Raw genomic sequence first — 55,022 nt, forward strand, 5'->3', positions numbered from 1 at the left:
GCTCCACCAGCAGCGGCATCGCCTCCGAGGCGGTCACCAGCTCCCGCAGCGGATACCGCGCCAGCACCGCCTCCACCCCCGGCGCCAACGCCGCCTTCAGACGCGTGTCGACCGACAGCGAGTCGTCGCCGAGGGCTCGCGCGGCGTCCTGTACCAGGGTGCGCTGCGGGCCCTTGGGGACGCCGGCGGCGGCCCGCTCGTAGAGGTCGGCGCCCTCCTCCAGGACCAGGCCGACGTCGACGCCCGCCGGAATCTTCGTCTTCGCCGTGTGCCGCCAGGTGGCCAGCGGGTGGCTCCAGGCCTCCACCCGGAACGTCCAGCGGCCCGTCACGTCCGCCGTGATCTCGGCGCCCCAGCGGTCGCTGCCCGGGGACAGCTCCCGCATCGGGGTCCAGGGTCCGCGACGGCCCTTGGGATCACGCAGGACCACGTTGGCGCCGACCGCGTCATGGCCCTCGCGGAAGACGGTCGCCGTCACCTGGAAGGTCTCCCCGGTCACCGCCTTCGCCGGGCGCCTGCCGCACTCAACGGCGGGCCGGACGTCACGTACCGGAACGCGTCCGATGGCCGGGGTCCTGCTCATGGTTCTCACCTCCGCCGTGCGCGAAGCCGGGCACCGGGCCCGGCTTCGCGATCCGAGAACGGGTCGGCAGCCGCCTTCCCGCGGGGAACGCCTTGTATGGTGCCCGCTCAGGGCCTCGGCGCCGCGGAACGCCGCGTCTTCGGCGGCGCCCTTCTGGCCGCCGGCTTCGGCTGGGGACGCCCGTCCTGCTCGCGCAGATAGGTCACCAGGTTGGTGCGCAGATAGCGCTCGGCCGCGTCCGCGGCCTCCCGGGCACACCGCTTCCCCATCAGCACACACAGGGTGTAGCCGGCGCTCTCGAAGGTGGCCCGGACCGCACGGTCGTGCGGCGAGGCCAGCATGGCGCGTTCCCACGCCCGGTACCGCCGCAACTGCCGGGCCACTTCGGCCTTAGCGGGTAGCAGCATGGCCCTCTTCACCCTCCGACGCTCTCGACTGGGCGCGTTCCCGACGGTCGGGTGGTTTCCGCGCGCGGAAGGGCACGGAACCGTTACGGCGATCGAGGCTTTCACTCATAGTGCACGGACGACGACCCAGCGTCTTGTTGGAGCTTCAACGACCTCAGGGGTGCTCTCGTGTTGCACGAATGGCGTAGTGGCCGCAGTGTGGATCCTGACTCAGAAGCGATCAGTGCTCACGCTCCGTGTCCGGGGCCGATCCCGGACGGGGTGAGGAGAGCGGGAGCTTCGCCGGTGAGGAGCAAGCGACGATGAAGACCGCAGTGCCCTGCTACTACCACCTCGACGTGGAAGTCAGCCCCGAACGGGTCGGACAGGTCAGCCGCATCCTGGCCGCCCACCTCCGCTACTGGGACCTCGACAACCTCGTGGCCCCCGTCTGCCACGGCACCGAACTGCTGCTGCGCGCGATCGACCGGCACGCCACGGACAAGCACACCTCGATCGAGATGTGGTGGAACCGACAGCACCTCATCACCGCCGTCGCGGAGGACGACCGAGATCTGCGCCCCGACCAGGACCTGCGCGCCTGCCTGGCCGACATCGCCGCCATGAGCGACGGCTGGGGCTGCTGCGCCTCCGAGACCGGCAGCAAGATCATCTGGTTCTCGCAGCGCGCCCGGGCCGGCCAGCGCGTCCCGCTGGTGCCCACCGCCCCCGAGCCGAGCCTGCGCCAGGTGCTCCAAGTACCGCGAGCCCTGCCGGTGGCCGCGCTGGCCGCCCCGGCCGCGCCCGGGGGCAAGGCACTGGAGGGCGCCCGGTGACGGCCCGCAAGTCCCGCAAAGGGGTGCCCGTGTGGAGCGGGCACCCTTACCCCTTGGGCGCGGTCTTCGACGGACAGGGCACCAACTTCGCGCTGTTCAGCGAGGTCGCGGACCGGGTGGAACTGGTGCTGGTCGACGACGCGGGCGCCGAGTGCGCGGTCCCGCTGCACGAGGTCGACGGGTTCGTGTGGCACGCCTATCTGCCCGGCGTCGGTCCCGGCCGGCGCTACGGCTACCGGGTGCACGGCCCGTGGGCCCCCGACCTCGGCCACCGGTGCAACCCGGCGAAGCTGCTGCTGGACCCGTACGCCCGGGCGTTGGACGGTCAGATCGACAACCACCCCTCCCTCTACGAGCGCGCCCCGGACGGGCCCGCCCCCGCCGACAGCGCCGGGCACTCGATGCTCGGCGTGGTCACGGACCCGTTCTTCGACTGGGGCGACGACCGGCCGCCCCGGCGGACGTACGCCGAGTCGGTGATCTACGAGGCGCACGTGCGGGGCATGACCCGCACCCACCCAGAGGTCCCGGACCGGCTGCGCGGCACCTACGCCGGTCTCGCGCACCCCGCGGTGATCGAGCACCTCACCTCGCTGGGCGTGACCGCGGTGGAGCTGATGCCGGTGCACCAGTTCGTGCAGGACGGCGTGCTCCAGGACCGCGGGCTGTCCAACTACTGGGGCTACAACACGATCGGGTTCTTCGCCCCGCACAACGCCTACGCCGCCTTCGGCACCCGCGGCCAGCAGGTCAACGAGTTCAAGGCGATGGTGAAGGCGCTGCACGCCGCCGGGCTGGAAGTGATCCTCGACGTGGTCTACAACCACACCGCCGAGGGCAACGAGATGGGCCCCACGCTGTCCTTCCGGGGCATCGACAACGCCTCGTACTACCGGCTGGTCGACGGTGACTGGGCGCACTACTACGACACCACCGGCACCGGCAACAGCCTCCTGATGCGGCATCCCTTCGTGCTGCAGCTGATCATGGACTCGCTGCGGTACTGGGTCACCGAGATGCACGTCGACGGCTTCCGCTTCGACCTCGCGGCCACGCTGGCCCGGCAGTTCCACGAGGTGGACCGGCTGTCGGCGTTCTTCGACCTGATCCAGCAGGACCCGGTCATCAGCCGGGTCAAGCTGATCGCCGAGCCCTGGGACGTGGGGGAGGGCGGCTACCAGGTGGGCAACTTCCCCCCGCTGTGGTCGGAGTGGAACGGCAAGTACCGGGACGCCGTACGGGACTTCTGGCGGACCGAACCCGGCTCCCTCGGCGAGTTCGCCTCCCGGCTGACGGGCTCCTCCGACATCTACCAGCACAGCCGGCGCCGGCCGCGCGCGAGCGTCAACTTCGTCACCGCGCACGACGGGTTCACGCTGCGGGACCTCGTCTCGTACAACGACAAGCACAACGAGGCCAACGGCGAGGGCAACCGGGACGGGGAGAGCGACAACCGGTCCTGGAACTGCGGCGCGGAGGGGGACACCGACGAGCCCGGCGTCCTGGAACTGCGCGCCCGTCAGCAGCGCAACCTCCTCGCGACCCTGCTGCTGTCGCAGGGCATCCCGATGCTCTGCCACGGCGACGAACTCGGCCGCACCCAGGGCGGCAACAACAACGCGTACTGCCAGGACAACGAAGTCTCCTGGATCGACTGGCGGCTGACCGACGAACAGCGCACGCTCGTGGACTTCGTGCGCCATGTCATCGCGCTGCGCGCCGCCCACCCGGTGCTGCGCCGGCGCCGCTTCTTCCTGGGGGAGACACCCACCCGCGCCGGGCAGCCGCTGCCCGACCTGGTGTGGCTGCGGCCCGACGCCCGCGAGATGACCGGGCGGGACTGGCAGCGCGCCGACGCCTACTCGGTCGGCGCCTTCCTCAACGGCGACGCCATCGCCGAACGAGACTCCTTCGGGCGGCGCGTGACGGACGACTCCTTCCTGCTGCTGCTCAACGGCTACTGGGAACCGGTGGACTTCCGCCTGCCGGACAGCTCCTACGGCGAACGCTGGACGACCCTGATCGACACGGCCGACCCCGAGGGCGTCCCCGACGAACGCGAACGCAAGGCCGGCACGCGCCTGCGCGTGGAGCCCCGCAGTCTGACCCTGCTGTCCCGCCCGTCCCGCGACCCGAAGTAGCGGCCCGCCCGCGCGTGCCTCACCCGGTCGGCCCCCACGTCGCGGCCGGGTTCCGCGGAGCGGGCCTCAGCGTTCGCGGCGGGACGTCACCGTGAACTGGGCGCCGTCGATGTCGCGCAGGATCGCCTCGGTGTCGTTCTCGCGCAGCACGCTGCCGCCGTGCTTCTCCGCCGCGCGGGCGCAGTCCGCCACGTCGGCGACGGCGAAGTGGACCTGCCAGTGCGGGCGGACGGAGGGGTCGGGGGCCGCCTCCACCGCGCCCGAGTCGATACGGGCCACGATGTCGCCCCGGCTGCGCAGCACCACCTCGCCGCCCTCGTACTCGACCTCGCAGCAGCCCGGCCGCTGCGAGGCCCATTCGAGGACCTCGCCGTAGAAGATCGCCGAGTCGAAGGCGTTGCGGGTGTGCAGCCGGATGAAGGTCGGGGCCGCCCGCCGCCACGCCTCCCAGTTGGCGACCAGATCACCCTGCCAGATGCCGAAGGTCGCCCCGTCGCGGTCGGCGAGCAGCGCGGCCCGCCCGGGCGGGAAGGACAGCGGCCCGACCGCCGCCGTACCGCCCCGCTCCCGCGCCCGGGACACCGCCTCGTCCGCGTCCGGCACGGCGAAGTACGGCGTCCACGCGACCGCCATCTGCCACATGGACGCGACCGCCGCGATCCCGGCCACCGGGACCCCGTCGGCCAGCGCGATCCGGAAGTGGTCGCCGAGCTTGACCCCGCGCCAGCGCCAGCCCAGTACGGCCCCGTAGAACTCCTGGGTCGCCTCCAGGTCGCGGCTGGTCAGGCTGACCCAGCAGGGGACGCCGAAGACGGAGCGGGTGGAGACGACGTGCTTCTTCCTGGTTCCGATGCCGGCGGGAGTGTCGTGGTTCATGGCAGTCGCGTCCTGATCTCGGGACCGGCGGCCACCGGTCTGTCACCAGTGTCCAACCGAAGAGGGTGGGGCTGCCTGTCGAGTACCCCGGTGGCAGGCGGCCAGGCGAGTGAGGACGATGGGGGCATGGGTGAGACTGAGTCGGACCGGATCTTCGAACTGCAGGAAGAGATCGACCAGCTGAAGGCGGCCGTCGCCTCGCACGCCGTGGTGGACCAGGCGATCGGGATGGTGGTGGCACTCGGCCGGGTGACGCCGGACGAGGGCTGGGAGGTGCTGAAGGAGGTCTCCCAGCACACCAACATCAAGCTGCGGAACGTCGCCGAACTCATCCTCATCTGGGGGCGCACCGGCGACATGCCCGCGGACATCCGCTCCGCGCTGGAGGAGGCCCTGGACCGCTACTGCCCCACCCAGATCCCGGGTACGACGTCGCCGTAGGGGCGCGGTCGCGGGGGCCCGCCGGGGCGGCCGGGCGTGGCTCAGCGCGCCCGCGCCTCGGCGAGCAGCTCCTCGCGCAGGCGGTCGAAGCAGCCGCTGAGCAGCCGGGAGACGTGCATCTGCGAGATGCCGAGCTGCTGGGCTATCCGGCTCTGGGTCATCCCGCCGAAGAACCGCAGGTAGAGGATGGTGCGCTCACGCTCGGGGAGCGCGGCCAGACACGGCTTGACCGCGGCCCGGTCCACGACGAGGTCATAGCCGGGGTCGGGCTCGCCGAGGGAGTCACCGAGGGCGTAGCCGTCGGTGCCCGCCACCTCGGCGTCCAGGGACAGCGCCGAGAAGCACTCCAGGGCCTCCATGCCGGTGCGCACCTCGTCCTCGGTCAGCCGGGCGTACTCGGCGATCTCGGCGACGGTGGGCGCGCGTCCCGAGGTGGACTGCGCCAGCTCCTTCACGGCGCCGCGCACCCGGTTGCGCAGGTCCTGCACCCGGCGCGGCACGTGCAGCGTCCACATGTGGTCACGGAAGTGGCGCTTGATCTCCCCGGTGATGGTGGGCACGGCGTACGCCTCGAAGGCGCGCCCGCGCTGCGGGTCGTAGTGGTCGACGGCCTTCACCAGGCCCAGCGCGGCCACCTGGTAGAGATCCTCCAGGGCCTCCCCGCGGCCCCGGAAGCGTACGGCGATGCGCTCGGCCATGGGCAGCCACAGCCGCACCAGGTCGTCCCGCAGCGCCTGGCGCTCGGGGCCCTCGGGGAGCCGGGCGAGGCGTTCGAAGGATGCGGCCGTGTCGGGGGCGTCGTCGTGGGGGTGGGGCTTTGTGCTGCCGCTGACGGGCATCGCGCGCACCTCTCTCCGCAGGTGCTGGATGGACGGACACCGTGGAAGAAGGAGCGCGCTCGGATCTGGTGGAGGAACCGGGGCGCCCGGCGGTCTGCCGGCTCCCACGGACGTGCCTCCTGTCCGAAGCACTGACATAGGCGTTCCCCTCATCGGGTCTATGCAAACAATTCACCTGATCGACGGATATTTCCGGCAGCGACGATGGGGCGGTGGGCGACGGAAGAAGGGTGCGGCTTGACCGCTTCTTGGGAGCGATTACCTCTGTAGCAGAGGTAATCTTCCCGTGTGGAAGCACCGCGCGCAGAACCGCAGACCTTCCCCCAGGAGCTGGCCGACGCCCTGGTCGGGATCCAGCGGCTGATCCGCCGCCGACTGCGCGGCGGGCTGCCCGGCCCACGGCTGCGCGGCGCCGAGGTGGAGCTGCTGCGCCTGGTCGAGGCCCGGCCCGGCATCGGCATCTCCGACGCCGCCAGGGAGCTGTACCTGGCGAGCAACTCCGTCTCGACCCTGGTCAACCACCTGGCCCGGGACGGCTATCTGCTCCGCGAGACCGACCCCGCCGACCGGCGCGCCGCACGCCTGCTGCTCACCGAGGCCGCCGAGAAACGGCTGGGCGACTGGCAGCGGCGGCGCTCCGCCCTGGTCGGCCGGCACGTGTCCCGGCTCGACGCGGCGGACCGCGAGGCCCTGCGCGCCGCCCTGCCGGCCCTGCGCAGGCTTGCCGTCACCCTGCACGAGGAGGCCGAGGAAGCATGACCGGCGACATACGCGCCACACCCGGCGAGGCCGTCACCTGCACCCGTCTGGCCTACGCCTTCGGGGACACCCGCGCGGTGGACGGACTCGACCTCGCCGTGACCGAGGGCGAGGTCTTCGGACTGCTCGGCCCCAACGGCGCCGGCAAGACCACCGCCATCCGCTGCGTCACCACGCTGCTGCCCGTCCCCACCGGCATGGTCCACGTCTTCGGCCACGACGCCGCCAGGGAACGCATGGCGGTGCGCCGCCTGCTCGGCTACGTCCCACAGCAGCTGTCCGCCGAAGGCGGGCTCACCGGCCGCGAGAACGTCGCCCTGTTCGCCCGTGTCTTCGACGTCCCGCGCCGCGAGCGCGGCGAACGCGTCGTCCAGGCCCTGGCCGCAGTCGGCCTGTCCGACGCGGCCGACCGGCTGGCCGGCACCTACTCCGGCGGCATGGTCCGCCGGCTCGAACTGGCCCAGGCCCTGGTCAGCGCCCCCCGGCTGCTGATCCTCGACGAACCCACCATCGGCCTGGACCCGATCGCCCGCACCGGCGTCTGGGAGCACATCAACGCCGTCCGCGCGGCCACCGGCATGACCGTCCTGGTCACCACCCACTACATGGACGAGGCGGACCAGTACTGCGACCGGGTCGGCCTGATGTACCGCGGCCGCATCCGCGCCCTCGGCACCCCCGCCGAACTGCGGCGCGGACTCGGCGAGCGGCGCCGCGCCGGGGGCGGGGCCGCCACCGACGGGCTGCCCACGCTGGAGGACGTCTTCCGGGACGTCGCCGGCAGCGGCCTCGACGAGACGTCAGGAGGTTTCCGCGATGTCCGAAGCACCCGCCGAACCGCCAACCGGGTCGGCTGACGGCACCCCCGCCACCCTCGACCCCGGCACCGCCCTCCTGCTGCGCCCGCCGCAGCCCCGCCCCGGCTGGCGGCTGCTGCCGGCCCGGGTCGTCGCGATGTGCGCCGTCGAGCTGCAGAAGCTGCGGCACGACCGCACCGAGCTGTACACCCGGGCGGTACAGCCCGCCCTGTGGCTGCTGATCTTCGGGCAGACCTTCACCCGGATCCGGGCGATACCCACCGGCGGCATCCCCTACGTCGACTACCTCGCGCCCGGCATCATCGCCCAGTCCGCGATGTTCATCGCCATCTTCTACGGCATCCAGATCATCTGGGAGCGGGACGCCGGAATCCTGAACAAGCTCCTCGTCACTCCCACCCCGCGCTCGGCGCTGATCACCGGCAAGGCGTTCGCGGCCGGTGTGAAGTCGCTGATCCAGGCGGTCGTCGTCATCGTCATCGCCGCCGTGCTCGGTGTCGCGCTCACCTGGAACCCGCTCAAACTGCTCGGGGTCGCCCTCGCGGTGGTGCTCGCCTCCGTCTTCTTCTCCTGCCTGTCGATGACCATCGCGGGCATCGTCCTCAGCCGCGACCGCCTGATGGGCTTCGGACAGGCCATCACCATGCCGCTGTTCTTCGGCTCCAACGCCCTCTACCCGGTCTCCGTCATGCCGGGCTGGCTCCAGGCCGTCAGCAGGTTCAACCCGCTGAGCTACCAAGTCGACGCCCTGCGCGGCCTTCTGCTCGGTACGCCGGCGCATCTCGCGGCCGACTTCGGCGTCCTGGCGGTGGCCGCCGCCCTGGGCATCACCGCGGCCTCCTCCCTGCTCGGCCGACTGGCCCGCTGATCTTGTCTCCGACGTGATGTGCGGCACGCCTGCGCGCCGGGGCTTCGGGGCCGGGGACGGGATTCTTCCTGGGCAGCGCTTGATCAGCGATCAAAGCGGGCGAACCCCCTGGCCACAGCGCATTCTGCTCATTTGACAGTGCACTGAGCACACAGATAGGAAGCAGCTCTCGGAGGTCGAGAGGGGCACTGTGTACGAGCCGAACGTGGTCGGGGACTGGCAGGAGTACGACGATCATGCCGGTCTGCGGGTCCGCGTCCACCGCCTGGAGGCGGCCGAGCCACCGCGTGGCCGGGACGACGCCGCCGCCGGGCTGACGTACTTCTGTCTGAGGGTGACCGTCGAGAACCGCGGCGCGCGGCACTACGGCATCCACCTGGAGGACGGCCAGCTCGACGTCCGGCTCGGCCCGGACGGCGAGGGCGCGTTCATCGACTGGCGCAACTCCCAGTTCATCGAGGGCTTCGACGTCTACCCGCTGCGCCGGGCCACCGCCGTCCTCTTCGCGGCCGGCCCGGAGGTAGCGCTGAGCCAGGTGGACGTGCAGGTCCAGCTGCGGGTGGACGAGGAGTGGACCGAGCGCTGCCTGTGGGCGGGCGGCATCGGGGTCCTCGAATCGACCGCCGCCGCGTCCTCGGCGCCCGCCGGACCGGGCAGCCTGGCCCATCAGGTGAGCGCGTTCCTGAAGGACCAGACGGAGCCGGGCGGCACCGCCGCCTGACGGCGGCGGCCGACGGCCTCAGTGCGGGATGCCGTCGATGATCTCCCGGGCGCCCTGCCGCAGCAGGGACACCGCGACCGACGTACCGAGCGTGGCCGGGTCGAGGCGGCCCGCCCACTCGTGCGCGTTCAGCCGGGTCTTGCCGTCGGGGGTGAACACGCAGGCCCGCAGGGACAGTTCACCGCCGCGGTCCACCCGGGCGTAACCGGCGATCGGGCTGTTGCAGTGCCCCTGCAGGACGTGCAGGAACATGCGCTCCGCGGTGGCCTCCCGGTGGGTGTCGCCGTGGCCGAGCCGGCCCACCGCGTCGATCAGCTCCGTGTCGTCCTCCCGGCACTGCAGGGCGAGGATGCCCGCCCCGATCGGCGGCATCATCGTCTCCGGGGAGAGCACCTCGCTGATCACCTCGGTGCGGCCGATCCGCTCCAGGCCGGCCACCGCCAGCAGCAGCGCGTCCGCCTCACCGGCGGCGAGCTTGTCCAGCCGGCGGTTGTCGTTGCCCCGGAACGGCACGCACTCCAGATGCGGGTGGGTGGCGGCGAGCTGGGCGATCCGGCGCACCGACGACGTGCCGATCCGGGTACCGGGCGGGAGTTCGTCGAGGGTGAGCCCGCCGGGGTGCACCAACGCGTCACGGATGTCGTCCCGCTTCAGGAAAGCGGCGAACACCGTGCCCGCGGGCAGCGGCCGGTCGGCGGGCACGTCCTTGACGCAGTGCACCGCGAGGTCCGCCCTGCCGGCCAGCAGCGCGGCGTCCACCTCCTTGGTGAACGCCCCCTTCCCCTCGACGTGGGCCAGGTCGCCCAGCCACTTGTCGCCGGTCGTCTTCACCGGCACGACCTCGGTGCGCACACCCGGGTGCAGGGCCGCCAACTCGGCCCGGACGCGCTCGACCTGAGCGAGGGCCATGGGGGAGTCGCGGGAGACGATACGGATCAGTTCGGGGGTGGGCATGGGGGACACGATAGACCTTTCCGGCCCGTCACCCCGCCCCCTCCCTTCGTTCTCCGCCCCGCCTCCAGCGGCCCTTGCCGAAGCCGGGCCAGAGCCTGCCGGTCAGCCGAGGTCCTCCGGCAGATCCGCCGCCGACTCCTCGGGTGTCAGGTCCGGCCGCAGCCGCAGCCACGACGGCTGGCGCAGCATCCCCGCCCTGGTGCGGGTGCTGTAGCCGACCTCGCCGACCAGCCGGGGCAGCACCCAGCGGGCCCCGGACACCGAAGGGACCGGGTCGAAGGGGCACACGTCCGTCGCGGCGGCCCGCAGCAGCGCCGCCAGCTCCACCCGCTCCGTCTCGTTCCAGCCGGTGCCCACCCCGCCCACGTACCGCAGCCGGCCGCCGGCCCGCTGTCCGACCAGCACCGCGCCGGGCAGCCCGGTCAGCCGCCCCTTGCCGGGCAGCCAGCCGCCGATGATCACGTCCTCGCCCCGCATGTTGCGGATCTTGATCCAGGCCCGGGAGCGCACCCCCGGCTCGTACCGCGAGTCCAGCCGCTTGCACACCAGACCCTCGAGGCCGTGTTCCCGGGTGGCCCGCAGCGCCTCGGCGCCGTGCCCGGTGACCGCGGCCGGGGTCGACCAGTGCGGTCCGGCCAGGCCCAGCTCCGCGAGCAGCTCCCGCCGTCGCGCGTACGGCAGCGCGAGCCGGGGCTGTCGCAGGTACGGCACGTCGAACAGCACCAGGTGGACCGGCACCCGCGCGGCCCGCCGTGCCGCCCGTGCCGGGGCGTGCGCCAGACCCATCCGGCTCTGCAGCAACTGGAAGTCGGCCCTGCCCTGTTCGTCCAGGGCGAGCACCTCGCCGTCCAGGATCGCCGGGGCGGTGCCCAGCGCGCCGCCCAGCGGCCGCAGTTCCGGATAGGCGGCGGTGATGTCCTCCCCGGAGCGGGCGCGCAGCAGCACACTGCCGTCGCCGGGCAGGTAGACCATCACCCGCTGTCCGTCCTGCTTGGTCTCGTACGCCCACCGGGCGTCCTGCGCGGCGGGCGGCAGTGTGCCGGGGGTGGCGAGCATCGGCGGGACGAGCGGCAGGGAAACGGCGGTCACGGCTGAAGGTGTCGACCGCGCCCGGCGCCCCCACGCGCCTTTCGGCACCGGTTCCCCTGAACGGCCTGCACACCCGCCTCGGGCGTGGTGCACAGGCCGGCACGGCCGACGGCCCCGCGGTGCCCGCTGTCGCCCGGCGGCGGCCCGCGTCGCTCAGGCCACCGGCTCGGCGGTGGGCTCGGCGGCGGCCGAGGGCGCGTCCGCCGGGCCCGCCGGACGGTGCCGGGGGAGGAAGGAGGCGAGGAGGAACGCCAGGACGGCGGCGCCCGCGCCCATCGCCATGACCGTCTTGAAGCCGTTCTCGGAGGGCAGCGGGTGACCGCCGAGGCTGGTGGTCATCCGTGCCAGGATCACCCCCGCCACCGCGCTGGCGACGGATGTGCCGATGGACCGCATCAGGGTGTTGAGGCTGTTGGCCGCGGCGGTCTCGGAGGCCGGGACGGCGCCCATGATCAGGGCGGGCATGGCCCCGTAGGCGAAGCCGACACCGGCGCCGATGACGCAGGAGACCAGGATGAGGTGCCAGACCTCGGACATCAGCAGGATGCTCAGGCCGTAGCCGACCGCGACGACGACCGCGCCGGTCATGAGCGTGATCTTGGGGCCCCTGGCCTTGGTGATGGCGGCGGACACGGGGGCCATGGCCATCATCACCAGGCCCTGCGGAGCCATCACCAGGCCCACGGTGAGCATGGACCTGCCCAGGCCGTAGCCGGTCTGCGTGGGCAGCTGCAGCAGCTGCGGCAGGACCAGGGACATCGCGAACATCGAGAAGCCGAAGGCGACCGAGGCGAGGTTGGTGACCAGCACCTGGCGGCGGGCGGTGGTGCGCAGGTCCACCAGCGGCTGCGCGGTGCGCAGTTCGTAGAAGCCCCAGGCGAGCAGCACCACGACGGCGAGGGCGAGCAGGCCGAGGGTGGTGCCGCTGCCCCAGCCCCAGTCGGCGCCCTTGGAGACGGCCAGCAGCAGCGAGACCAGCCCCGCCGCGATGCCGAGCGCCCCGAGGACGTCGAAACGGCCGCCGGCGCGCACCCGGGACTCGGGAACGAGGGTGCGGACCAGCCCGAGGGAGACGACGCCGAGCGCGGCCGAGGTCCAGAACAGCACGTGCCAGTCGAAGTGTTCCGCGATGAACGCGGCGGCGGGCAGGCCGAGCGCGCCGCCGACCCCGAGGGAGGCGCTCATCAGGGCGGTCGAGCCGGCCAGGCGCTCGGGCGGCAGCTCGTCACGCATGATGCTGATGCCGAGCGGGACCACGGCGGCGGCCAGGCCCTGCAGCGCACGGCCGATGATCATCGGGACCAGGGCGTCGCTCAGCGCGCAGACCACCGAGCCGGAGACCAGCAGCACCAGGCTCACCAGCAGCAGGCGCCGTTTGCCGAACATGTCACCGAGGCGGCCGGCCACCGGTGTGGCCACGGAGGCGGCCAGCAGGGTGGCGGTCACGGCCCAGGCGGCGTCGGACGGAGTCGCGTTCAGGTATCTGGGCAGCTCCGGCACGATCGGAATGACCAGGGTCTGCATGAGCGAGACGGTGATTCCGGCCAGGGCGAGGACCGCCACCACGGCATTCGGCCGCGGGGGTGCCGACCGGCCGGTCCCGGTGGGCGGGGCAGGGGTGTGGGACATGAGAACGGAGCCTCCGTGGGAAGGGTGCGGGAAAGGGTGGTAAGGGTCTGGGCAGCGGTCTGTGAAGCGGTCTGGGAAGGGCGGCCGGGATCTTGCCGGGCATGGGGGCCGATGAGGTGTCGGACTGCCGTGCGGGCCCCGTCCTCACCTGTGACGAAAGCCCCGTAGGCTTCCCTGACTGGACCTCGCCGCCCCGGTCGAGGACCTGGGACGGTGTACGGGACCGGCCGTCCCGGGATGATCGGCGGTCCCGGAGCGGTGGTGGGCATGACGGGCAGGACGGTGCGGGCCGGTGCGACGCGGGAGGCCATCCTGGACGCGGCGGAGCGGCTGTTCGCCGAGCACGGGGTGTACGCCGTCTCCAACCGCCAGGTCAGCGAGGCCGCCGGCCAGGGCAACAACGCCGCGGTCGGCTACCACTTCGGCACCAAGACGGACCTGGTACGCGCCGTCGCGCGCCGGCATGCCGGGCCGATCGAGGACATCCGGGTACGGGCCGTGGCAGCGGCCGGCGACTCGGGCGACGTACGCGACTGGGTCGACTGCCTGGTGCGCCCCGTGACCGAGCACCTCGCCGGGCTGGGCAGCCCCACCTGGTACGCGCGGTTCTGCGCCCAGGTGATGACCGACCCCGCGCTGCACGACATCCTGCTGGAGGAGTCGCTGACCGCGCCGGCGCTGCGGCAGGCCGTCGACGGGCTGAACCGCACCCTGCCCGAGCTGCCGCCCGAGGTGCGCGCCGAACGCGGGCTGATGACGCGGACGCTGATCCTGCACACGTGTGCCGAGCGGGAGCGGGCCCTCGCCGAGGGCACCGGGACCGCGCGCGCCACCTGGGGTGACGCCGCGACCGGGCTCGCCGACGCGATCGTCGGGATGTGGCTGGCCCCGGTCACCCGCCGCTGACCGGGTCCCCGGTCCGCCGGGTGACCGAGCCGGTGCTGTTCGCTGGTCATCGAAGGTCACGACGACCTTCTCCGCGGCCCCGGGGGTGAGCGCCAGCCCGAAGGCCCGGTCCGCCTCGGAGAACGGGACACGGTGGCCGATGAGCTTCTCGAACCGCCCGTGGTGCTCGACGAGTTCGGGGGTGACCTCGAAGATCTCGGTGGGGTAGCCCCTGCGAGGCGATCAGGGTCAGCGGCCGGCTCATGGCCGAGTGCGACGGGGACCAGCTTCCCGCCCAGATGGGCGCGGGCCGGCATGCCACCCATGTGCACGAAGGTGACGTCGGTGCCGCAGATGCCGCAGGCGCGGATATTCACCAGCACGTCCTTGGGGCCGGGCACGGGACGTCCACCGTCACGACCTGGCCGACGGCACGGGTCCGCACCGACTTCATCGTGGCCATGGGATGTCTCGCTTTCTGCGGAGGATGTCCCCGGGCGGGTGCCGGTCGGGGGGGGGAGTGAGCCGGTGAACCCGCCCGGGGACTCGCGCCGTCCCCGTCCCCACGGGTCGGGCGCGGCAGGGGCCGTGTCCGCTCTGACGGCCCCCGGTTCCTGGTCCACGGCCGGAGCCGACCGTGGCTTGCTTGAGTTAGGCAAACATATGAGACTTACTTGAGTCAAGCAAGCAATGTGATTTGCTTGAGTCAGGCAAGCAGGAGGGTAGGGTGACATCCATGTCCGCAGCGCCGCCGACCACCGGATGCGCCGGGCCGGACCATCGCCCCGGCGTGGAGGCATCCCCTGCCGCCCGCCATGTGCGACGGCCGGAGAAGTCGGGCCATGTCATCCGTCTCCCCGGCGCCGAGGGTCTCCGGTTCTCTCCGGGGGACCGGTCCCCGGGCCGGCTCCGCCCGGCGGCCCGGCCGTTCCGGAGGGTGGCCGACGGCTTCCACGGCGCCGGGGCGGAAGCACCCGGCTCCTCGTGCACGGATCCCGCCTGACGGCGTACACCGGGAGCGGGCCGGCCCGCATCCCCCGAGCGATTGGGCTCCCCATGTACGACAGCGCGACAGACCCGCGGGTGCTCGCCCGCGGCGGCAGAGAGCGGCTCCTGGTGGCCACCGGAGAACCGGAGACCGCCGAACTCCTCTGCGCCACCCTTGAGTTGGCCGGCTACCGGATCGCGAGGGCGGTCACCGGAGCAGAGATCGCGCGACGGCTCACCGAGCAGCGGTTCCCCCTGGTGGTGCTCGACGCGGAACTGCCGGGTGTGGAGGAACTCGGCAGCCGGCTCGCCGTCGCCTACCGTCCGGCCGTGCTCCTGCTCACCGCCTGCGACTCGCTGGCCCGGCTCCTGCCCCAACTCGGCACCGTCCAGCGCGACTACGTCACCAAGCCGGTCCGTATCGCCGAGGTCCTCGCCAGGATCCAGGTGCTGCTGCGCGCGAACGCGCGGAACCCGGCCAACCCGGACAACCCGAGGAGCGCTTCGGGCGGCGACGGCGGATCGTGGGGGAGTGCGCACGGCGCGCCCCGCTACGCCGACCTGGTGCTGGACGACACCACCTGCCGGGCGCGCCGGGGCCGCCGGGTGCTCGACCTCACGCCCGCCGAGTACCGACTGCTGCGCCACCTCCTGGTCAGCGCCCACAAGGTCCTCTCCAAGGAACAGATCAGCCGGTACGTGTGGGGCGAGTTCCGCGGCGACAACGCCATCGAACAGCTCGTCTCCCGGCTCCGGCGCAAGGTCGACCGGGACGGCCCCGCGCTGATCCACACCCGCCGGGGCTTCGGCTACTGGCTGGGCGGACCGGGCTGACGGCCGGTCACCCACCCCGTGGCAGGTGACCCGCGCCACGTCAGGCAACCGTCAGGAAACTGACCAGGAGTCGTCAGACCGCCCTGTTTGCATGTGCTCACGCAGGCCTCGTTGCACCCCCACCACCGAGGAGAGACATGCCCGAGACACCGACCGAAACGGTCCCGCCGGTCCCCGGGTTCCCGATGCCCCGGGCGGCGGGCTGCCCGTTCGACCCGCCGCCCGGCCTGAGGTCCGCCCAGCGGGAGGGCCCCCTCGGCAGGGTCCGGCTCTGGGACGGGAAGACGTACTGGCTCGTCACCCGCTACGCCGAGCAGCGCGCGCTGCTCCTCGACCCCAGGGTCAGCGCCGACATCACCCGGCCCGGTTACCCGCTCCAGGCCCCCAGCGGCGGCCAGAACAACATCAGCTTCGTCCTGATGGACGACCCCGAACACGCCCGGCTGCGGAGGATGGTGACGGCGCCGTTCGCGGTCAAGCGGGTGGAGGCGCTGCGGCCCGCCGTGCAGAAGATCGTCGACGACCTGATCGACGACATGCTGGCCGGCCCCGGGCCCGTCGACCTCGTGGAGGCGTTCGCGCTGCCGGTGCCCTCGCTGGTGATCTGCGCACTGCTCGGAGTGCCGTACGACGACCACGACTTCTTCCAGGAGAACAGCAGGCTCCTCGTCAGGCGTGATGCGGCCTTGGAGGACCGGCAGACCGCCCACCAGGCACTGATCGCCTACCTCGACGCACTCATGGGCGAGAAGATGGCCCGCCCCGGCGACGATCTGCTCTCCGGGCTCGTGGACCGCGTGAGGTCGGGCGAGCTGACCCGGCTCGGGGCCGCGCAGATGGGCGTGCTGCTGCTGCTCGCCGGCCACGAGACCACCGCCAACATGATCGCGCTCGGCACCCTCGCCCTGCTGGAGAACCCCGGACAACTGGCCGTGCTGCGCGACACGGACGACCCGAAACTGGTCGCCTCCGCGGTGGAGGAACTGCTGCGGTACCTGAGCATCGTGCACGGCGGCCGGCGCCGGGCGGTGCTGGAGGACATCGAGATCGGCGGTCAGGTGATCCGGGCCGGCGAGGGCGTGGTCATTCCCAACGACATCGCCAACCGCGACCCCGAGGCCTTCCCCGACCCCGACCGTCTCGACGTACGGCGCGACGCCCGCCGGCACGTCGCCTTCGGCTTCGGCGTCCACCAGTGCCTGGGCCAGCCGCTGGCCCGCATGGAGCTGCAGGTCGTCTACGGCACCCTCTACCGCCGTGTCCCGACCCTGCGGCTCGCCGCGGACATCGACGAACTGCCCTTCAAGCACGACGGGTCGGTCTACGGCCTCTACGAACTGCCGGTCATCTGGTGACCGACCCGCGCTCTAGGACGACGAGGTAGGAAATGACCATGCATGTGGAACTGGACGAGCCGAAGTGTGTCGCCTCGGGGCAGTGCGTGCTGGCCGCCCCCGAGGTGTTCGACCAGCGGGACGAGGACGGCATCGCCTTCCTCCTGAACGACAGCCCGGGCGAGGGCCTGCTCGACGACGTGCGCGAGGCCGAGGCGATCTGCCCGGCCGCGGCGATCCGCCTGGTCGAACGGCGGTGAACCGGATCGTCGTCGTCGGCGCCTCGGCCGCCGGGCTCGCCGCGGCCGAGACGCTCCGGCGCGAGGGGTACGACGGGACGCTCACCCTGGTCGGTGACGAGCCCCGTCCGCCCTACGACCGGCCCCCGCTGTCCAAGCAGGTGCTGTCCGCCGAGTGGAGCCCCGAGCGGGTCGAGCTGCGGACGCCCGCCGACCTCCGCGCGCTCGGCCTGGACCTGCGGCTCGGCGTCGCGGCGACCGGGCTGGACACCGCCGACCGCGCCGTGCGGCTGGCCGACGGCTCCCGACTGCCGTACGACGGACTGGTGCTGGCCACCGGAGTCAGACCGCGCCGGCTGCCCGGCGAGGGCGCGCACGTGCTGCGCACCCTGGACGACGCGCTGACCCTGCGGGACCGGCTGGGTCCGGGGCGGCGGCTGGTGGTGGTCGGAGCAGGCTTCCTCGGTGCGGAGGCCGCCTCCGTCGCCCGCGGGCTCGGCGCCCGGGTGACGCTGCTGGAGCCCGCGCCGGTACCCCTGGCGCACGCGGTCGGCGAGGAGGTCGGCCGCGTGCTGGCGCGGCTGCACCTGGAGCGGGGCGTCGACCTGCGGACCGGCGTCGCGGTGTCCGAGGTGACCGAGGGCGGGGTCCGGCTCGCGGACGGCACCGAGGTCGAGGCCGACGAGGTGCTGGTCGCGATCGGCTCGCTGCCGAACACCGAGTGGCTCGCGGACAGCGGCCTGACCATGAGCGACGGCGTGGTCTGCGACGAGTACTGCCAGGCCGCGCCCGGCGTGTACGCGGCCGGGGACGTCGCCCGCTGGCACCATCCGCTGTTCGGCGTGTCGATGCGGATCGAACACCGCACCAACGCGGCCGAGCAGGGCATGGCGGCCGCCCGCAACCTGCTCGCCCCCGAGGCCCGCAAGCCGTTCGCGCCGGTGCCGTACTTCTGGTCGGACCAGTACGACCGGAAGATCCAGGCGTTCGGCTGGCTGCGGGGCCACGACGAGGTCGCGGTGGTGGACGGAAGCACGGCCGAGGGCCGCTTCCTTGCCGCGTACCGCAGGGACGACCGGCTGACCGGGGCACTCGCCGTCGGCATGCCTCCCAAGGCGCTCCGGCAGTGGCGCCAGTCGGTGGCCGCGGGCCGTGAGTGGCGGGAGGCGGTGGCCTGAGCACCCCGGTCACCACGGGCGGTCAGCCCTCGTCCCGGTCCTGTACGTCCATACCCGTGCAGGCCAGTTGTTCGGCCACCTCCGCGCACGCCTCGACGCCCCGGGGGGAGCGCACGGAGAGCATCGGGCTCGTGTAGCCGGTCGTGTCCTCGGCCGGATAGGTCGCGGACAGGACGTCCTGGCCCGCGCGGACCGAGACCTCGCGGGCGTGCGGGGAGCGCACCCGCACCTCCGACCAGACGGTGCCGCAGGCCGGGGAGTAGCGCAGCCGGAGGGTGTAGGCGGGATCGGTGACGGTGCTGGTGGTCCGCGCGTCGCGGGCACAGGCCGTCGCGTCGGGCAACTCGCCCCGGCAGGAGGGCCCGTGGCAGTGCGGGACCGTCATCACGACGGGCGTACCGGTGGAATCGCTCCGGTCGTGCACGGCGACGGCGGCGCCCACCACGGCCGTCAACCCCGCCAGCGCGAGAGCGCACAGGGGCAGCCACCGCCGTCTGCCCGGGCGCCGGGGGCCGGTCCCGTCCGGGGGGCTCGCGAGGTGCGGCTCGTCGGCGGTGTGCCCGGTGGCCTCCCACAGGGCCAGTACCGGGCCGGGATCGACGCGGGCCAGCCGGGCGAGCGCCTCCACGGCCGGCCGCGGTGGCCGCTGGGCGCCGGTCAGATAGCGGTGCCAGGCGGACTTGCTGTACGGGGTGCGCGCGGCCAGCGCGGCCAGGCTCAGCCCCGTACCGTCCTTCAGCTCCCGCAGCCTGACCAGCAGCGGTTCGTCGGGCGCGGTCGGTTTTTCGGGGTGGGGCATGGTGCGTCCCTCGACTCCCTTTCCACTATGGGCGTTTCGCCCTTGATGTCGGAATGGCTTCCCGAGGGGAAGGCGATTGCAACACTCCGTGAGGTGTGAGAAGGGTGAGGTACATGAGCGCGTCGAAGGCCTGTTCGGGGATGCGTGGTCCTCGAACAGGCCTTCGGCGTCGGGTCGGGCGGTGGTTCAGGGCAGGCGGTGCCGGGGCGCCGTCAGCACCACGGGACGGTGGCGCGGACCCTGACGTAGCGGGCGGAGACGTAGCCCCGGTGGTGGGACAGCCGGTACCACGCGTGGTTGCCGAACACCCCGGTGCCGTAGCGCTTGCAGGTGAGGGCCACGAGCCGGTGGTGGCGCCGGTGGCCGACCACCCGGTAGCCGGTGCCCGGGCCGGAGCGGACGTTCAGTGGGAGGCGGTGCGTGACCACGCGGCCCACGGTGGGGATGCCGCGCCGGTACGACGCCGTCTGCACGATGACCCGGTGGAGCCGGTGGGTGCGGTGCGCCGGGTGGAGGCGGCGGCCGGCGCGGTGGGTGCGGTGCGCACGGTGGACGCTGCGGTGGTGGCGGGCGGTGCGGTGCTTGGCCGGCCGGTGCCGGGCCGGGGCGGGCAGCAGCGAGGGGAGGGTGTGCTGCACGCCGGCGGCGGGCGTGGGGGACGGGGTGGTGCCGCCCGTCGGGGCGGCCCCGGCCGCCGTGGGCAGGATGGCGAGCACCGCCACCGTGGCCAGCAGGCCGCTCTGCAGGGTCCGTCGGATCATGGAAACCTCCGGGCTGTCGTTCTCGTGACCACGCACCGTGATCACGACAGCCAGCGTTTCCGTGACGAGCTGTCAGAATGCCGTTCCCGCGTCCCGTGGGACACCGGGGACGTCCCCGGGAACAGGCGGGGCGCGGGACGGGGTACCTACGGCGCCCTACGCCCGCTCCCGGGCCGCCCGCCGGAGGTGGCTGGCGATGAGGCCGTAGGTCTCGCGGGCCCGCCTCTCGTCCCGGCCGTCGTAGCCGTGGTCCGCGCCGGCCACCTCGCGGTGTTCCACCAGGGCGCCCGCCGACCGGAGCCGCTCGGCGTAGCATCCGCCCTCGGCCCGGAGCAGGTCGTACTCGGCCGTGATGACCAGGGCCGGGCCGATGCCCTTGAGGTCCGCGGTGTCCATGGGGTGCGCGGGCGACACCAGCGGGTCGGACCGTCGCCCGGGATCGGGGACGTACGACGTGTCGAACAGGTCGGCCATCCACGGCCGCAGCAGCGGACGGGGGATCGCGGCCCTCTTGTCCCGGCCGGCGGTCGCCAGGTCGAGCGGGGGACGGTGCAGCACTTGGAGGGCGATCGACGGGCCGCCCGCCGTGAGCGCCTGCCGGGCCACCGCCGCCGCGAGCCCGCCTCCCGCGCTCTGCCCGCCCACGGTCAGCCGGGACGGGTCCCAGCCCTGCGCGGCGCCCTGCCCGGCGACCGAGCGGACCACCTCGTAGGCCTGCCGGGGCGGCGCAGGGAAGGGGTGCTGGGGCGCCACGGCGTAGTCCACGTTGATCACCACGACGCCCGCCTCGGCCGCCGGGAAGCGGCACAGCGGGTCGTCCAGCTCGGTCAGCGCCATGACGTAACGGCCGCCGTGGAAGTTGACGTGCACCGGCGGGGCGGGCTCGGCGGACGGCGGCAGGTACACCGTGGCGCGGGCCGGGGCGACCGAGGTGGGGATCGTCAACTCGCGTGTTCTGCGCGGGAACTCGGGGAAGCGGGCATGTGCGGAGGCGTCGGAGCCGGGGCCGCTGGACCGCCGGCTCGCCAGCAGTCCGGCCTGTTGCAGGGTCCTGGCGGCGAGGGCGGCCACCGCCGGGCGGCCCAGGAGGGCCATGCGCGCTCCGATCGAGGGGCGGAAGAGTAACTTACTTGAGTTACGCAACCATATGGTAACCTTGCCGGTATGTCCACAGAACCGCTGCCCGCCGCCGCGTCCCCGGAAGTCGTCGAGATCGAACGTGCCCTGACGCGCATCACCTATCTGAGCACCCGGGCCCGGCAGCACGAGCGGTTGATGGCGCTCGCCGGTGTGCCGCTGGACCGGGCCGCCGTCGCGCTGCTGCGGCAGGTCGCCGACTCCGAGCCGCTGCGGCCGGGGGAGCTGGCGCAGCGGCTGGGCGTGGAGGCCTCCCACGTGACCCGGACGGTCCAGCAGCTGCAGCGGTCCGGCTACGTCACCCGGGTCCCCGACCCCCACGACCGCCGCGCCCAGCGCATCCAGCTCACCGAACCCGGACGCGAGGCCGTCGGCCGGGTCCGCGAGGTCGGCGCGCGCGGGATGCAGCTGGCCCTGGCCGCCTGGGCGCCCGAGGAGCTGCGCCGGCTCGCCGCGCTCTTCCATCGCATGGTCGACGACTTCATGGCGTACGCCGTCGAGGACGAGCCCGGCCAGGAGGCGGACGCCTCGGCGGGCACGGGCTGAGGCGCGGGAAGGGCCATCCGGCCACCCCGCCTGCCTACCGTCGAGTAATATCCGACGGCAGGTCCGTCAGAGGAGGAACCGTGCCCCGGTCCGAACGTTCACCCCTGCTGCTGGCCGGTCTGCTGGCCGCCGCGGGAGTCGCCCACTTCGCCAGACCACGGCAGTTCGACGTGCTCGTGCCGCGCGTCCTTCCGGGCTCGCCCCGGGCCTGGACGTACGGCAGCGGTGTCGCCGAACTGGCGCTGGCGGCCGGAGTGGCCGCGCCCCGGACCCGCGCGGTGGCCGCCCGGGCCGCGGCGGCCTTCTTCGTCGGGGTGTTCCCGGCGAACGTGCAGATGGCGGTCGACTGGCGGCACCGCCCCGCCCCGCTGCGGACCGCGGCCCTGGCCAGGCTGCCCCTCCAGGTGCCGCTGGTGCTGTGGGCCCGCGGTGTCGCCCGGAACGGAGAGGGACGGAAATGACGGAACGCATCGAGGTCGGGGACAAGGCCGAGGACTTCGCGCTGCCGGACGAGACCGGCACGACGCGCACCCTGACCGAACTGCTGGCCGAGGGGCCGGTGGTGCTCTTCTTCTACCCGGCCGCCCTCACGCCCGGCTGCACCGCCGAGGCCTGCCACTTCCGCGATCTGGCCGCCGAGTTCGCGGCCGTGGGCGCCCGGCCGGTCGGGATCAGCGGCGATCCCGTCGAACGCCAGCAGGAGTTCGCCGGACGCCACACCCTTGGCATGCCCCTGCTGTCGGATGCGGACGGGGCGGTCCGTGAGCGGTTCGGCGTCAAGCGGGGCTTCTCGCTCGCGCCGACCAAACGGGTCACCTTCGTCATCGCCCAGGACCGCACCGTCCTGGAGATCGTCCGCAGCGAACTGCGGATGAACACCCACGCCGACCGGGCGCTGTCCGCACTGCGCACCCATCAGGGCTGAGCCGAGCTCGCGCCCGCGCTTGATGCGCCGGAACATTCGGATCATCCTGGGGCGTATGGAGCGTGTCGCCGCCGCGGCGATCATCGAGGCCCTGGGCAGGGTGACGGGGTGGAGCGAGGGCGCACGGCTGCTCACCGGCCGTGCGCCCCAGGATGTCGTGGGCCGCCCCGCGGCCGACCTGCTCGCCGAGGACGTACCCGCCGGCGCGCTCGAGGCGCGCGCCGGCACCGCCGTCCTGCGCCACGTGCACGGTCACCGTGTGGAGCTGGCCCTGACCGCCTGCCCCGTCCTCGGCCCGGACGGCGAGGAGACCGGATTCGTGGTCACCACCGACGCGTCCAGGCCGCCCGACCCGGGACTGGCCGCGCAGGCCTTCCAGCAGGCGTCCATGTCCATGTCCGTCTTCGACCTCCAGCAGCACTACCTGCGCCTCAACGACGTCGCCTGCCGGGTGATGGGCGTACCCGAGGAGACCCTGACCGGCCGCTTCTTCATGGACACCGTGGAGGACGCCGAACACAGCCACGGCTTCCTGCGCCATCTGCGCCAGGTCGCCGCCACCGGCCGCCCCGCCCGCTACGAGAGCTCCACCGGCGCCCCCGCCCCCAACCGGGAACAGGCCTGGAGCGTCGAGATGTGGCCCCTGCGCGACGGCACCGGCGAGCTGACCGCGGTCGCCCTCGCCGCCTTCGACAGCACCGAGCAGTACTGGGCCCGGCGGCGGCTGGCCCTGCTGAACGAGGCCGCGACCCGCATCGGCACCTCCCTGGACGTGGTGCGCACCGCCGAGGAGGTCGTCGAACTGCTGGTGCCGAAGTACGCGGATTTCGTCAGCGTGGACCTGCTCGACTGGGTCCTCGGCGCCGACGAGCCGCCAGGGGTGCCCGAGGACCAGATCGTGCTGCGGCGCGTCGCCCACGGATCCGGCACCGAGGGCACCCCCGAGGCGGCCGTCCGCCTCGGGCAGACCGACGTCTACCTGCCGTCCTCACCGCCGGCCCGGGCGCTGCGTGAAGGGCGGGCGGTGCTCAGCCAGGCCGGCGAACCCGAGTTCGTCCGCTGGGTCGCCGAACGCAACGCGCGCTCCCCCGAGGGCCGCCGCTACCGCCGGGGCGTCCACTCGATGATCGCCGTACCGATGCGGGCCCGGGGCACCCAACTGGGCGTCCTGGTGGGCGTCCGCATCTCCGACCCGGATGCCTACGGCCCCGACGACGCCGTCTTCGCCGAGGAACTCGCCAGCCGCGTCGCCGTCTGCGTCGACAACGCCCGCCGCTTCGCCCGCGAGCGCACCACCGCACTCGCCCTCCAGCACAGCCTGCTGCCCCGGGGCCTGCCCGGACAGGCGGCGGTCGAGATCGCCCACCGGTACCTGCCGTGCGGCTCACTGGCGGGCATCGGCGGCGACTGGTTCGACGTGATCCCGCTCTCCGGCAGCCGGGTCGCCCTGGTCGTCGGGGACGTGGTCGGGCACGGCATCCAGTCGTCCGCGACCATGGGCCGGCTGCGCACGGCCGTACGCACCCTCGCGGACGTCGACCTGCCCCCGGACGAACTGCTCACCCACCTCGACGACCTGGTCACCCATCTGGGCTCGGAGGACAGCGGCGGCGAGGTCGCCGAACTCGGCGCCACCTGCCTGTACGCGGTCTACGACCCCGTCTCGCGCCGGCTCGGCCTGGCCGCGGCCGGCCACCCGGCACCGGTGATCGTGCGGCCCGGCTCGGGCGCCGAGTTCGTCGCGATGTCGGCCGGGCCACCGCTCGGCGTCGGCGGGCTGCCGTTCGAGGCGACGGAACTCGAACTGCCCGAGGGCTCGGTGGTCGCCCTCTTCACCGACGGACTGATCGAGGACCGGGACCGGGACGTCGACCGCGCCACCGAGGAGCTGTGCCGCGCCCTGAACGCACCCGCCGACTCCCTGGAGGCGCTCGGCGACAACGTCCTCAAGGCCGTCCTGCCCGAACAGCCCGGCGACGACGTCGCCCTGCTCCTGGCCCGCACCCGCGCCCTCGGCGGCGACCGGGTGGCCACCTGGGACGTCGATCCCGACCCGGCCCGGGTGGCCGCCTACCGGCAGGCGGTCACCGAGCGGCTGACCGCCTGGGGGCTGGACGAGACGGCGTTCGTCACCGAACTCGTCGTCAGCGAACTGGTCACCAACGCCATCCGCTACGGCGTCCCGCCCATCCAGCTGCGTCTGATCCGCGACCGCGCGCTGATCTGCGAGGTGTCCGACGGCAGTTCCACCTCGCCGCACCTGCGCCGGGCGCACGCCTTCGACGAGGGCGGGCGCGGACTGCTGCTGGTCGCCCAGCTCACCCAGCGCTGGGGCAGCCGGCAGACCGGCAGCGGCAAGACGATCTGGGCGGAACAGCCACTGCCGGTCTGATCACCGCGTCGGACCGGTCACTGGAAGGGACAGCCCGGGTTCGGCGCGTCCTCCGAGAAGGGGGCGCCGTGCGGCAGGACGTAGAGGACGTCGAGCACGAGCGGTGTCGTGCCCAGGTTGCGGCCGATGTGCACATGGTCCGCTCCGGCCGGTTCCCGGATGGCCTCGCCCGTCCGGTACACGCCGTCCGGGGCGCAGCCGGAGTCGAAGTGGCTGAGCGTGCCCTGCTCGACGACGCCGTACAGCGGACCGTCGTGGTAGTGCCAGCCGGTGCTCTGGCCGGGCGGAACGGTGATCTCGCGCAGGGTGTAGTCGGTGCCGTTCACCGTGGTCCGGCTGATGATCCGGGCGGTGACGCCGGGGCCCGGCGGGGTGGCCCAGGCGGTGGAGCAGGTCAGCACGGTGGCGGTGGCCACGACGCCGGTGACGAGGGTGCGGAGTGCGGTGCGCATGCTGGAGCCTCCGGGACGCGAGCGGATTACCGCCGCGAACATAGAGGCCACAGGGGCCCGCCGTGGGCGGAACCCGGAGATCCGTTTCAGTCGGCGCGCGCTCCCGCACCGGTGACCGGCCGACGGCCGCGGGACCCGTGGTGACCGTCACCGGCTGGACCGCGCCGTCACGGCCCGGATTCGTCCGCCGCGACCTGGGCGAGCGTGCGTCCGGTGCGGACCGAGCGGGCCCGCCGGGGATCGGGCGTGCCGTGTCCCTCCGGGTGCCCGGAGCCCTTCTTGACCAGCAGCCAGGCGTCGTCGCCGTCGCTGCCCCGGAAGCGGGTGAGCGCGTACTCGCCGCGCAGCTTGCTGCCGTGCAGGCGGAAGGTGGCGTGCCCGCGCTCCAGGGACTCCTCGAAGTCGACCGGGTGCCCCCTGCGGTCGTGGCTGAGCGGCTCGTACGTCCCGTGATCCCAGACGATCACCGTGCCGCCGCCGTACTCGCCCTTCGGGATCACGCCCTCGAACTCCTCGTACTCCAGCGGGTGGTCCTCGGTGGGCACCGCCAGCTGCTTGTCGCCCGGGTCGGTGGACGGCCCCTTGGGGACCGACCAGGACTTCAGGACGTCGTCCACCTGCAGCCGGAAGTCGAAGTGCATCCGGCGCGCGTCGTGGATCTGCACCACGAACCGCGGCGCGTCCCCGGCCGCCGCGGCGCGTCCCGAGGGCTCCCGGGTCCGTTCGAAGTCACGCTTGCCGCGGTACTTCCGCAGCCGGTCCTCGGTCGCCACCCGCTGCTCCTTCCCTGCGTCCGTCCGCCCGACGGGCCCCGGGTACCCGCCGGCTCCACCGCAACTCCCCGGGCGCCGAGGTGCGGCCGGTGGCCGGGCACATCGGCGCGGAGATCACCGGAGTGGACCTCGCCGGGCCGCTCGTTCGCGCGCCGCTTCGGCCGGCCGGTCGTCCTCGGCCGGCGCGGAAGCGCCTCACCGGCCGGCCGTCGGAGCCGGTCACCGGCAGGGAGGCGGGCCGCTGGTGAGTCAGGCGGTCGGCGTCCAGCCCAGCGCCGGTCCCAGCCGGGTCGCCAGGTCGGTGAGGATCTGGACGTAGTCCTCGTGCTCGAAGGTGAACGGCAGCGCGAAGGCCACCTCGTCCACCTCGCGGAACGCGGCGTGCGCGTGCAGCCGTTCGGCGATCTCCTCCGAGGTGCCGACCAGGTCCGGCGCGAACAGCAGCCGGGCCGGACCCTGCGGTGACGTCGTGCGGGGGGTGCGCTCGGCGGCGTACGCCTCGTACTTCTCGCGCTGCCCGGCGGAGGCGGAGTCGGTGGGGATGACGACCAGGCCCTGGGAGACGCGGGCCGCGTCGCCGTCGGGGTGCCGGGCGCGGAAGGCGCGGATGTGGGAGAGCTGGATCTCGGCGAAGTCGAACTCCGGCCCGTCCGCCTCCTCCGCCTTGACGACACTGCTGGTCAGGAAGTTCATGCCGTGTTCGCCCGCCCAGCGCGCCGAACCGAGGCTGCCGCCGCCGTACCACATCCGCCGGCCCAGACCGGGGGACTGCGGCTGCACCCGGTCGGAGAACGTCTCGAAGCCCTCGACCCCGCTGAAGCCGGTCGCGCTCCTGCCGCGCACGAAGTCCAGCAGCCGCCGCACCCGTTCGTAGGAGAAGTCCTCGGCGTCGGCCGTGTCCGGGTACAGCGCCTCCTTGACCTGGTCGAAGTGCATGGGCGGACCGACGCTGATGCCCGGGTTGATCCGGCCCCCGGACAGGATGTCGACCGTCGCCAGGTCCTCGGCCAGCCGCAGCGGGTTCTCCCAGCCGAGCGGGATGACCGCCGTGCCCAGCTCGATACGGCGGGTGCGCTGCGACGCCGCCGCCATGACGGCGACGGGGGAGGAGATGCCGTACTGCAGATGGCGGTGGCGCAGCCAGGCGCTGTCGAAGCCCAGCCGCTCGCCCAGCTCGATGATCTCCAGCGTCGACTCGTGGCCGCGGCGCGGATCGGCCTCGTCGAACAGTCCGATGGTGAGGAAGCCCAGCTTGCGCAGCGGTCGTGAGGTGGGCGGCACGGACTTCCTCCGGTGGTCGTACGTCAGTTCTGTCTTCGCCGGCTCCGATTGTGGCAGGCGAAGATTGCGGGCGTGTGATCAGACGAGCGGGATGGTCACCTCGTCCTCGACCGGCGGCTCGATCTCCTGGGCGCGGTTGCCGGTGGCCGCGAAGCAGCGCAGCCGCACGGCCTCGGGGGTGACGTCCAGGCGGAGGAACTGCTTGAAGAACGGCGGGCTGTAGGTGGCCGACCCCGGCGAGAACAGCCGCGTGTACATCTTGCGGACCGGAAGGCGCAAGCGGGAGGTGCGGCCGCCGGCGCCCAGCAGACCGGCGACCAGCCGGGTGCGGCGGGTCACGCGGACCGGGCCGCCCGGGCTGCGCGTGACCGGGATGCCCAGCCGCTCGGCGACCACCGCCATGGCCTCGGCCTCGGTCAGGGTGAACAGACGGGGCAGCCGCAGCCGACGGCCGTACAGGCGGCTGTAGAAGGCCAGGGAGTCGCCGCGCAGCGGATAGCAGCGGAAGTCCCGCTCGGTGACGTTCGCGACCGACACCCGGGGGATGGTGTGTGTGGCGTGCATGAAGGCCCCGCCGCCGCCCGAGACCACGTACTGGATGGTGCGGCCGTCCACGTCGACCGGGTAGCGCTGGTAGTTGTGGATGTCGCCGCCGATCGCCGCCACGTAGTGGTGCTCCGGGTCGCGGACGATCTCGTCGACCGTGCCGCCGCCCTCGATGTCGCAGGGATGGTGTTCGCCGTCCACGTACAGGGGGGAGCCCGTCACGAGGATCTTCGGCCGCGGGCCCCGGGACACCTCGCGCAGCCAGGCGCCCTGTTCGGCGTCGATCGTGCCGAGCAGTCCGGTGTCGATGCCGACGAGCCGCAGCGGCCCGGCGTCGATCGCCCAGTACGGCCCGGGCTGGACGGCCTGCTGCCCCGGCGCCGCCCGCAGCGCCCGGGCCGCGGCGAGCCGTCGTTCGTCCGCCGGCCGGGGCCGGTGCCACAGCAGCGACCGCCACCGGGCGCGGCTCAGCGGGCCGGGCCTCGGCTCCGGGTCGAGCGGCGGGGTGTCGCCGCAGAAGACCCGCATGAACGCGCCGAGATCCTCGTACCAGTCGTGGTTGCCGGGGATCGCGAATATCGGCGCCGGATAGTCCTGGTAGGGGCGGAAGAACTTGGTGCCGTAGTCGTCAGTGCTGCCCACCGGATAGATCACATCACTCGTGATCACCGCGAACTCGGTGCCCTGACTCTCCTTCAGGAACCCGGGCACGACGGCGTACTGGGAGTCGTCGCCCTCCCCGGTGTCGCCGATGACCATGAAGGAGAACCGGTCCGGAACGTTTCGCCGGATCACCTTGTCGGCGGGAGCACCGGCTGCCGCCCGCCGCGCCACCCAGCGGCTCCGGGTGCGGCCGGTCGGGTCGCCGAACCAGGACGCCAGCACCCCGTTGCGGGCGGCCCACAGCGTCTTGGGGTTCAGCCACGACAGTTTCTCGACATGCTCCGGCAGCAACTTCCGGTAGGCGCCACGCTCGGCCTCGCCCCAGCCGGCGCCTGCTGCGGTATCGCGTGAGGACTCAGACACCCGCGAACGGTAACAACGATCTACGGCGGGGAGGCGGAAGGGGGGTGGACGAAGGGGGGAGGATGTCGGGTGCGGTTGCTTCGGACATCCGGCGGGTCTCGGCCCTGAGTCCTAGTTCCAGCGCCGGATGTGACGGACCGTCCGGCCTCGTACCCTCGCCCCATGGCATCAGTCGACTCACCCCCCGGCGGACCCCGCGGTCCGGAACAGCGCAAGCGCGAGGCACTGGAACGGCTCGCCCGGGACACCGACGTATGGGCCGCCACGGCCGACGACACCGGCGAACCGTGCCTCGTTCCGCTGGCTTACTGGTGGGACGGCGAGGCGGTGTGGCTGTCCACCCGCGACACCAACCCGACCGGGCGCAACCTGTGTGCCTCCGGCCGGGTCCGGCTCTCCTTCGGCCACACCCGGGACGTGGTCCTGGTCCACGGCACCGCGCGCGTGCTGACCCGCGAGGAGCTGCCGGCCGACGTGGGCGACGCCTTCGCCGCCAGATGCGGCTGGGACCCTCGTGAGGACCACCCTTCCTATGTCTTCTTCCGGGTCGTCCCGCAGGTGCTGCAGGCGTGGGGAACGGTCGCGGAGATGGCCGGGCGGACCCTGATGCGCGACGGGAAGTGGCTCCTCTAGGCCCTGTCGCCGTGCGCCCGGCCCCATCCGCCCTCAGTCCAACGGGTCCAGCGTCAGATACGCCTGCTGGGGGCTGCCGTCGTGGACGAGCGACTCCTGGTCGCCGACGTCGTCGAAGGCGAACGCGTACGCCTTGCCGTCGGCGGTCCGGGCGTGGATCGCGCGTGCGTACTGGTTGGTCACCGCGTCCTGGTAGAAGTCGGCCGTGGAGGTGTCCGGCTGGTGGGGGTCGGTCAGCAGCGTCGAGCGGTTGAAGCCCGCGCACAGGGTGCGGGAGATCGGCCCGCGCACCGCGTCGTTGGGCGCGTCCAGCAGCTTGTGGCAGCCGAAGACGCTGTCCGCGTCCGGCTTCTGGAAGCCGGTGACGACGGAACCGGAGGAGTCGGTGAAGTTCATGACGTTCCCGGAGACCCGGCCGTAGTACTTGGTGCCGGGACGGTCGGCGAACGGCGTGACGGTCAGCGTGGTCGTCGCGTACTTCTGCCAGACCCGGTTGACGTAGTCGTCCATCACGTTCGCCGGCAGCGCCCCGGTCTCCACCCCGTACAGCGGTGACAGCGCCCGCAGCACCGTCCCGTCGGACCTCGTCTGTATCAGACCGGCCCAGCCGCCCGGCTGACCGCGCAGCGCCTCGAAGAACCCGCTGTAGCCGCCGCTCCTGAGGTGTCCGGTGCTGCTCACGCTCCCGTCCGCCCGCCGCACGCCGACCGCGTAAGGCGCCGAGAACATGTCCACCTGGGTGCTGTTGAGCCACAGCCCCGAACCGTCGAGGGTGTACTCGGACCAGTTGAACAGGATGTCCCGGTTCGGGTCGCCCGGGTTCTGCACGGCCGGCTGCACCAGCCCGCCGGTGGTGAGTTCGAAGACGAGCTTCTGGCCGTAGGAGAAGTAGATCCGGCCGGAGAACCTGGGCACCCGGATCGTCGTCGACTGCCCGGCGGCCGGGCCGGCGATCGCCGCGTCGGGCGCGGGCGTCGGCGGGTTCCCGCCCGCGGGCCAGGCGTGGAAGGTGCCGTTCGCGTCCGCCCAGCCCTGCCGGCCGGTGGACAGCTGGGTGCCGAGGTCGTAGAGGTGGACGGGGCCGGTGCGGCCGGAGTTGTTGGTCACCGTCAGGGGAATCGTGTCCGGGACCGCGGCACCGGCCGGTTCCGGCGTCCCGAGCGCCAGCAGGGCGCCCGCCAGGGCGGTCGCGGTCGTCAGGGGCAGCGCCGGGCGTGTGAGCCGTGCGAGCACTCTCCACCTCCGTGTGGGGTCGGGGTGGCGCGGACATTGGTCCGTACCTGTTCTGAGAGCGCTCTCAGCGTGCGGCGGAGGTGCGTTCATGTCAATAAGGTGAACGGATCCGGAACGTGTCCACGGATTCGGAAGGTGTCCGTGGAGCCGGCGACCCCGGCGGCGCCCGCCCGAGGGGAGCGCCACCCGGCCCGGCGTCAGAAGGTGCGCTTGAGCAGGTCGAGCAGCGCCGTCCAGTGCCGCTCGTCGGCCGCCCGGTCGTAGGCGGGGGTGTCGGCCTGGGTGTAGCCGTGGCCCGCGCCCGGATAGACCTCGCAGGTGTGCCGCACGCCGGCGGCGGTCAGCGCGTCCTCCAGCCGCCGCACCTGCTCCTCGGGCAGCGAGGCGTCGTCGCCGGCGTGCCCGAAGTACACCTCGGCGGTGATGAGATCGGCCAGCAGGTGCGGGCTGTCCGGGGCGTCGGTGGCGAGCTTTCCGCCGTGGAAGCCGGCCACGGCCGCGATCCGGTCCGGGTGGGCGGCCGCGGCCCGCAGGCCCAGCCGGGCGCCCATGCAGTAGCCGCTGACCGCCACCGGACCGTCGGCGACCAGGGGGCTGTCGGCCAGCAGGCCCAGGTAGGCGGCGGCGTCCCGCCGGGACTGCTCGGGCGTCAGCCCCGCCACGACGGGGCCGAGCCGCTCCCAGATCGTCGGGTCGGCCTCGGGGTCGATGAACTCGGGCAGGTCCAGGACCGGCGCCCGGCCGTGGCGGTAGAACACGTTCGGCACCAGGACCGTGTAGCCGGCGGCGGCCAGCCGGTCCGCCATCGACTTCAGGTGCGGGCGCATTCCGTAGGCGTCCTGGTAGAAGAGGACACCGGGATGGGGGCGACCGTCGTTGGGGTGGGCGAGATAGGCGTCGGCGGTGCCGTCCTCGGTCGGGATGTCCACGGTCGTTCCCTGTACGGCGGTCATGGCGAGATGCCTCCCTGAGGAATCCTCGTCGAGGAGCGGCGAGCCCCCCGGCGTGCGTCTGCGGCCATGCTGTCACGCAAGATCCGCGGCGTCGCACCGGACTCCCGCCCGCCGGGCCGGCCCGGCTCACTCGAAGCGGGTCGTGTCTCCCGCTCCGCGCCGCACGATCTCCGCCTCGCCGCCCGAGAAGTCGACGACCGTGGTCGGCTCGGTGCCGCAGTCCCCGGAATCCACCACAGCGTCCACCGCGTGGTCGAGCCGGTCCTTGATCTCCCAGCCCTGGGTCATCGGCTCCTCCTCGTCCGGCAGAAGCAGCGTGCTGGACAGCAGGGGCTCGCCCAGTTCGGCCAGCAGGGCCTGGGTGACCACATGGTCCGGGATGCGCACACCGACGGTCTTCTTCTTCGGGTGCAGCAGCTTGCGCGGCACCTCGCGGGTCGCCGGGAGGATGAAGGTGTAGTTGCCGGGCGTCGACGCCTTCACGGCCCGGAACACGTCGTTGTCGACCCGCACGAACTGGCCGAGCTGCGCGAAGTCCCGGCACATCAGAGTGAAGTGGTGCCGGTCGTCGAGATGACGGATCGAACGGATCCGGTCCATGCCGTCACGGCTGCCCAGCTGGCAGCCCAGCGCGTAGCAGGAGTCGGTGGGGTATGCGATGAGCGCGCCCGACCGCACCGCGTCGGCGACCTGGGAGATGCTGCGCGGCTGCGGGTTGTCGGGGTGCACGTCGAAGTACTTCGCCATCCGTCGAGCTTATGCCGTGCCGGGGCGGGCGGCACGCACGGCCCGTGCACCGGTCCCTCGCGGTCGCGCCGCGGCCCGCGACGGGCCGCCGGACGCCTCGACGAAATTATCTCGAACTCCTGGGCGTATCCCGCCGGTTTCCGGGCACCCGACCTCATGAACCGCCCGGGGCCTCCCCCCGCTCCGGGCCGGGCGTCTCCGCCGGCGGTTTCCCCCCCAGGACCGCCGGCGGAGCCTTTCCACGACGCCGGTACCGGCGCCGGATGCCGCGCGGGCCCGCCGCGCCGCAGGCCACGTGCCGCGCGTCGGGTAACGTCCACCTCCGAATGCCGAGGTCAACGCGATGCACGAGGAGAAGGGCGACGTGGCCGGCCGAGCGGACGAGGGCCCGGGGCCCCAGAAGCGGTACGACGAGGACGCGGCCTGGGCCGAGGAACTCCTCGAACATTTGCGCCCCACCGGGCGGGACCTGCGCAGGGTCGTCGCCTGGCTCGCGCACACCGTGCGGGCGACCGTCTGCGTCCTCGACGCGGACGGCACCCTGCTCGCCGGGGACCGCGTCCCGCTCGACGACGCCCTGCTCACGGACGTCGTCACCGGCCGGATCTCGGCCGCCGCCGTCGAGGACAGGGAGCATCATGTGCGTCTCGTCGCCATAGGGCACCCGAACCCGCTGCCCACGGGCGCCGGAGTGCTCGCGGTGGCCCGCACCACCCCCTTCGACCGGCGCGCCGCCGAGATCGTGACCCACACCGCGGGCATCCTCGAACTCCTGCTCAAAGAACGGGAACTGACGACCGCCGGGCACCGGCTGCGGCGGGTCACGGCCGACCTGCGGCTGGCCGTCCTGCAACTGCTCATGGTGGAGGAGACGGTCTCCGCCCGCCGCGTCGCCGCCGGACTGTGGCCCGGTCTGCTCGACACGGACACCGCCCGCGTCTACGTCGTCGAGGGGTCCCCCACCGAACGCGACCGGCTCGCCGAGGAGTGCCTCGACCTGACCGAAGGCCAGGCCCTGGTGGTGCGCTGCCCCGCGATGGACGGCCACGTCATCGTCGTCAGCCCCGCGCCCTCGGCACAGGAGCGGCTGCGCTCGCTGGTCCACGGGCGTCCGCGGACCTTCCTCGGCGCCAGCGTCCAGCAGAGCCTCGCCCGGACCGCCACCGCCTACGGGCAGGCCATCAGTGCCCTCGCCGTCGCCCACTTCCGGCCCGACCAGGCCGCCGTCTACGCCGAGCGCACCCACCCGGAACGCCTGATGGACCCCGCGCGACTGCGCGACTGGTCCGCCGAGGTGCTGCGCCCGCTGGACACCCTGGCCCACCACACCCGCGCCGAACTGCTCGCCACCACCCGGCTGGGCCTCGAGTTCACCGCGGTGAACGCGGCGAAGGTCCTCGGCGTCAGCCGCAACACCGTCCGCGCCCGCATGGACCGCGTCGAGGCCCTGCTCGGCGCCGACTTCTCCGACCTCACCGTCCGGGCCGCCGCCCATCTCGCCCTCAACACCCAGGCGGCCCAGACGTCGTACGACCGCGACGGCACCACCCCCCGTCCTCCGGACGCCGGCCGGCTCGGCGACCTGCTCGCCGGCGGCGCCCTCGTGACCTGGGCCCAGGACCTCCTCGGGCGCCTCGACGAGGACGGCCGGGACCTGCGCGGCACCCTGCGGGCCTGGATCGCGGCCGGCGCGAACGCCGAACGGGCCGCCCAGGAACTCGGCGTCCACGCGCAGACGGTGCGGGAACACGTCCGCGGCGCCGAACCCGTCCTGGAACGCCGGCTGCTGGCCTCCGGCACCGATCTCTACGAGGTCGTCCTGGCCCACCTGGCCGTCGGTGACCTCGCCGCACCCGCCCTCCGCCGGGACAACCGGGGCCAACCGGACGCATCTGTGCACGGGTGAGCCGTCCGCGCCCCGCAGCAGGCACCGGCGCGATACCCAACGGCCCGAACCGCACGTAAGTTCAACCTGCCGCGGGGGCACGACCGGAACGGGGGACCGGTCGCTGCCCCCCGACCGGCTCACGGGCCCTTGCCCCGGACCCGGTCGACGGGCGCATCCGCGGTGTCCGGCTCACCTGGCGGCGGGCTCGGCGGGCAGGTCGAAGACGTGCCCCGGAGAGATGATCTTCGTGATCGCCTCGCCGAACAGGGTGCTGGGTTCCTGGCCGGCGTGGTTGATGTCGGTGTTCAGCACCACGACGAGGGTCGCCCGCGCGGCGGGGAGGTAGACGGTCAGGGACTCATAGCCCGGCAGCGAACCGTTGTGCCCGATCCAGCCGTGGACGTCGAAGATGCCGAGGCCGTATCCGATGCCCGGGATCGGCGTCGCGGGAGTGACCAGCCGCTGCTTCTGGAGGTTCGCGCTGATCATGCGGCCGCCGTCGGGCAGTTCACCGGTGGCCACCGTGCGTGCCCACACCCGCAGGTCGTCCAGGGTCGAGATCATGGCGCCCGCCGCCCAGCCCCAGGACGGGTTCCAGCCGGTGGCGTCCTCGACCTTCCCGGTCGCGGTCTGGTCGGTGTAGCCCCGCGCGTGCGGAGTGGGGAACTCGCTGCCGGTGGGGAACAGCGTGTCCCTGAGGCCGGCCGGGTCGAGGACGTGCTGCTCGATGTAGTCGGCGAGGCGCTGACCGCCGCGCTGCTCGACGACCAGGCCGAGCAGGATCAGGTTGGTGTTGCTGTAGAAGAACTTCTGCCCCGGCGGGAACAGCACGGGGTGTCTGAACGAGTAGTCCAGCAACTGCTGGGGCGTGAAGGGGCGTCGCGGGTCGGAGGTGAGCGCCTTGTAGAAGTCGTCGTCGGCGGAGTAGTTGAACAGTCCGCTGCGCATCCCGGCCAGCTGGCGCAGGGTGATCCTGTTCCCGTTGGGCACACCGTGGACGTACCTGCCGATCGGGTCGTCCAGGGCCACCTTGCCCTGGTCGACGAGTTGCAACAGGGCGGTGACCGTGAACGTCTTGGTCTCGCTGCCGATCCGGGTGAACAGGTCCGGCGTCATCGCCCGGCGGGTGCTCTTGTCGGCGACGCCGAACGACCGGACGTACCGTCCCCGGTCCGGGGTCCAGATCCCGACGGCCACGCCGGGGACGCGGGCCTCGCGCATCACCTTCTTCACGGCCGCGTCGAGCCGGCGCGCCACCGACGGGGTGAGATCCCGGACGTCCGCGCCCGAGGCGGAGGGACCGGGGGAGGGCGAGCCGGCGGCGAGGACGCCGGCCGCGGAACCCGGCGCCGCGACGGCGGTCCCACCGGCGACCGGCACCAGCAAGGTCCCCACCACGGCGAGGACCGGGACCCCCCTGCGCAGGCGCGCGAACGAATGCGACATGGGCTGACTCCAAGCACGTGAGGGACGACCGTGCGGTGGGGCGGGACGTCGGAGCCCTGACCCACCAGCATAGGAGGGGGCCTGGTACGGCGCCTGTCGGAGCGGGCGTCCGGGATGCTTGTCGGACGGGTGGAACGCCACGTTCGGGCGGTGGGGTCACCCGACCCGGTGAGTACACCGGGCGGCGCGTACCGCCGGCGGGTGCCCGGCGTTGCCCGGGCATGAACCGCTTGGACACCACGCCCCGCCCGGACGCCACGCCCCGCCCGGACGCCACGTCCCGCCCGGACCCCGTCGACGGAACGTGCCGCGCGCCGCGGCGTCCCCAAGGGTCCGTGGCGGCGCCCTGCCCCTTCGCCGAACTGACCGGCGCGCTGCGCACGCGCGAGCCGATCTACGCCCAACTGATCGCGGAGTGGCGCTCCCAGGGCCGCACCGTCCCCGCGGAGCCGGAGATCCTGTGGGCGTCCCTCGCCCGTCTGCCCCGGCCCCTGCTCACCCGTCCCCCCGCCCCCGCCACTGCCCCTGCTCCTGCTCCTCACTCCTCGGAAGACGGCGCGAGCACCGCCAGCGTGCCGTTGGCCTGCCGCAGCGCCGACTCCAACGTGGCGGGCGAGTGCAGCGTGCCGGAGCCGTCGGGCGGCACCAGCCACTCCAGACACCGGGCGGACCGGTAGGGCGGGGGTACGGCGACCCAGGCGCCCTTGGTCGCGTACCGCAGCCCGGCGCCGATCCAGCCGCCCGAGGGGTCCGGGGGCACCAGGAAACCGACCCGCCGCGCGGCGGTGTCCACCAGCGTCGGCCCCGGCACCGGCAGCGAAGGCCGCCACAGCAGGTCCAGGGTGAGCAGCCCGAGCCGGTCGGGAACGCTCAGCACGTCCCAGAAGCGGCCGGCCTCCAGCAGCGCCACGCCCTCGCCGTGGTCCCACTCCCACTTGCAGGACCGGGGATCGGCCGCCGCCGCGGCGAGCCACTCCACGCCCTGCACCCACATCGTGTTCGTCATGCGCTGCTCCGGTTGATCTCCGCTCCCCTGACACGGGCGCAGGGAACGACCGCGACCGGGCACTTGGTACGACCGCACGCCAACCCGGCATATGCATGCTGGTAGATATCTCTACGCGACGGAAGGGGTGGCGCGGCCTGGCGTTCCTGGCCGGATGTTCGGATTCCGAGCGCGGATCCGGGACGACCGCGCCCGAAGGCGGAGTCAGCCCGCGGAGGACAGGGGCGTCAGGACGAGCATGCTGGCGTCGTCGCGCACCTCGTAGCGGCGGGACAGCTCCGCCCACACCAGTTCCGGCAGCTCGGCCGGCCGCGCGCCGGCCAGCGCGGAGAGCCGTTCGGGCAGCGGGTAGAACGCGCCGGAGGGGTCCCGCGCCTCCCAGACGCCGTCCGAGGCGAGGAACAGCCGGTCCCCCTCGCCGAGCACCACCGTGACCTCCTTCGGCGGCTCCGCGTCGACCAGCCCGAGACCGAGCGGAACCGCGGGGACGACGCACACTTCCCGGGCCCGCACACCGCGCAGCAGCACCGGCGGCGGATGGCCGCAGGCCACCACCCGCACCGCGCGGAGGTCGGCCGAGAACTCCAGCAGCACGGCGGTCGCGAACAACTCCGCATGCCGTACGTCCGCCGACTCCACCGTCAGCCTGCGGTCCATCCGGGCCGCCACCGATTCCAGCTCCGGCTGGTCCAGCACCGCCTCCCGGAACGCCCCCAGCAGCGACACCACCGTCGCCACGGCCGCCAGTCCGTGCCCCCGTACGTCGCCCATCACCGCCCGGACGCCGTACGGCCCCTCCCGTACCTCGAAGAAGTCCCCGCCCACCAGCGTCCCGTCCTGGGCCGCCCGGTACAGCCCGGCGCAGCCCACCGACCCGACCCGGTCCGGCAGCGGAGGCAGCACGGCCCGCTGCACCGCCTCGCCGATGGTGCGCTCCATCACCAGCTGCGCGTCCCGGCGACTGCGCACGTACGACACGAAGACACTCAGCAGCGAGACGAAGACGATCGTGAGCAGGTCGGTCTGGCCGGGGCGGTCCAGCCGGGTGGCCGGGATGTTCAGCAGCGCCACCACCGCACAGCCGAGGAGCCCGGTGGCCAGCGGCCCGTACGACAGCACGGCCAGCGGTGGGATCGCGCCCAGCAGGAAGCCGATGTCGAGCGGGCTGGGACTGATCAGCGTGGCCGCGGTGACGCCCCCGAGCAGCAGCACGGGCAGCACCCGCACCCAGCCCGGCGGCGGCGCACCCCGCAGCCAGCCACGATCCTCCGGGTACCGGGGCGACGTGCCCTCGCGCACCGATCTCACACGCCCACGCTACGCCGCTGCCCCTCGAACGGCACCGGACCAGGAAGTCCCGCGGCGGCCGGCGACTACCCGGCGTCGCCGTTGAGCAGGGCCTGGGCCGTCGCGAGGATCTCGGTCACCCGCAGGCCGAACGTGGCGTCACAGGCGTGCGGGCGCCCGGTGCGCGCGGCGGTGAGCAGCGCGTCGGCGGCCCGCGCGAGGGCGGGTACCGCTCCCTCGGAGCCGCGCGGCAGGAGCCTCACCCCGGCCTCGCCCCGGAGTTCCACATCGGCGCCGGCCGCGGCCGGCGGAGCCGTCAGACTCAGGGTGAGGGTGCTCGTCGCCCCGGTGGCGTGGTCGAGGACCAGGTGGACGGTGTCGGCGGGACCGTGGGCGGCGGCCGCCACCCGCCGTACGTCGCCGAGCACCGGCAGCAGCACGGACAGCGCGTGCGGACCCACGTCCCACAGCGCCCCCTTCTCCCGCCGCCACGGCGACGCGGCGAACGGGCTGTCGCTCGTGAACACCGCCCCCAGCCACTGCGCCCGTGCCGTGAACCAGTTCGCCACCGCCGCCTGTTCGTCGATCCAGGCCTCCGGCTCCTTCTGGAAGCGGGTGGTGAAGAACACCACGGAGGCGACCTGGGCCCGCTCCACCGCCTCCACCACCGCCCGCGCCCCGGCGACCTCCACCGCCAGCGGCTTGTCCAGCAGCAGATGACAGCCCGCGCCGGCCGCCCGCACCGCCCACTCGGCCTGCACCGAGGGCGGCAGCGCCACGGCCACCGCGTCGACGTCGGCGAGCAGGGCGTCGGCGTCGTCGTACGCCCGGACGCCGTGCCGGCCGGCCAGGTCCCGGGCGGCCTGCGGGCGCCGCCCCCACACCCCGGTGAACTCCAGCCCGGGGTGCCCGGCGAGCGCCGGGGCGTAGGCGGTCCGGGCCCAGGGGCCGGTTCCCAGCAGTCCGATGCGCATGTGGTGTTCCTTCCTCGCTGTCCTGCTCCGTGCCGTCGCCCACGACGGCGTCCGCCATGCTGTCAACGTGCCGTGCCCCGCCCGTCACCCGGGTACGACCCGGCCGACTCGACGTCCTTCGCCAGCCACTCGGCGATGCTCGTGGCGATCGGCTGGCCGGTGTCCATCTCGACGAAGCCGAACTGTCCCGACTGGTTGCACTCCAGGAACCACCAGATCCCGTCGGCGTCCTCGGCGAAGTCGAAGGCGCCGTAGGCCAGTTCGGCGCCCTTCAGGTAACGGTGGACGGCCTCGGCGACGCGCTGCGGCACGTCCACGGCGAGCCAGGGGGAGACGGACCGGGCGAAACGCACGTCCACCTCGTCCGGGCCGGCCTCCGGGTCGGCCGGCTTGCGCGCGGCCAGCAGCCGGTCACCGACGACGGTGAGCCGGATGTCGGCCCGCTTGGCGATCCTGCGCTGCAGCAGGGTCGGCCCGAACGCCACCGCGGCGAAGTCGGTGTCCGGGGCGACCCGGCTGGTCGGCACCGCCCGCGGCGGCTCCTGCGGGTGCGCCCCGGAGACGGGCTTGACCACCAGGTCCGGAAAGCGCTCCGCGAACTCCCGGGCGGCCTGCGGGAACGTCGTGATCAGGGTGGCCGGCACGGCCAGCCCGCTGCGCTGCGCCAGCCGCAGCTGCCACGGTTTGTGCCGGGCCCGGCGGGCGGCGTCCGGAGGGTTCATCCAGCGCGCGTCGGTGCAGCGGAGCATGCCGTACAGCGCCTGCGAGGACTCCTCCGTCAGCCAGGCGGAGGGCTGGGCGGCGCGGGCGGCCGGGACCCCCGGTCTGCGCACCCACACGGAGCGCAGACCGTTCAGGCTCACCAGGCGGCCCCCCACGGACAGATGACCGCGGTACCCCCCGCGCACATACTCGCCCGACAGGGCCACCCCGCTGGTGAGGTCGGCGGGGTCGAGCCGGACGACCGGCACGCCGGTCTCCCCCAGCCGCAGGACCACCATGTCCGCCGTCACGTCCTCGTCACTGGTCAGGATGAGCACGGTCATCGTCAGGGGCCCGCGGTCAGTCGTCGAAGTGCGTCTTGGAACCGGCCGTGGAGGTGGTCGTCCCCAGAGCCCGCAGTGTCGCGTGGTCGGTGGCCGCGATCCGGCCATCGGCGAACACGTTCAACTGCAGTCCGGAGTCGTACATGTACGGAGTGGTGACCTCCAACTGCACGGCCGGGCGGGCGTAGTTGAGCGTGAACGGTTGCATTGGTCTCTCCCCTGTTTCGGCTTCCAAGCACTTATACGAATCGAACGGGTGGTTGGTTTCCTTACTCTCCGTAATCTCAGCCCCAATTAAGGACCTCTTAAGGAATCAACGGAACGTTGTTCCGTTGGGCGGCCGGGATAGCATGCCCGCATGGCACATGACGTCCAGGAGGAAGCGCGCCGCAGGCTGTCCGCGCTGGCGGAGCCCACGGCGGCCGGGTGTGCTCCCGCGCATCAGATGGCACGGGACGCGGCACTGCTCGGCCGGCTGCTCACGGCCGCCGGCCGGCCCGGCCCGGACGGCGCCCGGACACCGGACGTGACCATGGACGACGTCGGTGCCGCGCTCAGCCTCTTCGAGCACCTGCGCCACCAACTGGACCGGCTGGAGAGCCAGGTGGTGATGGAGGCACGGCGCCGGGGCATGGACTGGCGGCAGATCGCCGGGCATCAGGGGCTGAACTCCTCGCAGGCCGCCTCGCAGCGCCATCAGCGGCTGACCACCCGGCTCGAGGAGATCCGCCAGGGTGTCAGGTAGAAAGACGGATGTGGAAATGACCGACCAGCCCGACGAGCTGTTCGCGGCGGTGGACTCGCTGCTCGCCGCGGTCGACGGCGGCACGGTGCTGCCCGCCCCGGCGGAACGGACGCGGCTGCGCGAGACGGCCGGCCTGACCGAGGCCGCGGTGGCGCAGGCGCTCGGCGTCCGCGTACCCAGCATCCAGGCCTGGGAGGCGGGGCGCGCCGAACCGAGGGGCGAACGCCTGGAGGCCTACCGCCGCCTCCTGGCCGGCCTCGCGGCCCGCTATCCCGCGCCCCCGGCCTCGGCCGACGGCGCGGGGGGCTCCGGCCGGGCCGCGGGCGGCGAGGGCCCGGCACCCGGTGGGTCCGCGGACGTGCCCCAGGCGCCCGCCGCGTCCGGGGACTCGGCGGCCCCGGGCCAGGCCGCCGGTACGGCACCCCGGGCGGACCCGCGCCGTCCGTCGGCCGCCTCGCCGTCTGCACCGGCCGCCGGGCGAACCGGAGGTGCCGCCTCCCGCCCCGGGCCCCCGGCGGCGAAGGAGGCCGGAGCCGTCGACACCCGCTTCGCCCACGGCCCCCTCGCCGTCGTCGACGCCGCCGACGGTGCCGTGACCGCGTACTGCGTCGGCGGCCTGCTGCTGGACGTGCCCGCGAAGTCGCTGCCCGCACTGGTGGAGTGGGCACTGGGCGAGGCGCGGCTCGGCCGGCCCCGGCTGCACCGCTCGGGCAAGGACGCCGACCCCCTCGTCGTGCTGACCGAGTCGGCCTGCGAACGGTACGGGCTGCCCGCGCGGCTCACCGACGAGGAGCGCCTGGCCGGCCGTATCGCCGAGTCGCACAAGGTGGTCCGGCAGCTGAAGAAGGCCGACTGGCACCTCACCAGGCGCGGCTTCGGCCCCTGGGCCCGCGTCTACCGCCCCGCGCAGTCCGGCCGACGCGCCTGCGTCCAGCTGTGCCTGCCCTCCTGGCACGCCCTGGACGCACGGCACTGGGGCGACGCCGGCAGCCTGCCCCCCGCCGAACTGGCGCGTGTCCTCGGTGTGTACGCCGACCGCGTCCTCACCCCGCGCGGCTCCACCGCCGTCACCGGCCTGGAGCTGATGACCGCCCTGCACCCGCCGACCCGCGCGGTCAGGGACGCCGACGGCCAGTGGGTGTCCGCCGCCAACCCGGGCGCGCTGACCGAGGCCGTCGACTGCGCCCCCTGCGAGGCCCCCGACGGCCACCCGCTCCTCGCCCATCTGCCCCGCTTCCACCAGCGCACCCCGGGCGAGATGCTCCGCGAGGAGGCGTACGACTGGGCCCGTCCGCTGACGGACGAGGAGTGCATGCGGCCGTACCTCGTCGGCATCGACGTGAACATGGCGTTCGCGGCGGCCGCCAACCGTACGGTGGTCGGCCTCGGCGCCCCGGTCCACCGGCACAACCCCGCCTTCGACCCGGCGCTGCCGGGCTCCTGGCTGGTCGACCTGTCCCACGTCCGCCTCGACCCGCGGCTGCCGAGCCCCTTCACCCCGGACGGCGACGCGCCGGAGGGCCCGGCCTGGTACGCGACGCCGACGGTGGCGTACGCCCAGGAACTCGGCTACGAGGTGGCCCCGTTGGAGGCGTACGTCCGTCCCGAGCACGGCCCCTACCTGGACGCCTGGTACACCCGGCTGCGCGACGCGTACATCGCCACCATGGCCGACCTCGGCGTCACCGCCGGCATGCCGCCCGAGAAGTTCCTCGCCGCGATGGACGGCCACAAGGACCGCGACCCGCACCTCGCGCTGGTGCTCGCGGCGATCAAGGCCACCGTCAAGGGCGGCATCGGCAAACTGCGCGAGCGGGCCCGCAGCGGCTGGCGCCCGGGGGAGCGCTGGCCGGCCCTGGAGCGGGCGACCTGGCGCCCCGACATCCGGGCCGCCGTCATCGCCAAGGCCCGCACGAACATGCACCGCAAGATGCTCGCGACGGCCGGCGCCACCGGCCAGTACCCGGTGGCGGTGCTCTCGGACTGCGCGGTCTACGTCTCCGACGGCCCGACCCCGCTCGACTTCCTGCCCTACCGCGACGGCAGACCCCTGCCCGGCGGCTTCCGGATCGGGGTGAGCCCGGGCATGGTCAAGCACGAGGGCACCCAGAGCGTCCTGTGGGGGGAGGGCCTGCGCGAGGAGCACGGCGACGACCTCAACCTGGCCCGCTACATCAAGTCCGGCCGGATCGGCACCCCGGACGAGGGCGCCTAGCCGATTCCCCCTCAGGCCTGCTCCCCGTCAGGCCGTCAACGCGTCGCGGGCCACCGCGAGGGCCCGCTCCGCGTACCCGCGCCCGAACAGCACCGCGTGCACCAGCAGCGGGAAGAGCTGGTGCGCCCCCACCCGCCGCGGCCAGCCGTCGGCCAGCGGGGCCGCCTCCTGGTACCCGGCCAGCACCCGGTCCAGGTGGGGGCAGCCGAACAGCCGCAGCATCGCCAGGTCGGTCTCCCGGTGCCCGCCGTGCGCGGCCGGGTCGATCAGCCGTACGCGCCCGTCGGCGCCCCACAGCACGTTGCCGTTCCACAGGTCCCCGTGCAGCCGGGCGGGGGGTTCGGCGGGTCCGGCCAGCTCCGGCAGCCGCTCGCAGACCCGTTCGACAACGGAGGCCTCCCCGGGGCGGACGGTGCCGGCGTCGACGGCCCCGCGCAGATAGGGCAGCACCCGGTGCTCGGCGTACCAGCGCGGCCAGTCGGCTCCGGGCAGCGGCACATTGCGCATCGGCGCGAGACCGATGTACGCCTCCTCGGGGCCGCCGGGCGGTGCCGCCCCGAACGCGGGCGCCCCGGCGGCATGCAGGGCGGCCAGCGCATGGCCGAAAAGCAGCGCCGCCTCGGCGCCGGGCTGCCCCGTGGCGACCCGCTCGGTCACCAGCCACCGCTCGTCGTGACCCAGCACCTCGGGTACCGGGACCGTCCCGGAGCCGGCGAGCCAGCGCAGACCGGCCACCTCGGCGCGTATCGCCCCGGGGGCGTCCCCGCGCTTGACCATCACCACCAGCCCGCCCCGCAGCGTGACTTCGGCCGGAGTGCCCGGGACCACCGGCTCACCGATGACCGGGCGTCCGGTGAGCCGGGCCGCCGCCCGCGCCGGTCCTTCCTCGCCCTTGACCACGGCCACCAGGGTACGACCCCGCCCGGATCCCGGCCTTGACCGTTGCTACGACGGTTTTCGGCCAAACCTCGGCGGTAACTACCCGTGTTGGCTCCCTATGGATAGCGTGAGGTCGCCGCGTCGCCACACCAGGGGCACAGGGCCTCGAGGGACTAGCGCGCGGCGGAGGGTTACCCCCGTGACCACAGCATCCGTGCTGATGGCCGACGTCTTCGAGGTTCAGCCCTACACCTCCCACTGCGAGGTCATCTACGGCGAGGGCGCACACGCCGTGATCGGCGTGTCCCCGGGCAACAGCTACTTTTCCGCCCAACGCCTGCACGACCTCGCCCGCTGGGGACTGGAGCGCTTCGAGAGGGTCGACTTCGTCTACACCGACCTGTATGTGGCCGAGATGTACGAGGCATCCGGCTATCCGCCCGACGAGGCCCGCCGCAAGGCGGTGAAGAACCTGCGCGGGGTCCGCGCGAAGGTCCGCGAGGCCGCCTCGACGGCCGACCCGGAGGGCGCGCGACTGCGCTGGCAGCCGATGTCCGAATTCCGCGCCAACGCCTCGTACCAGGAGATCCACCGGCGGCTGCGGGACCGGCTGGGCACCGACGGTGACTTCCGGGCCGTGTGCGAGGCGCTGGTCAGCCGTTTCCTCACCGCTCGGGGAGAGGGAACGAGCGAGCGGCAGCGCGCCGTGTGCCTGGAGTACGTGTGCGCCGAGGCCCCGCTGTTCCTGGACACCCCGGCCATCCTCCAGGTGCCGTCCTCCCTCAACTGCTACCACCAACTGCTGCCGATGGCCGAGCTGTTGTACGCGCGCGGCGCCGGCCTGCGCGCCTCCCGCAACCAGGGACACGCCGTCGTCACCCCCGCCCCCCTCGAAGGAGCCGCGCCATGAGCACCGCCACCGACCGCCGCGCGGGCGGTCCACCACCGCTCGACTTCCCGTTCTCCTGGGACGGCACCCGGGTCCCGGCCGAGGTCGAGGAGTTGCGGGCCACCACCCCGGTGCGGCGGGTGCGGACCATCGCGGGCGACGAGGCCTGGCTGGTGTCGTCGTACGACCTGTGCCAACGGGTGCTGCGTGACGACCGGTTCTCCCTCAAGGACACCTCCGCCCCCGGGGTCCCCCGGCAGTACGCGCTCACCATCCCGCCCGAGGTGGTGAACAACATGGGCAACATCACCGGGGCCGGGCTGCGGCGGGCGGTGCTGAGGGCGCTGAACCCCAAGTCACCCGGGCTGACCGACTGGATGCGAACGCGCGCCCACCGGCTGGTGGACCAGCTCGTGGCCGAGGGGCCCACGGCCGACCTGCGCGGCGCGTTCTGCGAGCCGTACTCGGCCGGGATGCACTGCAAGATCCTCGGCATCCCGCAGAGCGAGGCACCGGCGTTCCTGCGCAGCCTGGACATCGCCTTCATGAACGCGCCCTGCCCGGTCAGCGGCGCGAGGATCAACTGGGACCGGGACATCGCCCGGATGGCCGCCCTGCTCGACGATCCGGCGACACACGGCCTGATGGGCGAACTCGCCGGGCTGCGCGACGACCCGGACTACGCCCACCTGACCGACGAGATGCTGGCCACGGTAGGCGTCACCCTGTTCGGCGCCGGCGTCATCTCCACCTCGGGCTTCCTCGCCATGGCCCTGGTGTACCTGCTCACCCACCCCACGGCCCGGGACCTCCTGCAGGGCCGCCCGGACCTGATCGGCCCCGGCGTGGAGGAACTGCTGCGGGTGAACCTCTCCATCGGCGACGCGCTGCCCCGCCTGGCGCTGGACGACGTCCGGCTCGGTGACGTCGAGGTCCGCAAGGGCGAACTCGTCCTGGTCCTCGTGGAGGGCGCGAACCTCGACGCGGACCACTTCCCCGACCCGCACCGTTTCGACGTGCACCGCGACAACACCGCCGACCACCTCTCGTTCGGCGCCGGCGCCCACTACTGCCCGGCGACCGCTCTCGGCCGCGCCCACGCCGGCATCGCCCTGGAGGTACTGCTCGGCCGCCTGCCCGAGCTCGCCCTGGCCGTCCCGCCGACCCAACTGGTCTGGCGCACCGGCTTCATGAAGCGCTTCCCCGAGCGGCTGCCGGTCACCTGGTAGCCCCGGCTCCCGCCGCTCGTTCCCCGCCGCCGGCGTGGCGCCCGGTCAGCCCCACCGGGTTGCCCGGCGGCAGCAGTCCCGCCTCCCGCACCGTGCGGGCCAGCGGTTCCAGGAGAGCGGCGAGACGGGCGGCGGCTGCCGGGCCCACCGCGTTCCAGGGCTGTCCGGCCGCGCGGTCGGTCTGCTCCTCGACGGTGTCGCGCACGCCGACCCCGGCCGGGGTCAGGGTCCCCTGCTCGTCGAGCAAGCCGCGCTCGCGCAGGGCGGCCTCGGCCGCCTGCCAGGCGGGGACGTCCCACTTCCGGGTCTCCCGCAGGAACGGGCCGTCCGACTCCCCGGCCGCCGCCTTGAGCACCATGGCCTCGACCGGTCCGAGACCGTGGCTCAGCAGCACGGCGATGTGCCCCTCGCCGCGCTGTTCGCGCAGGGTGGTCAGTGCCTGCCAGAGCCGCACATGCGGCCGCTCGGGGCGGTCCAGCGCCTGGTTGGCGGCGGCCAGGACCCGCCCCGCGGTGTCCGCGCGCGACGCCGCCTCCCAGGCCAGGTCGGCCGCCTCGGCCAGCTCCGGCGAGGCGACCGCGTCCGGCCCGAACAGCCGGCTCATCGCCGCGTCCATCGCCCCGGCCCGGGCCGCCAGTACCCGCGCCGGGGAGGCGTACCCCCAGGCGTCCGGCAGCGCCCGGGCCACCCGGTCGGGGTGGAAGACGTAGAAGCAGCTCGTCACGACGGGGGCGGACACCGGGCCGAGGGGCGCCGCTCGCAGGGCGAAGTAGCCCATCCAGAACCCGCGCAGCCCGAGCCCGTCGGCGGCCCGGCGGGCCTCCGGCGCGAAGTAGACGAGGTCGTGCACCGGCTCGTAGCACTCCCACATGGTCCGCGCCCACGCGTCCGCCATGGCGTCCTCCCGTCCCTCGACCGCCGCCCCCGCCGCATCAGAGTGCGTCATGACAGCCGTCATAACAAGTCCGGCGGGAAAGGACGGGGGCGGCCGTGCCCGGTCGCGGTGGACGTGCGGCAGACGCGGCGAGGAGGAGAGGCCGGAGCGCTCCCGCCACCGGTTCGCGCGAGTCCTCCGTCAGCTCCGAGCGCCTCCCGAGGCGTCATTGACATCGGCAGCCAGTCCCTTACCGTGGACTCCCGCACAGCATGTCGCACAGTCTTCGAAATTTCGAACATCCTGAGTGTTCGGACCTCAGTCAGTGAGGCGGAGAACGGGACTTTCCGCCCCATGCCCCCGACATGCGGAGGACTTCGTGACCCCACCCCTCGGCAGACGGACGTTCCTCGGCGCGGCCGGTGCGGCAGGCGCCGCCCTGGCCCTGACGGACGGCCCCGCCGCCCTCGCCGCCCAGCGCCCCGCCGACGCCCGCCGCCCCCACGCGACCGGACCGGTGCAGCCCTTCCCGCTGACCGCGGTGTCCCTGCTGGCCGGGCCGTTCCAGGACAACCAGAGCCGCAACAGCGCCTATCTGCGCTTCGTCGACATCGACCGCCTGCTGCACACCTTCCGCCTCAACGCCGGCCTCCCGAGCACCGCGCGGCCGTGCGGCGGCTGGGAGGCGCCCTCCGTCGAACTGCGCGGCCACTCCACCGGCCACCTCCTGTCCGGCCTCGCCCTCGCCTACGCCAGCACCGGCGAGAGCGCACTGCGGGACAAGGGGCGCCGGCTGGTGGCCGCGCTCGCCGACTGTCAGGCCGCCTCCCCGGCCGCCGGCTTCGGCAAGGGGTACCTGTCCGCGTTCCCGGAGAGCTTCTTCGACCGGCTGGAGGCCGGCACCGGCGTCTGGGCTCCGTACTACACCGTGCACAAGATCATGGCCGGGCTCGTTGACCAGTACCGGCTGGCCGGCAACGCCCAGGCCCGGGACGTCGTGCTGGGCATGGGTGAGTGGGTCGACCGGCGGACCGCCAAGCTGAGTCACGAGCAGATGCAGCGGGTGCTGGAGACCGAGTTCGGCGGCATGAACGACGTACTCGCCGATCTGCACGCCCTCACCGGGGACGCCCTGTGGCTGCGGGTCGCCGAACGCTTCACCCACGCCCGGGTCTTCGACCCCCTGGCGGCCGGCGAGGACCGGCTCGCCGGACTGCACGCCAACACCCAGATACCGAAGATGGTCGGGGCCATGCGGCTCTGGCAGGAGGGCCTGTCCGACCGCTACCGCACCATCGCCGAGAACTTCTGGCAGATCGTCACCGACCACCACACCTATGTCATCGGCGGCAACAGCAACGGCGAGTTCTTCCACGAACCGGACGTCATCGCGGGCCAGTTGTCGAACGGCACCTGCGAGAACTGCAACAGCTACAACATGCTCAAACTGACCCGGCTGCTGCACCTGCGGTACCCGGAACGCACCGATCTGCTCGACTACTACGAGCGGACCCTGTTCAACCAGATGCTCGGCGAGCAGGACCCCGGCTCGGCGCACGGGTTCAACATCTACTACACCGGCCTCGGCCCCGGCTCCTTCAAACAGCAGCCGTCCTTCATGGGCACGGACCCCGACGCCTACTCCACCGACTACGACAACTTCTCCTGCGACCACGGCACCGGCATGGAGACGCAGGCCAAGTTCGCCGACACCGTCTACACGCACGACCAGCGGCGCCTGCTGGTCAACCTGTTCATCCCCTCCCAGGTGACCTGGGCGGAGAAGAACATCACCTGGCGGCAGACCACCACCCTGCCCGACTCCGCCTCCACCGTGCTCACCGTGACCGCCGGCGGCGCCGCGCACCAACTGCTCGTCCGCGTCCCCGCCTGGGCCTCGGGCGCCCGCGTCAAGCTCAACGGCCGCACCCTCGCCGACCGCCCCGCGGCGGGCTCCTGGCTGACGCTCGACCGCACCTGGCGCACCGGCGACCGGGTCGAGGTCAGCCTGCCGATGCGGACGACTATCGAGGCGACGCCCGACGACCCGGACGTCAAGGCCGTGCTGTACGGGCCGGTGGTCCTGGCCGGCGCGTACGGCGACACCGACAACCCCTGGATGCCCCGCCTCGACACGACGTCCGTGCGGCAGACCTCGACCAGTCCGCTGCGTCTGACCGCGACCGCCGACGGCGCGCAGGTCACCCTGCTGCCGATCGCCCGCGTCCACCACCAGCACTACAACGTCTACTGGCTCACCGGCCGGCCGCCGTCCCCGCCGCCGCGGTTCGCCGCCTGGCACCGCTTCGACGAGACCTCGGGCACGACCGCCGCCGACGCCACCGGCAACGGCAAGGCCGCGACCCTGGCCGGCGGTGCCTCCTGGACCGGCGGCCACACGGCCGGAGCCGTGGCCCTGGACGGCACCGACGGCCATGTCGCCCTCGCCGCCGACCTGCTCGCCGGTGCCTCCGCCTACACGGTGGCCACCTGGGTGAAGCTGTCCGGGCAGCCGGCCGCCTGGACCCGGATCTTCGACTTCGGCACCAGCGTCAGCGCCAACATGTTCCTCACCCCGCTCAGCGACTCCGGCACCCTGCGGTACGCCATCACCGCGGGCGGCGGGGGAGCGGAGCAGCGCATCAACGCCGACCCGCTGCCCACCGACCGCTGGGTGCACGTCGCCGTCACCTACACGGGCGGCACCGCCGTGCTCTACGTCGACGGGCGGGAGGCGGGCCGCAACACGGCGGTCACCGTCGAGCCCCGCCACTTCGGCAACCACATCCGCTCCGCCTGCATCGGCAGGTCCCAGTACGACGACCCCTACCTCAAGGCGGCCGTCGACGACTTCCGGGTCTACGGCAGCTCCCTGACCGCGGCCGAGGTCGCCGCACTGGCCGGGACGGCGGGACAGGACACGGTGTCCCGGCGGTCCTGAGGGGGCCGTCCCCCATGTGCCCCGGCCGGGTGCCGGCGGGGCACGGGAAATGGGGCAGTCGGGTGTGTCGATAACCCGGCTGGGCGGCCCGAATGGTGCGAGTCGTCGGCGTGACTGACGGTGGTTCATGTCGCGGCCGGGTCTTTCCAGCTGATGGAGTATCCGCTGCCCGGTCACGGCGGAAGGACACCGACATGCGTTCTGCCCGCACGATCCTCGCCACGGCGGCCGCCACCGGCGCCCTGGCCTTCGCCGCTCCAGGCGTCGCCCACGCGGCGCTGACCAGCGGCGGAGGAGGGCACGGCGACTCCGGCTACAGCAAGGAGCACGACTCGGGCTCGGGTAGGGACTCCGACTCCGACTCCGGCCGGGGCCACGACTCAGGCTCCGGTAGGGGGCACGACAACTCTTACAGCAAGGAGGACGACGACGACAGCAGCCGCGACTCGCCGCACGGCGGGATGCACACGGGTGGCGGAGCGCTGGCCGCGGTGAAGGGCGGCGACCGGGGGTCCGGTTCCGACCGGGACGACAGCAGGTTCGACCCGGACACCTACCGGGACAAGGACAGCGACAGCGGCAGCGACGACGACGGCGACCGGGAGGGCGGGCGCGGTGGCAAGGAAGGGCGGGGCGAGGAAGGCGGGGGCAAGCCGCACGGTGGCATGCACACCGGAGGCGGCGCCCTGGCCACTCCCGGGGTCACGGCCGGCGGCCTGGCCGTGCTCGGCGTAGGCGCCACCGGCGCGTACGCGATGCGCCGCAAGAAGACCGCCACACCGGCCGGCTGACCGGCCCGGAGCCGCTCCAGGGGCTGCGGCCACCGCCGACACGACATGCCGGCGGCCCGCGCCCCCTGAGCCACCGGGCCCGCGACCTCCCTGGCGCAGGCCCGCGCGCCCGCTCTGCCCCGGCCCCTTGCACACGGCCCCGGGGCCCTGCCCCTCCCGCCCGCCCGTGCCCACCCCTCCCCCTGAGCACCCCCGCCCCCAACCCCCCGCGCTGCCGTGTCCGAATGAGGTGGTGTCCGATGGCAGCTGGTCCCTCCTCCCCGACCCCCGACGCCCCCGCCTCAGACGAACCGAGCCCCCGTGGCGGCGGCCGGCTGACGCTGTGGGGGATCGGGATCCTCGTCCTGGCCGTCAGTCTGTTCGGCGGTCACGGCGGGACCTCCGACGGCAGCGCGCGGGCCGGCGGAACGAGCGCCGCGACGGCCGACCCGCGGCAGACCGGCCCGTCCCTGCCCCGGGCCACGCCCACCCGGCTGACCATCCCGAAGATCGGCGTGGACGCCCCCTTCACCACGCTCGCCCTCGGAGCCGACGGGCAGCTCCAGCCCCCGCCGGCGGACGACACCAACCTCGTCGGCTGGTACGCCGGGGGAGTCACGCCCGGAGAGTCGGGCACCTCGATCATCGCCGGGCACGTCGACACGAAGACCTCCCCGGCCGTCTTCGCCAGCCTCGACGACCTCGCTCCCGGCGACCGGTTCTCCGTCCTGCGGGCCGACGGCCGCGAGGCGGTCTTCGTCGTCGACAGCGCCGACACCTTCGCCAAGGACGACTTCCCCAGCAAACGGGTGTACGCCGACACGAACCGGCCGGAGGCGCGGCTCATCACCTGCGCCGGCGACTACGACCACAGTGCCAAGGACTACACGGAGAACCTGGTGGTCTTCGCCCACCTGGTCTGACCCGCCCGGGCTCAGCCGGCGCGGTGCGCGAAGGGGCCGTCGGCGTCGAAGGCGAGGCCGGCGAAGCGCTCGCCGATGCGGCGGTGGGTGGCGGCGTCCGGGTGGAGCGCGTCGGGCAGCGGCAGCTCGGCCGAGTCCGTCTCGCCGTACAGCTCGCGGCCGTCGAGGTAGTGGAGGTGCGGGTCGTCGGCCGCGCGCTGCTCCACGATCCGGGCCAGCTCGCCGCGGATGATCCGCAGGGTCAGTTTCCCGCTCGCCCGCTCCGCCGGATCGCCCAGGGCGCGGAACGTGAACCGGCCCTCGGCGATCTCGGAGAAGTCCGGGGCGCACGGGCCGGGTGTGTCCTCGTGCATGGGGCACAGCAGCGGCGAGACGACCAGCAGCGGAGTCGTGGGGTGCCCTTCGCGGATGGTGTCGAGGAAGCCGTGCACCGCCGGGCCGAAGGCGCGCAGCCGCATCAGATCGGCGTTGACCAGGTTGATGCCGATCTTGACGCTGATCAGGTCGGCGGGGGTGTCGCGCAGCACCCGGGCGGTGAACGGGTCGAGCAGGGCGCTGCCGCTCAGGCCCAGGTTGATCAGCTCCACCCCGCCGAGGGAGGCGGCGAGCGCGGGCCAGATGGTGGTGGGGCTCGCGGCGTCGGAGCCGTGGCTGATCGAGCTGCCGTGGTGCAGCCACACCCTGCGGCCCGGGTCCCGGGCGGGTTCGACCGGGGCGTCGGTGCGCAGGGCGATCAGTTCGGTGGTCTCGTTGTGCGGCAGCCAGATCTCGACGTCCTTGTCGCCCTCGGCCAGCCCGCCGAAACGAACGGTCCCGGGAGGTCCGGACCGGTGCTCGGCGGTCCCGGCGACCATGTCGACGGTGACGGTGTTGCCGCCGGGCACGCTGCCCCGGCCCGCCGGACGGCCGTCGACGAGCAGTTCGTACACACCGTCCGGGCGGGCCGGGGCGCCCACGTAGGAGCGTTTGGTGGGCCGGGTGTCCAGTTCGACCGCGGTGGCCCGGGTGCGGAAGGCCAGCCGTACGCCGGAGGGCTGGGACTCGGCCATGGCCAGCTGCGCGTCGGCGCACTGGGCGCGGGCCCGGGCGGGCAGCCGGTGCGGCAGCACGCCGTCCTCGGTGTGCTCGACGTCGAGGGCTCCGCGCAGCAGGCCGGCGGTGACGGGCGTGGTGATCCAGCCGTTCTCGGTGTGCATGTCCTCGGCCTTCGTCAGGGTGTGGTCGGGGTGGGCCAGTTGCGCAGCAGGGCGTCGAGCGCGTCGAGCATCCGCGTCCAGCTCTCCTCGCTGTCCGGGGCGCTGTGGCTGAAGCCGCCCGTGGCCTCCAGACTCGTGTACCCGTGGAACACGCTGCCCAGGAGCCGTACGGCGTGCGTCTGTTCGGGTTCGGGCAGGTCGTAGCCGCGCAGGACGGCCCGTGTCATCTGGGCGTGCCGGACGCCCGCGCCGGCGGCCGCCGTGCGCGGGTCGAGGCGCAGCCGGGCGGCGGCGGCACGGCCGGGGTGCTCGCGGCCGTAGTCGCGGTAGGCGTTGGCGAAGGCGACCAGGGCGTCCTTGCCGGACCGGCCGGCCAGCGCCTCGGCGGCCCGGTCGGCGAGTTCCTCCAGGGCGAGCAGCGCGATCCCGGTCTTGAGGTCCTCGGAGCCCTTCAGGTGCGAGTACAGGCTCGCGACCTTGACGTCGAACCGCCGGGCCAGCGCCGAGGCGGTCACCTGCTCGAAGCCGATCTCGTCGGCCAGTTCCGCCCCCGCCCTGAGCAGGCGTTCGGCGGTCAGTCCCGCACGGGCCACAGCACACCTCCCTCGCGCCGAAACCCATTATGGCCATACCTAAAATGTTTAGGCAAGGGCCTAACCTCCGGTGGACTCCCGGATCACCAGGGAGAAGCCGCTGACGAACTCCACCCGCTGCGCGGGGGGCCCGCTCTCCTCGATCCGGGCGGCCAGCAGGGCGACCGCCCGCTCGGCCATCAGGTCGTGGTCGGGATCGACGGTGGACAGCGCGGGAACCAGGAACGCGCTCTCGTCGACGTTGTCGAAACCGATCACCCTGACCTGCTCCGGCACCCGGACACCGGCGTCGGCCAGGCCGCGCAGCACACCCATGGCCACGGTGTCGGTCACACAGAACACGCCGTCGAAGTCCAGGCCGTCCGCCACCATCTCCCGTACCCGCCGGGCCCCGGCGTCCATGGTGAGCCCCTCCACGCTGTGCACCAGCGCCGGATCCACCTCCAGGCCGGCCGCCTCCAGCGCCTGCCGGTAGCCGCAGTGGCGCAGAGTCGACACGTCGACGTCCCCGCCCAGTTCCCCGCACACGATGGCGACCCGCCGGCACCCCCGGTCGAGGAGGTGGCGGACGGCCGCGGCGGACGCCTCGACATTGGGCATGGCGACATGGTCGACGGGACCTCCGAAGATTCGCTCGCCCAGGATGACCACCGGGTGGTCCACCCGGAGCCGCTCGGCGTCGGCCGGCCCCATGCCGACCGTGCTGAGGATGAGCCCGTCGTAGAGCCGGTTGCGGGACAGGGACAGCGCCTCCAGCTCGTTCTCCCGCCGCGCGCCGGTCTGCTCGACGGCCACCCGCAGGCCGTGCCGGCCGGCCGCCGTGATGATCGCGGCGGCCAGCCGGCCGTAGTAGGGGCGGTTCACCTCGGGGACCGCCAGGCCGATGGTTCCGGTACGGCCCTTGCGCAGATTGCGGGCGGCGACGTTCACCCGGTAGTCGAGCCGGGCCATCGCCTCCAGGACCCGCGCCCGGGTGGCCGGGCGCACGTTCGGGTGGTCGTTGATGACGTTCGAGACGGTCATCGCCGACACACCGGCCGCCCTCGCCACGTCCTGGATGGTCGCCACGCTCACTCCCGACTGTCGCCGTCCTCGGCAAGACGGTAGAGGGCGGCGCCGTGGGCGGGCAGGCGGGCGGTCAGCACCCGGCCGTCGTGCGGGACGTCGGTGCCGGTCCACACCTCCCGCACCCGGTGGCCGGGGCGGTGGCCGATCGAGCCGAGCGGTACGGCGACCTCCCGGTCCTCGCCGGCCAGGGAGAACACGGCGGCGTAGCGGGTGTGCCCGTCCGTGTCGTCGGCGGTCCACAGGACGAGGTCGCCCTCGCGCAGCACCTCGCGGTTGCCGGTGCTGTGCCACAGGACGTCGAGGGCCTCGTCGTTGGTGAGCAGTTCGATGGTCTCCGGCGGGCTGGTGGGCAGGTCGCCGCCCATCATCAGCGGCGAGCGGGAGATGAGCCACAGCGTGAGCAGACTGGTCTGCTCGGCGCGGGTGAGGGAGCACAGCCGGTCCTCGCCCCG

The 55,022-nt window shown here is 73.3% G+C and carries 55 protein-coding genes (1 of these 55 running past the window's edge); 25 read left to right on the top strand and 30 right to left on the bottom strand.

Annotation, left to right across the window (positions count from 1 at the left end; translation table 11 throughout):
• Both ACFYMM_RS27480 and ACFYMM_RS27485 read right to left on the bottom strand, forming a co-directional pair.
• A partial coding sequence (locus tag ACFYMM_RS27480; RefSeq protein WP_388391028.1) for a maltotransferase domain-containing protein occupies positions 1-583 on the bottom strand: 583 nt, incomplete at its 3' end.
• A gap of 107 nt (positions 584-690) precedes the next feature.
• On the bottom strand, positions 691-990 hold the full coding sequence (locus ACFYMM_RS27485) for a DUF5133 domain-containing protein (protein ID WP_388391030.1): 300 nt from the start codon (positions 988-990) through the stop codon (positions 691-693).
• A 302-nt stretch (positions 991-1,292) separates the two neighbouring features.
• On the opposite strand from ACFYMM_RS27485, the gene ACFYMM_RS27490 reads away from it, so the two are divergent.
• Both ACFYMM_RS27490 and glgX read left to right on the top strand, forming a co-directional pair.
• Positions 1,293-1,805, top strand: a complete 513-nt coding sequence (locus ACFYMM_RS27490; RefSeq protein WP_388391032.1) for a pep a2 — start codon at positions 1,293-1,295, stop codon at positions 1,803-1,805.
• A 23-nt stretch (positions 1,806-1,828) separates the two neighbouring features.
• Complete coding sequence (gene glgX / locus ACFYMM_RS27495) at positions 1,829-3,946, top strand: glycogen debranching protein GlgX (RefSeq protein ID WP_388391422.1); 2,118 nt, start codon at positions 1,829-1,831, stop codon at positions 3,944-3,946.
• Between the two features lie 66 nt (positions 3,947-4,012).
• On the opposite strand, the gene ACFYMM_RS27500 is transcribed toward glgX, so the two are convergent.
• Positions 4,013-4,822 (bottom strand): VOC family protein, encoded by an 810-nt coding sequence (locus tag ACFYMM_RS27500; RefSeq protein ID WP_388391034.1) that lies wholly within the window; start codon positions 4,820-4,822, stop codon positions 4,013-4,015.
• Between the two features lie 126 nt (positions 4,823-4,948).
• On the opposite strand from ACFYMM_RS27500, the gene ACFYMM_RS27505 reads away from it, so the two are divergent.
• Positions 4,949-5,263: an ANTAR domain-containing protein gene (locus tag ACFYMM_RS27505; RefSeq protein WP_388391036.1), complete on the top strand. Its 315-nt coding sequence runs from the start codon at positions 4,949-4,951 to the stop codon at positions 5,261-5,263.
• Between the two features lie 41 nt (positions 5,264-5,304).
• Here the strand turns inward: ACFYMM_RS27505 and ACFYMM_RS27510 are convergent, their stop codons facing one another.
• Positions 5,305-6,102: an RNA polymerase sigma factor SigF gene (locus ACFYMM_RS27510; RefSeq protein WP_388391038.1), complete on the bottom strand. Its 798-nt coding sequence runs from the start codon at positions 6,100-6,102 to the stop codon at positions 5,305-5,307.
• Between the two features lie 288 nt (positions 6,103-6,390).
• Between ACFYMM_RS27510 and ACFYMM_RS27515 the strand changes: the two genes are divergently transcribed.
• From ACFYMM_RS27515 to ACFYMM_RS27530, 4 genes are all read left to right on the top strand, one after another.
• Positions 6,391-6,861, top strand: coding sequence for a MarR family winged helix-turn-helix transcriptional regulator (locus ACFYMM_RS27515; RefSeq protein WP_388391040.1), 471 nt, complete (start codon positions 6,391-6,393; stop codon positions 6,859-6,861).
• A complete protein-coding gene (locus ACFYMM_RS27520) occupies positions 6,858-7,718 on the top strand; it encodes an ATP-binding cassette domain-containing protein (RefSeq protein ID WP_388391042.1) in 861 nt (286 codons plus the stop codon). Before ACFYMM_RS27515 ends, ACFYMM_RS27520 begins: the two co-directional genes overlap by 4 nt.
• Positions 7,678-8,547 (top strand): ABC transporter permease, encoded by an 870-nt coding sequence (locus ACFYMM_RS27525; protein WP_388391044.1) that lies wholly within the window; start codon positions 7,678-7,680, stop codon positions 8,545-8,547. Before ACFYMM_RS27520 ends, ACFYMM_RS27525 begins: the two co-directional genes overlap by 41 nt.
• A gap of 190 nt (positions 8,548-8,737) precedes the next feature.
• Positions 8,738-9,268 carry a hypothetical protein gene (locus ACFYMM_RS27530; protein WP_388391046.1) on the top strand — a complete coding sequence of 177 codons (531 nt, stop codon included), beginning with the start codon at positions 8,738-8,740 and terminating at the stop codon, positions 9,266-9,268.
• 18 nt (positions 9,269-9,286) lie between these two features.
• Here the strand turns inward: ACFYMM_RS27530 and hemC are convergent, their stop codons facing one another.
• From hemC to ACFYMM_RS27545, 3 genes are all read right to left on the bottom strand, one after another.
• Positions 9,287-10,222 carry a hydroxymethylbilane synthase gene (gene hemC, locus ACFYMM_RS27535; RefSeq protein WP_388391048.1) on the bottom strand — a complete coding sequence of 312 codons (936 nt, stop codon included), beginning with the start codon at positions 10,220-10,222 and terminating at the stop codon, positions 9,287-9,289.
• Positions 10,223-10,324: 102 nt separating this feature from the next.
• Positions 10,325-11,278 carry an ATP-dependent DNA ligase gene (locus ACFYMM_RS27540; protein ID WP_388391424.1) on the bottom strand — a complete coding sequence of 318 codons (954 nt, stop codon included), beginning with the start codon at positions 11,276-11,278 and terminating at the stop codon, positions 10,325-10,327.
• A 186-nt stretch (positions 11,279-11,464) separates the two neighbouring features.
• Entirely contained in the window at positions 11,465-12,940 is a 1,476-nt protein-coding gene (locus ACFYMM_RS27545; protein ID WP_388391050.1) for an MFS transporter, read from the bottom strand.
• Positions 12,941-13,207: 267 nt separating this feature from the next.
• Between ACFYMM_RS27545 and ACFYMM_RS27550 the strand changes: the two genes are divergently transcribed.
• Positions 13,208-13,846 carry a TetR/AcrR family transcriptional regulator gene (locus ACFYMM_RS27550; RefSeq protein ID WP_388391426.1) on the top strand — a complete coding sequence of 213 codons (639 nt, stop codon included), beginning with the start codon at positions 13,208-13,210 and terminating at the stop codon, positions 13,844-13,846.
• 56 nt (positions 13,847-13,902) lie between these two features.
• On the opposite strand, the gene ACFYMM_RS27555 is transcribed toward ACFYMM_RS27550, so the two are convergent.
• The gene (locus ACFYMM_RS27555; protein ID WP_388391052.1) at positions 13,903-14,625 is read right to left on the bottom strand and encodes an alcohol dehydrogenase catalytic domain-containing protein; all 723 of its coding nucleotides are present in this window, start codon (positions 14,623-14,625) and stop codon (positions 13,903-13,905) included.
• Positions 14,626-14,881: 256 nt separating this feature from the next.
• Here ACFYMM_RS27555 and ACFYMM_RS27560 point away from each other — a divergent pair, with 256 nt between their 5' ends.
• From ACFYMM_RS27560 to ACFYMM_RS27575, 4 genes are all read left to right on the top strand, one after another.
• Positions 14,882-15,646 carry a response regulator transcription factor gene (locus tag ACFYMM_RS27560; protein ID WP_388391054.1) on the top strand — a complete coding sequence of 255 codons (765 nt, stop codon included), beginning with the start codon at positions 14,882-14,884 and terminating at the stop codon, positions 15,644-15,646.
• A gap of 137 nt (positions 15,647-15,783) precedes the next feature.
• A complete protein-coding gene (locus ACFYMM_RS27565; RefSeq protein WP_388391056.1) occupies positions 15,784-17,001 on the top strand; it encodes a cytochrome P450 in 1,218 nt (405 codons plus the stop codon).
• A gap of 38 nt (positions 17,002-17,039) precedes the next feature.
• Positions 17,040-17,240, top strand: a complete 201-nt coding sequence (locus ACFYMM_RS27570) for a ferredoxin (protein ID WP_388391058.1) — start codon at positions 17,040-17,042, stop codon at positions 17,238-17,240.
• Entirely contained in the window at positions 17,237-18,397 is a 1,161-nt protein-coding gene (locus ACFYMM_RS27575) for an NAD(P)/FAD-dependent oxidoreductase (RefSeq protein WP_388391060.1), read from the top strand. The genes ACFYMM_RS27570 and ACFYMM_RS27575 overlap by 4 nt, the downstream gene beginning before the upstream one ends.
• A 22-nt stretch (positions 18,398-18,419) precedes the next feature.
• Here ACFYMM_RS27575 and ACFYMM_RS27580 read toward each other — a convergent pair whose 3' ends face one another.
• The 3 genes from ACFYMM_RS27580 to ACFYMM_RS27590 all read right to left on the bottom strand — a co-directional run bounded on the left by ACFYMM_RS27580 (position 18,420) and on the right by ACFYMM_RS27590 (position 21,052).
• Entirely contained in the window at positions 18,420-19,196 is a 777-nt protein-coding gene (locus ACFYMM_RS27580; RefSeq protein WP_388391062.1) for an XRE family transcriptional regulator, read from the bottom strand.
• A 212-nt stretch (positions 19,197-19,408) separates the two neighbouring features.
• A complete protein-coding gene (locus ACFYMM_RS27585) occupies positions 19,409-19,957 on the bottom strand; it encodes a hypothetical protein (protein ID WP_388391064.1) in 549 nt (182 codons plus the stop codon).
• A gap of 156 nt (positions 19,958-20,113) precedes the next feature.
• Positions 20,114-21,052, bottom strand: coding sequence for an alpha/beta hydrolase fold domain-containing protein (locus tag ACFYMM_RS27590; protein ID WP_388391066.1), 939 nt, complete (start codon positions 21,050-21,052; stop codon positions 20,114-20,116).
• Between the two features lie 69 nt (positions 21,053-21,121).
• Between ACFYMM_RS27590 and ACFYMM_RS27595 the strand changes: the two genes are divergently transcribed.
• From ACFYMM_RS27595 to ACFYMM_RS27610, 4 genes are all read left to right on the top strand, one after another.
• Positions 21,122-21,640, top strand: coding sequence for a MarR family winged helix-turn-helix transcriptional regulator (locus tag ACFYMM_RS27595; RefSeq protein WP_388391068.1), 519 nt, complete (start codon positions 21,122-21,124; stop codon positions 21,638-21,640).
• An 80-nt stretch (positions 21,641-21,720) separates the two neighbouring features.
• Entirely contained in the window at positions 21,721-22,101 is a 381-nt protein-coding gene (locus ACFYMM_RS27600; protein WP_388391070.1) for a DoxX family protein, read from the top strand.
• Positions 22,098-22,565: a peroxiredoxin gene (locus ACFYMM_RS27605; RefSeq protein ID WP_388391072.1), complete on the top strand. Its 468-nt coding sequence runs from the start codon at positions 22,098-22,100 to the stop codon at positions 22,563-22,565. The genes ACFYMM_RS27600 and ACFYMM_RS27605 overlap by 4 nt, the downstream gene beginning before the upstream one ends.
• 55 nt (positions 22,566-22,620) lie before the next feature.
• Positions 22,621-24,957 (top strand): SpoIIE family protein phosphatase, encoded by a 2,337-nt coding sequence (locus tag ACFYMM_RS27610; protein ID WP_388391074.1) that lies wholly within the window; start codon positions 22,621-22,623, stop codon positions 24,955-24,957.
• Between the two features lie 17 nt (positions 24,958-24,974).
• Here ACFYMM_RS27610 and ACFYMM_RS27615 read toward each other — a convergent pair whose 3' ends face one another.
• The 4 genes from ACFYMM_RS27615 to ACFYMM_RS27630 form a co-directional block, all read right to left on the bottom strand.
• Positions 24,975-25,409: a cupin domain-containing protein gene (locus tag ACFYMM_RS27615; protein ID WP_388391076.1), complete on the bottom strand. Its 435-nt coding sequence runs from the start codon at positions 25,407-25,409 to the stop codon at positions 24,975-24,977.
• Between the two features lie 167 nt (positions 25,410-25,576).
• Positions 25,577-26,182 carry a DNA polymerase ligase N-terminal domain-containing protein gene (locus ACFYMM_RS27620; protein WP_388391078.1) on the bottom strand — a complete coding sequence of 202 codons (606 nt, stop codon included), beginning with the start codon at positions 26,180-26,182 and terminating at the stop codon, positions 25,577-25,579.
• A gap of 249 nt (positions 26,183-26,431) precedes the next feature.
• Positions 26,432-27,463 carry an LLM class flavin-dependent oxidoreductase gene (locus tag ACFYMM_RS27625; RefSeq protein WP_388391080.1) on the bottom strand — a complete coding sequence of 344 codons (1,032 nt, stop codon included), beginning with the start codon at positions 27,461-27,463 and terminating at the stop codon, positions 26,432-26,434.
• Positions 27,464-27,541: 78 nt separating this feature from the next.
• Complete coding sequence (locus ACFYMM_RS27630; RefSeq protein WP_388391082.1) at positions 27,542-29,035, bottom strand: metallophosphoesterase family protein; 1,494 nt, start codon at positions 29,033-29,035, stop codon at positions 27,542-27,544.
• Positions 29,036-29,197: 162 nt separating this feature from the next.
• On the opposite strand from ACFYMM_RS27630, the gene ACFYMM_RS27635 reads away from it, so the two are divergent.
• A complete protein-coding gene (locus ACFYMM_RS27635) occupies positions 29,198-29,668 on the top strand; it encodes a pyridoxamine 5'-phosphate oxidase family protein (RefSeq protein ID WP_388391084.1) in 471 nt (156 codons plus the stop codon).
• Between the two features lie 33 nt (positions 29,669-29,701).
• Here ACFYMM_RS27635 and ACFYMM_RS27640 read toward each other — a convergent pair whose 3' ends face one another.
• The 3 genes from ACFYMM_RS27640 to ACFYMM_RS27650 all read right to left on the bottom strand — a co-directional run bounded on the left by ACFYMM_RS27640 (position 29,702) and on the right by ACFYMM_RS27650 (position 32,601).
• Positions 29,702-30,901: a glycoside hydrolase family 64 protein gene (locus ACFYMM_RS27640; RefSeq protein WP_388391086.1), complete on the bottom strand. Its 1,200-nt coding sequence runs from the start codon at positions 30,899-30,901 to the stop codon at positions 29,702-29,704.
• Between the two features lie 197 nt (positions 30,902-31,098).
• Positions 31,099-31,854 carry a dienelactone hydrolase family protein gene (locus ACFYMM_RS27645; RefSeq protein WP_388391088.1) on the bottom strand — a complete coding sequence of 252 codons (756 nt, stop codon included), beginning with the start codon at positions 31,852-31,854 and terminating at the stop codon, positions 31,099-31,101.
• A gap of 126 nt (positions 31,855-31,980) precedes the next feature.
• Positions 31,981-32,601, bottom strand: coding sequence for an L-threonylcarbamoyladenylate synthase (locus tag ACFYMM_RS27650; RefSeq protein ID WP_388391090.1), 621 nt, complete (start codon positions 32,599-32,601; stop codon positions 31,981-31,983).
• A gap of 343 nt (positions 32,602-32,944) precedes the next feature.
• Between ACFYMM_RS27650 and ACFYMM_RS27655 the strand changes: the two genes are divergently transcribed.
• A complete protein-coding gene (locus tag ACFYMM_RS27655) occupies positions 32,945-34,507 on the top strand; it encodes a helix-turn-helix domain-containing protein (RefSeq protein ID WP_388391092.1) in 1,563 nt (520 codons plus the stop codon).
• 171 nt (positions 34,508-34,678) lie between these two features.
• Here ACFYMM_RS27655 and ACFYMM_RS27660 read toward each other — a convergent pair whose 3' ends face one another.
• From ACFYMM_RS27660 to tgmA, 6 genes are all read right to left on the bottom strand, one after another.
• Positions 34,679-35,935 carry a serine hydrolase domain-containing protein gene (locus ACFYMM_RS27660; RefSeq protein WP_388391094.1) on the bottom strand — a complete coding sequence of 419 codons (1,257 nt, stop codon included), beginning with the start codon at positions 35,933-35,935 and terminating at the stop codon, positions 34,679-34,681.
• 538 nt (positions 35,936-36,473) lie between these two features.
• Positions 36,474-36,941, bottom strand: a complete 468-nt coding sequence (locus ACFYMM_RS27665) for a hypothetical protein (protein ID WP_388391096.1) — start codon at positions 36,939-36,941, stop codon at positions 36,474-36,476.
• Positions 36,942-37,145: 204 nt separating this feature from the next.
• Entirely contained in the window at positions 37,146-38,249 is a 1,104-nt protein-coding gene (locus ACFYMM_RS27670; RefSeq protein WP_388391098.1) for a PP2C family protein-serine/threonine phosphatase, read from the bottom strand.
• 65 nt (positions 38,250-38,314) lie between these two features.
• Positions 38,315-39,202, bottom strand: a complete 888-nt coding sequence (locus tag ACFYMM_RS27675; RefSeq protein WP_388391100.1) for a Gfo/Idh/MocA family protein — start codon at positions 39,200-39,202, stop codon at positions 38,315-38,317.
• Positions 39,203-39,264: 62 nt separating this feature from the next.
• The gene (gene tgmB, locus ACFYMM_RS27680; RefSeq protein ID WP_388391102.1) at positions 39,265-40,248 is read right to left on the bottom strand and encodes an ATP-grasp ribosomal peptide maturase; all 984 of its coding nucleotides are present in this window, start codon (positions 40,246-40,248) and stop codon (positions 39,265-39,267) included.
• A gap of 16 nt (positions 40,249-40,264) precedes the next feature.
• A complete protein-coding gene (gene tgmA / locus ACFYMM_RS27685; RefSeq protein ID WP_388391103.1) occupies positions 40,265-40,456 on the bottom strand; it encodes a putative ATP-grasp-modified RiPP in 192 nt (63 codons plus the stop codon).
• Positions 40,457-40,606: 150 nt separating this feature from the next.
• Between tgmA and ACFYMM_RS27690 the strand changes: the two genes are divergently transcribed.
• Positions 40,607-40,993 (top strand): hypothetical protein, encoded by a 387-nt coding sequence (locus ACFYMM_RS27690; protein ID WP_388391105.1) that lies wholly within the window; start codon positions 40,607-40,609, stop codon positions 40,991-40,993.
• Between the two features lie 16 nt (positions 40,994-41,009).
• Positions 41,010-43,208 (top strand): telomere-associated protein Tap, encoded by a 2,199-nt coding sequence (gene tap, locus ACFYMM_RS27695; RefSeq protein WP_388391107.1) that lies wholly within the window; start codon positions 41,010-41,012, stop codon positions 43,206-43,208.
• A 27-nt stretch (positions 43,209-43,235) separates the two neighbouring features.
• Here tap and ACFYMM_RS27700 read toward each other — a convergent pair whose 3' ends face one another.
• On the bottom strand, positions 43,236-44,108 hold the full coding sequence (locus tag ACFYMM_RS27700; RefSeq protein ID WP_388391109.1) for a fructosamine kinase family protein: 873 nt from the start codon (positions 44,106-44,108) through the stop codon (positions 43,236-43,238).
• Positions 44,109-44,286: 178 nt separating this feature from the next.
• Between ACFYMM_RS27700 and ACFYMM_RS27705 the strand changes: the two genes are divergently transcribed.
• Both ACFYMM_RS27705 and ACFYMM_RS27710 read left to right on the top strand, forming a co-directional pair.
• The gene (locus ACFYMM_RS27705; RefSeq protein ID WP_388391111.1) at positions 44,287-44,997 is read left to right on the top strand and encodes a tRNA-dependent cyclodipeptide synthase; all 711 of its coding nucleotides are present in this window, start codon (positions 44,287-44,289) and stop codon (positions 44,995-44,997) included.
• A complete protein-coding gene (locus ACFYMM_RS27710) occupies positions 44,994-46,205 on the top strand; it encodes a cytochrome P450 (protein ID WP_388391113.1) in 1,212 nt (403 codons plus the stop codon). The genes ACFYMM_RS27705 and ACFYMM_RS27710 overlap by 4 nt, the downstream gene beginning before the upstream one ends.
• Here the strand turns inward: ACFYMM_RS27710 and ACFYMM_RS27715 are convergent.
• Positions 46,195-47,151, bottom strand: a complete 957-nt coding sequence (locus tag ACFYMM_RS27715; protein ID WP_388391115.1) for a hypothetical protein — start codon at positions 47,149-47,151, stop codon at positions 46,195-46,197. The genes ACFYMM_RS27710 and ACFYMM_RS27715 overlap by 11 nt on opposite strands.
• Positions 47,152-47,458: 307 nt before the next feature.
• On the opposite strand from ACFYMM_RS27715, the gene ACFYMM_RS27720 reads away from it, so the two are divergent.
• The 3 genes from ACFYMM_RS27720 to ACFYMM_RS27730 all read left to right on the top strand — a co-directional run bounded on the left by ACFYMM_RS27720 (position 47,459) and on the right by ACFYMM_RS27730 (position 51,713).
• The gene (locus ACFYMM_RS27720) at positions 47,459-50,020 is read left to right on the top strand and encodes a beta-L-arabinofuranosidase domain-containing protein (RefSeq protein ID WP_388391117.1); all 2,562 of its coding nucleotides are present in this window, start codon (positions 47,459-47,461) and stop codon (positions 50,018-50,020) included.
• Positions 50,021-50,214: 194 nt separating this feature from the next.
• Positions 50,215-50,811: a hypothetical protein gene (locus ACFYMM_RS27725; protein ID WP_388391119.1), complete on the top strand. Its 597-nt coding sequence runs from the start codon at positions 50,215-50,217 to the stop codon at positions 50,809-50,811.
• A gap of 239 nt (positions 50,812-51,050) precedes the next feature.
• Positions 51,051-51,713, top strand: coding sequence for a class F sortase (locus ACFYMM_RS27730; RefSeq protein WP_388391121.1), 663 nt, complete (start codon positions 51,051-51,053; stop codon positions 51,711-51,713).
• 11 nt (positions 51,714-51,724) lie between these two features.
• Here the strand turns inward: ACFYMM_RS27730 and ACFYMM_RS27735 are convergent, their stop codons facing one another.
• The 4 genes in view from ACFYMM_RS27735 to ACFYMM_RS27750 are tightly spaced (at most 60 nt apart) and all read right to left on the bottom strand, a layout consistent with a single transcriptional unit that may run on beyond the window.
• A complete protein-coding gene (locus ACFYMM_RS27735; protein WP_388391123.1) occupies positions 51,725-52,909 on the bottom strand; it encodes a GDSL-type esterase/lipase family protein in 1,185 nt (394 codons plus the stop codon).
• A 14-nt stretch (positions 52,910-52,923) separates the two neighbouring features.
• The gene (locus tag ACFYMM_RS27740) at positions 52,924-53,502 is read right to left on the bottom strand and encodes a TetR/AcrR family transcriptional regulator (protein ID WP_388391125.1); all 579 of its coding nucleotides are present in this window, start codon (positions 53,500-53,502) and stop codon (positions 52,924-52,926) included.
• 60 nt (positions 53,503-53,562) lie between these two features.
• Positions 53,563-54,570, bottom strand: coding sequence for a LacI family DNA-binding transcriptional regulator (locus ACFYMM_RS27745; RefSeq protein ID WP_388391127.1), 1,008 nt, complete (start codon positions 54,568-54,570; stop codon positions 53,563-53,565).
• A 2-nt stretch (positions 54,571-54,572) separates the two neighbouring features.
• Positions 54,573-55,022: the 3' end of a glycoside hydrolase family 27 protein gene (locus ACFYMM_RS27750; protein WP_388391129.1), read on the bottom strand. It continues 864 nt past the right edge of the window; the window shows 450 of its 1,314 coding nt (coding positions 865-1,314); its start codon lies beyond the right edge, outside the window; its stop codon occupies positions 54,573-54,575.

Source organism: Streptomyces sp. NPDC006739 (assembly GCF_042869815.1).
Classification (GTDB): Bacteria; Actinomycetota; Actinomycetes; order Streptomycetales; family Streptomycetaceae; genus Streptomyces.

Excerpts from the sequence above, each read along its gene's own strand:
- ACFYMM_RS27545 (WP_388391050.1), bottom strand. The coding sequence starts at position 12,940 with ATGTCCCACACCCCTGCCCCGCCCACCGGGACCGGCCGGTCGGCACCC.
- ACFYMM_RS27540 (WP_388391424.1), bottom strand. The coding sequence starts at position 11,278 with ATGCTCGCCACCCCCGGCACACTGCCGCCCGCCGCGCAGGACGCCCGG.
- ACFYMM_RS27520 (WP_388391042.1), top strand. The coding sequence starts at position 6,858 with ATGACCGGCGACATACGCGCCACACCCGGCGAGGCCGTCACCTGCACC.
- ACFYMM_RS27690 (WP_388391105.1), top strand. The coding sequence starts at position 40,607 with ATGGCACATGACGTCCAGGAGGAAGCGCGCCGCAGGCTGTCCGCGCTG.
- ACFYMM_RS27715 (WP_388391115.1), bottom strand. The coding sequence starts at position 47,151 with ATGACGCACTCTGATGCGGCGGGGGCGGCGGTCGAGGGACGGGAGGAC.
- ACFYMM_RS27570 (WP_388391058.1), top strand. The coding sequence starts at position 17,040 with ATGCATGTGGAACTGGACGAGCCGAAGTGTGTCGCCTCGGGGCAGTGC.
- ACFYMM_RS27655 (WP_388391092.1), top strand. The coding sequence starts at position 32,945 with ATGCACGAGGAGAAGGGCGACGTGGCCGGCCGAGCGGACGAGGGCCCG.
- ACFYMM_RS27610 (WP_388391074.1), top strand. The coding sequence starts at position 22,621 with ATGGAGCGTGTCGCCGCCGCGGCGATCATCGAGGCCCTGGGCAGGGTG.
- tgmB (WP_388391102.1), bottom strand. The coding sequence starts at position 40,248 with ATGACCGTGCTCATCCTGACCAGTGACGAGGACGTGACGGCGGACATG.
- ACFYMM_RS27555 (WP_388391052.1), bottom strand. The coding sequence starts at position 14,625 with ATGCCTCCACGCCGGGGCGATGGTCCGGCCCGGCGCATCCGGTGGTCG.
- tap (WP_388391107.1), top strand. The coding sequence starts at position 41,010 with ATGACCGACCAGCCCGACGAGCTGTTCGCGGCGGTGGACTCGCTGCTC.
- ACFYMM_RS27565 (WP_388391056.1), top strand. The coding sequence starts at position 15,784 with ATGCCCGAGACACCGACCGAAACGGTCCCGCCGGTCCCCGGGTTCCCG.
- ACFYMM_RS27505 (WP_388391036.1), top strand. The coding sequence starts at position 4,949 with ATGGGTGAGACTGAGTCGGACCGGATCTTCGAACTGCAGGAAGAGATC.
- ACFYMM_RS27665 (WP_388391096.1), bottom strand. The coding sequence starts at position 36,941 with ATGACGAACACGATGTGGGTGCAGGGCGTGGAGTGGCTCGCCGCGGCG.
- ACFYMM_RS27590 (WP_388391066.1), bottom strand. The coding sequence starts at position 21,052 with ATGGCCCTCCTGGGCCGCCCGGCGGTGGCCGCCCTCGCCGCCAGGACC.
- ACFYMM_RS27730 (WP_388391121.1), top strand. The coding sequence starts at position 51,051 with ATGGCAGCTGGTCCCTCCTCCCCGACCCCCGACGCCCCCGCCTCAGAC.
- ACFYMM_RS27725 (WP_388391119.1), top strand. The coding sequence starts at position 50,215 with ATGCGTTCTGCCCGCACGATCCTCGCCACGGCGGCCGCCACCGGCGCC.
- ACFYMM_RS27660 (WP_388391094.1), bottom strand. The coding sequence starts at position 35,935 with ATGTCGCATTCGTTCGCGCGCCTGCGCAGGGGGGTCCCGGTCCTCGCC.
- ACFYMM_RS27490 (WP_388391032.1), top strand. The coding sequence starts at position 1,293 with ATGAAGACCGCAGTGCCCTGCTACTACCACCTCGACGTGGAAGTCAGC.
- ACFYMM_RS27500 (WP_388391034.1), bottom strand. The coding sequence starts at position 4,822 with ATGAACCACGACACTCCCGCCGGCATCGGAACCAGGAAGAAGCACGTC.
- ACFYMM_RS27525 (WP_388391044.1), top strand. The coding sequence starts at position 7,678 with ATGTCCGAAGCACCCGCCGAACCGCCAACCGGGTCGGCTGACGGCACC.
- ACFYMM_RS27485 (WP_388391030.1), bottom strand. The coding sequence starts at position 990 with ATGCTGCTACCCGCTAAGGCCGAAGTGGCCCGGCAGTTGCGGCGGTAC.
- ACFYMM_RS27585 (WP_388391064.1), bottom strand. The coding sequence starts at position 19,957 with ATGATCCGACGGACCCTGCAGAGCGGCCTGCTGGCCACGGTGGCGGTG.
- tgmA (WP_388391103.1), bottom strand. The coding sequence starts at position 40,456 with ATGCAACCGTTCACGCTCAACTACGCCCGCCCGGCCGTGCAGTTGGAG.
- ACFYMM_RS27645 (WP_388391088.1), bottom strand. The coding sequence starts at position 31,854 with ATGACCGCCGTACAGGGAACGACCGTGGACATCCCGACCGAGGACGGC.
- ACFYMM_RS27550 (WP_388391426.1), top strand. The coding sequence starts at position 13,208 with ATGACGGGCAGGACGGTGCGGGCCGGTGCGACGCGGGAGGCCATCCTG.
- ACFYMM_RS27710 (WP_388391113.1), top strand. The coding sequence starts at position 44,994 with ATGAGCACCGCCACCGACCGCCGCGCGGGCGGTCCACCACCGCTCGAC.
- hemC (WP_388391048.1), bottom strand. The coding sequence starts at position 10,222 with ATGCCCACCCCCGAACTGATCCGTATCGTCTCCCGCGACTCCCCCATG.
- ACFYMM_RS27560 (WP_388391054.1), top strand. The coding sequence starts at position 14,882 with ATGTACGACAGCGCGACAGACCCGCGGGTGCTCGCCCGCGGCGGCAGA.
- ACFYMM_RS27615 (WP_388391076.1), bottom strand. The coding sequence starts at position 25,409 with ATGCGCACCGCACTCCGCACCCTCGTCACCGGCGTCGTGGCCACCGCC.
- ACFYMM_RS27580 (WP_388391062.1), bottom strand. The coding sequence starts at position 19,196 with ATGCCCCACCCCGAAAAACCGACCGCGCCCGACGAACCGCTGCTGGTC.
- ACFYMM_RS27510 (WP_388391038.1), bottom strand. The coding sequence starts at position 6,102 with ATGCCCGTCAGCGGCAGCACAAAGCCCCACCCCCACGACGACGCCCCC.
- ACFYMM_RS27605 (WP_388391072.1), top strand. The coding sequence starts at position 22,098 with ATGACGGAACGCATCGAGGTCGGGGACAAGGCCGAGGACTTCGCGCTG.
- ACFYMM_RS27650 (WP_388391090.1), bottom strand. The coding sequence starts at position 32,601 with ATGGCGAAGTACTTCGACGTGCACCCCGACAACCCGCAGCCGCGCAGC.
- ACFYMM_RS27595 (WP_388391068.1), top strand. The coding sequence starts at position 21,122 with ATGTCCACAGAACCGCTGCCCGCCGCCGCGTCCCCGGAAGTCGTCGAG.
- ACFYMM_RS27635 (WP_388391084.1), top strand. The coding sequence starts at position 29,198 with ATGGCATCAGTCGACTCACCCCCCGGCGGACCCCGCGGTCCGGAACAG.
- ACFYMM_RS27735 (WP_388391123.1), bottom strand. The coding sequence starts at position 52,909 with ATGCACACCGAGAACGGCTGGATCACCACGCCCGTCACCGCCGGCCTG.
- ACFYMM_RS27675 (WP_388391100.1), bottom strand. The coding sequence starts at position 39,202 with ATGCGCATCGGACTGCTGGGAACCGGCCCCTGGGCCCGGACCGCCTAC.